Here is a 56171-nt window from a genome sequence, read left to right on the forward strand (position 1 = left end):
CGCTGGTAAGTATCAACAATTACCCAGCCTCTTTTGAGATACGAAATTCTATTGTTCAGGCATGGGATCCTTCAGAATACAGTATTGCTCCTGTTGCTACTAATGTATCCGACTTAGATCCGCTGTTTACCGATGCCGCAAATGACGACTTCACTTTAGGTAACAGTTCTCCGGCAATTGATATGGGTGACAACTCCTATGCTTCCTATTTGGATGTTGAGGATGAAGATGGAGATATGGACTTTTCAGAACCCGTACCCTATGACCTATCGGGAAATTCTCGCTATTTCAACTCGACAATTGATATTGGGGCATATGAAAATCAACCTGCATCTGTTCCAGAGCCAGAAATAGCGGTTTTTCAAAGTAGCATCGAAATATTTAACGGACAATCTAGCCCTGTCAATTTTGGTGCACAAGTGCAGGGCACAGGCATTAATCAAACGCTATCCATAGAAAACCAAGGCAATGCCGACCTTACAATTACTGACATTAACATTTCAGGTACTGATTTCATAATCAATTCAGCAATATCCTTTCCTATAGTCATAGGTGTCAGCGGAAATCAGTTATTAGATATTTTATTATCTGGAAGTACTGTAGGAACATTTACAGAAACAGTCACCATCCAAAGTGACGATCTGGATGAAGGAGTATTTGACTTTGAGATTACAGGAGAAATAACAACTCCACCCACACCTGAAATAGCAGTATTTCTGGGGAGTGAAATTTTAGATGGTCAGGCTGCTGCTATTGATATTGGCACTATAGTGCTCGGTTCTTCCACATCTCAAACTTTTACTGTAAACAATACTGGTTCAGCAGATTTAACAGTTTCTGGTATTACTATCAGTGGCTCTTCTTTTTCTTCTCCCACAACTACCCCTTTTACTATAATCTCTGGTGGCTCATCAACTTTTGATATTACACTTCATGCCGCCACTGCTGGTAGTTTCACTGAAACTGTGACTATTACTAATAATGATGCAGATGAAGGAAGCTTTGAGTTTACTATCACAGGAGAAGTAACCTCTACAAACAATTCGCCTACTATTAGCCCCATAGCAGATACCACAATTGATGAAGACGGTAGTACTGGTAATCTACCATTTACCATTAATGATGCTGAAACTAATCTGGATGGCCTGATTGTAACGGCTTCTTCAAATAATGCAGCATTGGTACCTTCAACAGGTATTGTTTTGTCTGGGGCAGGTGGTGACAGAACTATAAATGTCACCCCTGAAAGTAATGTCAACGGCAGTGCCACCATTACTGTGCAGGTAGATGATGGCCAGGCTGTGGTGAGTGAAACATTTACTTTGACAGTGGTTCCGGTTAACGATGCTCCACTAATTACTGGGCAGTCAGCCTTATCCACTTTACAAAACACATCTATCACAGTCAGTCTTGATAATTTTACAGTAACAGATATAGATAATACCTATCCTGATGGTTTTAGTCTGATTATCAATAATGGAGCAAACTACACAGTGGATGGTGTTAATATTACACCAGATGCTGATTTTGTTGGTGATTTAATCGTACCAGTTCTCATTAATGATGGACAAGATGATAGTCCAATTTTTAATGCTACTGTAACAGTTGAAGCCGGGCATCTCTCTGTGGACATTGAAGGAGCCCCGTTAGCTAATGGCAGCATTATAAATTTTGATGACATTCCTGTAGGAGCAGAAGATAGCCGCGAACTTATCATTACCAATACGGGTTCGGTTGCCTTGATAATAACTGACATAGTAATTTCTGGTGATGATTTTATTTTAAACAGCGCTATCCCTGATCCAATACCCCCATCTGAAAACAGCCCACTTTCCATTTCCTTTCGTCCTAGCTCTATAGGCCCTAAAACGGCAACAGTCACTATTAGCAGCCAGTCAGCAGCCGATTTTATTGCTACTCTTAACGCAAGTGGGCTTTCTGAAGCACCACCCTTGGAAATTTTCAATGTGGTTACTACACAGCAAAACGGGAAGCATGACTTTCTGGAGATAAGAAATATTGAGTTCTACGAATCGAATAAGGTATTTATCTACAACCGTTGGGGCAATGAAGTATTCAAAACAGCTAATTATAACAACACAGACAACAGCTTTATTGGTAATACAACTGGAGGGGATGAACTGCCAGATGGTACCTACTATTATGTGATTGAGCTAAATGGCGGTGAAACAGTTGAAAATGGATTCTTTTTACTTAGAAGATAAGGGTATGAGATTGATATTTATAACAGCACAAAATATGAGAAAGAACATTGGCTTATCAGTTCTTGTATTGATTATAACAGCCAGTGGTCTAAGAGCACAGCAAGATCCATTGTATAATTTATATTCATTCAATCAATATATGATTAACCCTGCCTATGCAGGCGTATATAATAATTTCTCTGCCAACTTGATTACACGTAAGCAGTGGGCTGGTATTGATGGTTCTCCACTCACAAATTTATTTACAGCACATACATCAGTTGGTGATCAGTTTGGTACAGGAATACTCATTGTAAATGACCGCTTGGGCATAAATAACAACACGGAGGCACAACTCTCTTTTTCATATAAAATAACATCTGGAAGTAAAACTCTGGCTTTAGGGGTGCAAGGCGGTGTGGTTGGATACAAATACGACTATAATAAACTAAATCTGGCATTTGTAGATGATGAAGGGTTGGACATGAATAATGATGGTTTCAGTAAAGCCAATTTTGGTGCTGGAGCATTTTACATGACAGACACTTACTATTTTGGATTTTCGGTGCCCAGAATACTAAATGCCAAAGTTAATGATGGCGTAAGTACTAGCACCCGCTATCTGCCACATTATTATTTAAGTGGAGGGTTCATTATTAAACCCAAGTCTGTAAGCTCCTTCTTATTAAAGCCTTCCTTTCTAGTTCGATATACTGAAAAACAGGTTTCTGCGGATATTAGTATTAATGCATTATTTGCAAATACCCTTTGGGCAGGACTTACTTTAAGAAACTTTGATGGAGTTGCCATTAATACCCAAATTCAGGTCAATCGTGCTTTTAGATTAGGGTATTCATTTGAACTGCCTACCAATCAACTGGTGCAAAGTAATTTTGGAACACATGAAGTATCCCTATTGGTAGAGTTAAACCTGTTTAAAGATCATTTTGATATCGAAAGGTATTTTTAACTAAAAGCGCTTCTTGACTGGCTTCATTCATCTTACAGCATTGACTATACCAATTGAACCGATGGTAGCTGGCAAATCATTAGAATAATCAATTCGCCAGTCATCCTTGATTCCTAATCAGGATTAATGTCTTAAAAACTAACTTTATTTACATTAGGTTAGTATTGCTTTTTTTAAATTAAATAGTAGAATATTGTTAGTGTGGATTAATGAGCTTCCATATGTTTGTATTGATAAGGCTCGTTTATTTCTAATAATGACTGCTATACTTTTAAAATTTCAAATTGTAAGATGAATTCACCTTCTGCTAAAGCTTTTATAACATTCATTTTTGCTCTGATAGCAACAAATGTTTTTTCACAAACTAATAAGAACAAACCAAAACTAAATATCAGTGTTGGTTACTTATACTCCGAACTTAGTGAACCAAAGAGCTATGATCCATATGTATATTATGATTACAAGACGGAAGCAGGAAATGGTTACTCTATTTCTGCTTTGGTTGATTTTCCTCATAATAATTTTGAAGTATCATTAGGAACGTCCTTTTTTTCAACAAGGAATATTTTAACATTTAATAGACGACCATCGGTAGATCAAGGTCTGTGGGGGTATAGAAAGGAAGTTGAATTGAACTATCTGAATTTCAGAATACTTCTGAAATATCATCCGTTACGTTGGATGAATTTTCAAAGTGGTCTTGGATTTTCTTTTCCTCTAAATCATCAAATCAGAACCCTCGAAGTTGAAGCGGTCAGGCCTGATATTCCGGTTCCTACAAGTCTCACTTTAAATGTTTGGGAGGATTTTGAAAGTTCTGATGCAATGGCTATCAATCTCCCTGTCGGGGTGGCTTTTGGGCTTGAAAGAGGTCCTTTTATTGCTTTTAATTACTATTTGCCATTAATAAATATGACTGGGGAGGAAGAAAATACTTTTGTAACCTGGGGCGGTCACAAGATAAATATGTTTGAACTTAGCGTAGGTTGGAAATTTGATTTTGAGAAGAAAGAATGATTAAGCTTTTAAAGCCTTGTAAACCCCCCAAACAGAAACTAAACACCAGGCAGCTTCAAGTATAATGAATGGCCAATAGTCTAACATTACCGAGGCTGCACATGCCAGTGCTGCACCAATGAGGTTGAGCAGAAGATAGGGAAGCTTTTTAGAGTCAATCTGCTCAATCAGATTAAGAAAGAAGGCCAATAAAATAAGAAAGACGCCAGAGGCGCCTATCCAATCAGTGATATTCATATATCTTTTTTAAACCGTCATTATCTCTGCTTCTTTATGAGATAAGATGTCATCTATTTTTTTAGTGTACTCATCAGTTAATGCCTGCACTTTGTCTTCAGCTCTCTTTATATCATCTTCTGGAGCTCCATCTTTCTGAAGTTGCTTCAAAGCATCATTGATCTCTTTACGAGTGTTTCTGATACTGATTTTACCATTCTCACACTCGTTTTTAGCTTGTTTCACCAAACCAATCCTTCTGTCTTCGGTAAGCTGAGGTATGTTTATAATAACCTGTTCGCCATCATTTTGAGGGTTAAAGCCTAAGCCACTATTAATAATCGCTTTTTCAATGTTTTGAATAACTGACTTTTCCCAAGGCTTGATAAACAATGTACGCGCATCTGGGGCACTTACGGAAGCAACTTGGTTTAAAGGAGTATCAGCGCCATAATATTCAACCATTACGCTCTCAACCATCGCTGGACTTGCTTTCCCTGCTCTGATCTTTCCTAATTCACCAGTTAAATGTTTGATGGCTTTACTCATCATCTCACGACATTCATCGAGGTACATTTTAATTTCTTCCATGACTAATTATATATCGGGTTAGGTTAATTTATTAAGGTTCCGGCCTTTTCACCTTTTAAAACTTCCATAAGGTTGCCGGTTTTGTTCATGTCAAATACTATAATCGGCAAATTATTTTCCTGACACAAGGTAAAGGCCGTCATATCCATTATGTTCAGGTTCTTTTCATAAGCTTCCTGGAATGATAATTCAGAATATCTCGTAGCTGTAGGATCTTTTTCAGGGTCAGCAGTGTATACTCCATCAACTCTGGTGCCCTTCAATACTACATCTGCCTGTATTTCAATCGCTCTTAAACTTGCTGTGGAATCAGTGGTGAAATATGGATTACCAATACCAGCACCAAAAATCACTATTCTTCCTTTTTCCAGGTGTCTGATGGCCCGTCTTCTGATAAATGGCTCACAAACCTGCTCCATTTTTATTCCAGACATAAGCCTGGTATACATACCAGCTGTCTCAAGTGCACTTTGCAAGGCCATACCATTTATAACAGTAGCCAACATACCCATATAATCTCCCTGAACCCTTTCTATACCTGCCGCTTCTGCCTGTACACCTCTATAGATATTACCACCGCCAATAACAATGGCAACCTCTACTCCCAAATCCTTAACAGCTTTTATTTCTTCAGCATATTGCTTTAGGCGTTCAGGGTCAATGCCATAGGAAACATTTCCCATTAAAGATTCACCACTAAGTTTGAGTAATATTCGGTTGTACTTCATCAAGTTCTCTTAAGATTAAAATTGTGCAAATATAGTATGCTTAATGGAAAATCGGTGGTCAAAATAGAACAAGTACCTGATTTTTTTCGACACTGTCCCCTTTTTTGACTTTAATCGACTTTACCACCCCATCACCAGGAGATTTTAAGACATTTTCCATCTTCATGGCCTCAAGTATCATAATGGCATCGCCCTTTTTCACTTCATCACCTTCTTTGATATCGATTTCAAGGATAAGACCAGGCATAGGGGCTTTTACATCATTAACTTTTGCCGATGCAGAAACGTCCATACCCAACTTTTCTAGAAGCAGGTCAAACTTGTCTTTAAGCTCAACATCAACCTTTTTACCGTTGATTTTCATGGCAACCGTCCTGGTTTGAGCATCTACATTAATAACCTCCGCTCGGTAAGATTTATGATTACTTAAAATATGATACGTCCTTTCACCAATCTGAGTCATGTCCCAATCAAAGGGAGAGTCGTTTAAAAAGGCTTCTGATTTTTCGAACTTAACTTCGTAGTTGTTTTTGTTGACTTTTGCTTTGTACATAATTCCGGAATATGATGCCCAAATATAATGGGTTTCATTTTATCATTTTTTGCTGAGGTGTATTATTTGAGATTTAATAAATATCATAAGTCATTATTTATACCTTTGCACCAAAGGGGTGCCTAATATAAAGGCTGAGATTATACCCAAGGCTCTATAGCTAGAGCTGAAACCTGATCCAGATAATGCTGGCGTAGGGAGGTATGTTAAATTGTTGAAGGGAATCCCCTCTCTCTTCGTTTTTTAACACTTAAAATTTTTAATCATGAGAATTATTCTCGGAGTAGTTTTACTCACACTGTTGCACGCCAATGCATTGGCACAATTCAACTATCGTATTACTGTTAAAGATGCTGAAACCGGCCAGGCGTTGCCAGGCGCTAATATTGTCTTTAACAACCAGATTTCCGTCACAGATAATGAAGGGAAAGCACAATTTGAGTCCCTTTCAAAGGGAACTTACCCGATCAAAGTAACTTTTGTTGGTTATGATGATCTGGCAATGAATGTTAAAATTAATGAAAGCAGGACTGATGTACTGGAGCTAAACCCAGGCACATTAATGACCGATGAAGTGATTGTTTCCTCAACCAGGGCCAGTGCTGAAACTCCGGTTACTTTTTCTTCTTTGGATAAAGAGAAAATAGAGAAACAAAATTCAGGGCAGGATTTACCTTTTGTTCTAAACTTTACTCCTTCTGTTGTTTCTACATCAGATGCTGGTGCTGGTATTGGCTATACGGGTCTTAGAATCCGTGGTAGCGATGCCACAAGAATTAATGTCACTATCAACGGTGTGCCGCTCAATGATAGTGAATCGCAGGGTGTTTTTTGGGTTAACATTCCTGATATAGCTTCATCAACGAATAACATCCAGATTCAGCGTGGTGTAGGTACATCTACTAATGGAGCCGGTGCCTTTGGGGGTTCTATCAACCTTCAAACAAATGACCGTGAAACGGCCGCTCACGCAGAAGTGACTAATACATTCGGGTCTTACAATACAAGAAGGCACTCTATTGGATTTGGTACTGGGTTACTGAATGACCTTTGGACTATTGATGGTAGAATTTCAAAAATCAATTCTGATGGATATATTGATAGGGCGTCATCCGACTTGACATCTTATTATTTTGCTGGAGGTTATTATGGTGAAAAAACTATGTTAAAAGCCTTGGTCTTTGGAGGAGCTGAAGTTACCTATCAGTCATGGTATGGCACACCTGAAGCGGTATTAGAAAATGATGCCGAAGGTATTGAAGCTGTAATAGCCAACAATGGCCTAAATGCCGAACAAGCTGAAAATATGCGTAATTCTGGCCGTACTTTTAATTGGTATTTGTATGATAATGAGGTTGATGATTACAAGCAAGATCACTATCAACTACATCTCTCACATCAGGTAAATGATAATTTTTCATTCAATGTTTCTGGACACTATACTTACGGCCGCGGATTTTTTGAGCAGTATAGGTATGATGATGACTTTGAAGATTATGGCTTAGACAACGTAATTGTAGGAGCAGATACTGTTTTTTCAACTGACTTGATTAGAAAGCGGTGGTTGGATAATGATTTTTATGGACTTACATATTCGTTTAACTATGAAGATGGCCCTTTGAAATTAATATTTGGTGGTGCTGCCAACAGATATGATGGTGATCACTTTGGTGAATTGATCTGGGCTGACTTTGCCTCGGGTTTTGATGCCGGTGACCGTTATTATGAAAGCAATGGCGTGAAAGATGACTTTAATAGTTATTTAAAGGCTTACTATCAAATATCAGATCCTTTGAATGTTTTCCTTGACCTTCAATACAGAAAGATAGGTTACAAATCTCAGGGAGTCGATAATGACCTTCAGCAGATCGATATTGATGCTGACTTTGATTTCTTCAACCCTAAATTAGGGGCATTCTATCAGCTGTCAGGCAGCGAGGCTCTTTATGCTTCTTTCGCTGTAGCGAATAGAGAACCAGTAAGGAGTGACTTTATTGATTCGAATATTAAGCCTAAAGCAGAAAGGTTGAATAATTTGGAATTAGGTTATAGAATGACCAATACTAATAAGAGCATTGGTGTCAACTTCTACTATATGGACTATAAGGATCAGTTAATATTGACGGGCGAGGTGAATGATGTTGGAGCTTCTGTCAGAACCAACGTTCCTGAAAGTTATAGGGCAGGGCTTGAATTTGAAGGTAGCGTGAAACTATCGAATAACCTGAACTGGGCAGCTAATCTTACATTGAGTAGAAATAAGATTGAGAAGTTCACAGAGATAATTTATGACTATGGCCCTGCTTTTGATGAATATAATATTATCGCCAATGAATATTCGGATACTGATATTGCATTTTCTCCAAACGTAATAGCCGGATCTCAATTGGCCTATTCTCCTTTTAGAAATTTCGAAGTTGCGCTCTTATCAAAATATGTAGGCAAGCAATACCTGGACAATACTTCAAATGAAAACAGAAAGATTGATGCTTATTTCGTCAATGACATTAGGTTGGATTATAGCATCTACTCCGAAAAGCTTAGAGAGCTAAGGTTTTCATTGCTGATTAATAATATCCTGGATGAAGAGTATGTGTCAAATGGCTATACTTTTGGTTACCAGGGTGGGCCTGATTATGTAGTTAGGGAGAACTACTATTACCCTCAAGCCCCAACCAACTTTTTAGCCACTGTGACACTTAAATTTTAATAGTTGGATTAGTTATCATCAGGGTTTAATTTTGGAAAAAATTAGATCCTGATGGTTTCAGAAACGCATTCCAAACCTACCAACTTTTCTATATCAGGATTTATCCAACTTACCCGCTTTTGGAACCTCCTGATCATTGCTTTGGCTCAGTATTTTACTGCTTATTTTCTGCTTAGCAATAGTTCTTTGGTTTTCTCTAAAGAGATGGCGCTGCTTTCATTTTCTACCATCATCATAGCTGCAGCTGGCTATATCATCAATGACTATTACGATGTGAAAATTGATTTAATCAACAAGCCCAAAAGGGTGGTTGTAGGCAGGATATTAAAACGAAGAGTAGCCATGATTGCTCATACAGTGCTTAATTTTATAGGTATTGGTATTGGGTTACACCTATCCTGGAAACTCGGTGCGCTAAATTTCCTTTGTGCTTTTGTGCTTTGGCTCTATTCTAATCAGCTCAAAAGAATTGCTTTCCTCGGTAATCTATCAGTCGCGTTACTTACAGGTTTATCTATTCTAATTATAGGTTTGTTTTTTGAACCTGATAATATTCTTATTATGGCTTACTCGCTGTTTGCCTTTGCATTTACACTCATTAGAGAAATAATAAAAGACATTGAAGATCTTAAAGGCGACTCCACTTTTGGCTGCAAGACATTGCCTGTTGTTTATGGTGTGAGAAAGACCAAGAGTATTATTTACATACTCTCTTATCTTTTCTTGATTGGCCTATGCACGTTGGCTTATTTGATTGTAGGCCTGGCCATGACTTATCTGTGTTTAGGTCTGATAATACCTATTGGCTATTTAACCTTTAAATTATACCGGGCTGATAAAATATCAGAATACAATTTCTTAAGCAATTACTGTAAGTTTGTGATGCTTTTTGGCATTTGTACAATGGTTTTCTTTTAACAAAAACGGTTTGATCAACATAGCAATCTTTGCTTCTGGTAGCGGTTCTAATGCACAAAAAATAGCAGAGCATTTTCAAGAATCGTTAAACATAAGAGTATCTCTTATTTTAACTAACAACCCTAAAGCTTTTGTTTTAGAAAGAGCAGAGAAACTCGATATACCTTCTCATATCTTTAACCGAGAGACTTTTTATAAATCTACAGATGTTGTCGATGTGCTGAAGAATAACAATATTGACTTTGTTGTTTTAGCAGGGTTTATGTGGCTGGTTCCAGGATATTTGGTAGAGGCTTATCCTAATAAGATTGTGAATATTCATCCGGCCTTATTACCAAAATTTGGTGGCAAAGGTATGTATGGTGATCATGTGCATAATGCCGTGAAGCAAGCTGGTGAAAAAGAGACCGGGATTACTATTCATTTTGTAAATGAACATTATGACGAAGGCAATATTATTTTCCAGAGCAAGTGCGAAGTAGTCGAAAATGATACTCCTCAAACGATTGCTGAAAAAGTTCATGCTCTTGAGTACCAACACTACCCAAATGTAATTGAAGAGGTGATATTAAAGTCATTCAAAAATTCCTAGCTTTGCGGCTTTAAAAATCCCGACCAGCAGGTCAAACATAATACCACTACAATGTCTGAAGTTAAAATTAAGTCAGCCCTTATATCTGTTTATTATAAGGACAATCTTGAGCCAATTGTTAAATTATTGGCAAAAAACAATGTTCAAATCTATTCTACTGGAGGCACACAAAAGTTCATTGAAGATCTTGGTGTAGCAGTTACACCTGTTGAGGAAATGACTACTTACCCTTCAATTTTTGGAGGTAGAGTTAAAACCCTTCATCCGGCCATATTTGGTGGAATATTGCATAGAAGGGAACTTGAAGAAGATGTAAAGACTGCTGAGCAATATAATATCCCAAGCATAGACCTTGTCATTGTTGACCTTTATCCTTTCGAGGAGACCGTAGCTTCAGGTGCAAGTGAAGCTGATATTATTGAGAAAATTGACATTGGCGGTATTTCTTTGATCAGGGCAGCAGCTAAAAATTTCAAAGATGTACTAATTGTATCATCCAGAGAGCAGTACAAGGATGTGGAGCAGTTACTTTCAGAAAAGAATGGTGCAACAGACTTGGCTGACAGAAGAAACTTTGCAGCAAAGGCGTTTGACATCAGCTCAAATTATGATACAGCAATTTTTAATTATTTCAACCAAACTGAAAATATAACTTCATTCAAACAGAGCGTAAGACAAGGTAATACCTTACGCTATGGTGAGAATCCCCACCAGCAAGGTACGTTTTATGGCAATCTGTCAGAAATGCTTGAGCAGCTAAACGGAAAAGAGATGTCTTACAACAACCTTGTGGACATTGATGCGGCAGTTTTGATTATTGAGGAGTTTGAAGAAACAGTCTTTGCTATTTTAAAACATACTAATGCTTGCGGTGTGGCTACAGGAGCAACCGTGAAAGAGGCTTACCAAAAAGCATTTGCTGCTGATAATGTTTCAGCTTTTGGTGGTGTATTGATCACAAATAAAAAAGTTGATCTTGCTGCTGCTGAAGAAATGCACAGTTTATTCTTCGAAGTATTGATTGCCCCTGATTTTGATCAGGATGCTTTGGAATTGTTGAAAGGTAAGAAGAACAGAATTTTATTGAAGCAGAACCACAAACTCACTTCAACTAAAATGTTTAAGAATCTTCTGAATGGAGTTATTGAACAGGACAGAGATTTGAAAACTGATAGTCTTGAAGACTTAAAACCGGTTACAAAGCGCCAGCCTACAGATAGTGAGAAGCGCGCGTTGGTTTTTGCCAGCAAGATTGCCAAGCACACAAAATCAAATACCATTGTATTGGCTAAAGAGGGCCAGTTGCTTTCTAGCGGTGTAGGACAGACTTCAAGAGTTGATGCTTTAAAGCAAGCCATTCATAAAGCAAAAGCCTTTGGTTTTGACTTAAAAGGAGCTGTAATGGCATCCGATGCTTTCTTCCCTTTTCCTGATTGTGTAGAAATAGCATGTGAGGAAGGAATTGAAGCAGTCGTTCAGCCAGGAGGGTCAATTAAGGATCAGGATTCGGTTGATTTTTGCGATAAAAATAACATGGCTATGGTATTTACAGGAGTACGCCATTTTAAACACTAAAATTGTTTTTATTTGTGGTTCTAAACGGAAAGTTCTTTGTAAATTTCCGTTCATTGATTTCATCAAATTAGATTAAGGGATAACATGGGATTGTTCGATTTTTTTTCCAGTGATATTGCAATTGACCTGGGTACTGCCAATACACTTATTATTAACAAAGATAAAATAGTGGTGGATGAGCCATCAATTATTGCTATTGATAAAAACACCAATAAGGTGTTGGCCATTGGTAGGGAAGCAATGCAGATGCATGAAAAAACCCATGACAATATAAAAACCATCAGACCACTTAAGGATGGTGTTATCGCTGATTTCCATGCTGCGGAACACATGATCAGAGGTATGATCAAAATGATTGATACAGGAAAGAAATTTTTCCCATCTTCTCACAGAATGGTAATCTGTATCCCTTCTGGTATCACAGAGGTTGAAAAAAGGGCGGTACGTGACTCTGCAGAACATGCAGGCGCCAAAGAAGTATATATGATTCATGAGCCAATTGCAGCAGCTATTGGTATAGGTATTGACATTGAGCAGCCTATAGGATCCATGATTGTTGACATTGGTGGAGGAACAACTGAAATAGCTGTTATAGCACTTTCAGGTATAGTTTGTGATCAGTCTATAAGAGTAGCGGGTGATACCTTTAACAGGGATATTCTTGATTATATGAGAAGACAGCATAACCTGTTGATAGGTGAGCGTTCTGCTGAAAAAGTTAAAATTGAAGTAGGCTCGGCATTGACAGAGTTAGATGATGGACCTGAAGATTATGAGATCAGAGGTCGCGATTTGATGACAGGTATTCCTAAAGTAATCAAGATTTCATACTCAGAAATTGCTTTTGCGCTTGATAAGTCAGTTTCAAAAATTGAAGAAGCGGTGCTAAAAGCATTAGAGATTTCACCACCTGAGTTGTCTGCAGATATTTATGACAATGGTATTCATCTGACTGGCGGAGGCGCCTTGCTAAGAGGGTTGGACAAAAGACTCGCACTTAAAACCAAACTCCCAATACACATTGCTGAAGATCCATTAAGAGCAGTGGTTAGAGGTACAGGCTTTGCATTGAAAAATCTCAATGCTTACAAGGCCGTCTTGATGATATAGTTGCTTTTGCCATTTTCTAACCTTTAAATCAACTTCGGTGGATGCAAAGATTATTTCTGTTTTTATATAGATACCGTGCGTTTTTAACTTTCCTTTTTTTGGAAATTCTATGCATTTGGTTAATAGTTCAGAATAATACTTATCAGTCAGCTAAATATTTTAATTCTTCCAATCGAATCTCGGCAAGCTTACTTTCTACGTCAGGAGGCATTAGCGATTATTTTAATCTCGCAGAGGTTAATCAAAAGCTGTCAATAGAAAACGCCTTGCTCAAAGAGCAGATTGAGCAGTTCAATCAAAGTCTCTATAACCTGAATGTCAGGCAAAACAGGGATTCTGATCTAATGAACCGCTATGAGTTTATTAGCGCCAAAGTTATAAATAATTCCACCCGAAGATTCGATAATTATATCACAGTCAACAAGGGTACTAAGTATGGTATTGAACCAGGGATGGCCGTTGTTGACGGGAATGGGGTAGTTGGCAAAGTGAAAAATGTATCGGCTAATTTTAGTGTTATTACTTCCGTATTGCATGGCAACGCGCTGATTTCATCAAAGCTAAAACGAACTGGAGATCTTTGTACTGCTTCGTGGGATGGGGTGGATCCTCAATTTGCTACATTACTTTATCTTCCTCGTCATGTTGAAATGCAGATTGGTGATACTGTAGTAACATCAGGTTACAATGCAGTATTTCCAGAAGATATTCCTGTAGGTATTATTGAGTCGTTTGAGATTAGTGATGAGGCACTTTTTTATGATGTTAAGATCAAACTGGCAACTGATCTTAATAGCCTATCATATGTGTACCTAATAAAAAATAATAGCAAAATAGAACAGGACTCTTTAGAGAGCATCACAATAGATTAATGGGCAGTTCGAAAGTCATAGTATACGTTATTTCATTTTTTGCATACATCTTGTTGCAGAGCATGATATTACAGAACGTGGTTCTTTTTGATAGCGCCTTTTGTTTTTTATATGTTGCTTTTATTCTTCTGCTACCGGTAGATATGAGCGTTCTGGCTTTAATGGCGCTGGGTTTCATAACTGGCTTCACCGTTGATATTTTTTATAACAGTATGGGAATTCATGCATCGGCTTGTGTGTTTATAATGTTCATAAGAAACTACTGGTTGAATCTTATTACCCCTCAGGGTGGATATGATTCAGGAGCAATGCCCAGTATAGAATTAAATGGATGGCAATGGTTTTTTGGATATGCATTGCCACTTGTGCTTGTTCATCATTTAATTCTGTTTTTTGTTGAGGCATTTGGGTTTGGGTTGTTTGGCTTTACCTTGTGGAAAGCCATACTAAGCACCATTTTCACAATGGTCATAATTTTAATAGTTCAATTTATATTCTATAAAAGAAAGCGTTCATAGTGGACGATACCAGGAAAAATATAATTCAGCTAATTGTAATTGTGGTGGCAGCCACATTCCTGATAAAGCTATTTTCGATTCAGGTGCTTGATTCAAAATATGCTCAAGCAGCAAATAGCAACATCATTCATGAGGTAATAGAATATCCGTATCGTGGACTCATATATGATCGCAATGGCGAATTAATAGTTTTCAATACTCCTCAATACAACCTTACGGTCATTCCTAAAGATGTTAAGAAAATAGATACCACTAAATTTTGTGAGCTTTTCCAAATAACACGACAGGAATTTATCGATAAATTAGAAACGGCCAAGAAGTTTTCTTACGTTCAGCCATCTATTTTTATCAAGCAACTGTCAAATAAGGATTTGGCAAAGGTGCAGGATTACCTGGTGGATTTTCAGGGGTTTGACATTCAAGCCAGAACCACTCGGTCATATGCCAGTCCAGTTTTAGCCAATGCTTTGGGCTATGTTAGTGAGGTCAGCAAGCGGCAGTTAGAGCGTGACACCATTGATTATTATAGACAGGGTGACTATATCGGACAAAGTGGAATTGAGTCATTTTACGAAAAGCAACTCCGTGGAAAAAGAGGGGTGCATTATGTGATTAAAAATGTTAGAGGTGTAGAAAAGGGTGTTTTTGATGGTGGAAAATACGACACACTTTCAGTACCAGGTCAAAATTTAGTCTCAACAATTGATCTTACCCTTCAGGAATATGGTGAATCATTGCTGGCAGGTAAGTCAGGTAGTATTGTGGCAATTGAGCCTTCTTCTGGAGAAATACTTTCATTGGTATCAGGCCCATCATATGACCCAAACCTGCTGACAGGCAAGGATTACAGCCAGAATTTCTCTCTCATTAGTGCTGACACCGCCAAGCCTTTGTTTAACAGGCCATTAATGGCTCAATATCGTCCAGGCTCAATTTTTAAAATTATTCAAGCCTTGGTTGCTCTTCAGGAAGGTGTAATTAATAGGCAAACTTATATTCCCTGCATTATGGTGCCCATGAAATGCCATTATCATGGACCAGGGGAAACGCTCATTGGTGCAATAACCAACTCTTGTAATCCATACTTTTACAATGTGATGAAAAGGGTGGTTAACCGTGGTGTTTCGGAGAGTCCATTTGAAGATACAAGACTTGGCCTTGAGGGATGGAATCAGCATGTTAGAAGTTTTGGACTCGGAAGCCCATTAGGTATAGACTTACCCAATGAGAAAACTGGCTTAGTGCCTAGTGTTGCCTATTATGATAAGGCTTATGACAATCGCCCATGGAAATATTCTAACATTTATTCAATTGCCATCGGTGAGGGCGAAAATCTTGTTGTGCCTATTCAGATGGCAAACTTTGCTGCCATTGTGGCAAACAGAGGATATTATTACATTCCGCATTTGGTGAAATCAATTGGTGATTCGGGGCAGCCGCTGCCCCAATATACTGAAAAGCACTTCACAACAGTAGATTCCAAATATTTCGATATTGCCGTTGAAGCTATGGCCAATGTGGTTGAATCTGGCACAGGGCAATACAGGGCCAAGCTTAAAGACATTGAAGTTTGTGGCAAGACAGGAACCGTGCAAAATGATCCCATGCCCGACCATTCAGTTTTTATAGCTTTTGCGCCAAAAGACAATCCCAAAATTGCCGTGTCAGTGTATGTAGAAGATGCAGGCCAGGGAGCCCGGGCAGCAGCTTCTATAGCTAGTTTGATGATAGAGAAATACCTATTGGGAGGGACAGAAAGGCCACATATTGAAGAGTATGTTAAAAAAGGGGAGTTTCTACATTGAGTGGAAGAGATAACATAACAAACAATATAGATTGGCTGACAGTAATCCTGTTTATGTCAATAGCAGTGTTGGGCTGGTTAAACATTTTCGCAGCGGTTTATGATGAATCTGCTAATCAAAGCATTTTTGACATGACGCTGAATAGTGGTCGCCAGCTATTTTTTATGGCTTCTTCAATAATTTTGATTATTGCCATAATGGTGGTGGATTTTAAGTTTTATGACACTTTTGCTTACATCATCTATGGAGTGGTTGTATTTTTACTGATTCTAGTGGTATTTGTTGCACGAGAGATTTCAGGAGCAAACTCTTGGTTGGAAATAGGGCCATTAAGATTACAGCCTTCTGAGTTTGCTAAATTTGCTACTGCATTGGCAGTGGCCAAGTACATGGACAGTGCGGGTTTTAGAATGGATCGCTTAGGCAAGCAGATAGTTTTATTCATTATCATTGGAGTACCAGCCATCTTAATTGTTGCCCAAGGTGATACAGGAACGGCATTAGTTTATAGTGTATTTGTTCTGGTTTTCTTTAGGGAAGGAATGTCGCCAATGCTATTGATTCTTGGTGTAGCGGCTGCCATAATTTTTGTGCTAACCTTACTTGTTCCTAACCACCTTTACTTGTATATCGGTATTGCTGCCACTGCCGCTATAATTATTCTTTTCATTAAGAAGCGAACAATTAAAAAAATAGCCGTTGTTTTAGCTGGGGCGCTGATTATAGCAGGAGTTATTCGAAGTGTTGATTATGTAATTTCAGATGTTCTTAAACCTCACCAACAGAATAGGATAAAAGCTCTTATAAATCCTGATGCCGATCCATTAGGTTATGGGTGGAATGTAACCCAGTCAAAAATAGCCATAGGTAGTGGAGGGTTTGCAGGTAAAGGCTTTTTGAGAGGAACACAAACAAAATTTGACTTTGTGCCAGAGCAGAGTACAGATTTTATTTTTTGCACTATCGGAGAGGAGCATGGCTGGTTTGGCAGCTTACTTACCATATCCCTTTTTGTCACTTTAATTTTAAGGATTATATATATATCTGAGCGGCAAAAGTGGCGATTTGCCAGAGTCTATGGCTATAGCGTTGCGTGTATTCTCTTTTTTCACTTTGCAGTTAATATAGGCATGACCATTGGTCTTTTTCCGGTTATAGGCATACCACTTCCACTATTTTCCTATGGGGGATCATCCCTTTGGGGTTTCGCTATCCTCGTGTTTATTCTATTGAAATTAGACTCGCACAGGATGCAGGTATTGGTACGCTAGATTAATTTAGCCTTTTTTCAATCAGCTCAACAAATTCTTCAAACTCCTCGCTTTCAATGTTCCATTGCGGAAATTCCTTGTAGATGTATTTCATAGCCTCTTCTTTACTGCCGCAGCTTTCAAGATGAGCTATGGTATCTTCAAAGGCCTTATCATCTCCGCTAAAGAGGGCATTCTTAAACATAAACCTCTGGTTTATGCTCATGGCAGCATTTAAATTGTCAATGCCTTTGGTTTGATGAACTTCTGCTATTGTAGGTTCTTCAGCTTCAGCTGCATGAATTTCATTGATAGTTTTTAGGTTTTCATCTGTAGGGTCAACTTTAGATATTGACGGGTCATCTTCTACCTCTTCAATAGGTTCGGACTCTTCTGTTGTTCTTTCATTTATTAAAACTCCATAAATATCACTTTCTTGTAAAGGCTCAATTTTTGAAAAATTATCAAAGTAAATGCCTATATCATCAGGGCTTGCCTGAATGTTTTGAAATACCTCGTTAATCAAGTCAGCATAAGTCGAGTCATTAACTTTATCCAGTTTTCGTTCTTCCATGATTTGAGTCAAGCTTTCAAGCAGATTCTTATTCACGCGCACATATTTTAACGTACGCTTCAAGTTCTGCAATGTCATTTCCCCATTTGAATGCTCTGCCAAGTGTGTATAAAAGTCATAAGGTGAAAATATCAGTAATACACTTTCTTCTACAGCTCTGATCAACAATGGCTCAAAATGATCTTTATTTATGGATATATTCCTCGAGAGGACATTCATAAATTCGGTCAACGCACTTTTAACCTGCTCAGACTTATAATCAAAGTAATCGCTCTTAAGGTTATCAGTTTCTTTTTGCCATTCCTCAAACAGGTTTTTGATAACAAAAAGATTAATCTGCGATATATCTGCTAAAGATTTAATATCACCACCGGTAATACTAGTGTTGCTTTTGAAATATGTATCTATCAACTTTTTAGAGTATCGCGTACTGTAATCCTTTATTCCTGCTCTGTTAAGATTATTATCCATATTTTCAGAAGACATATTTTTTAAATCTTTTAATTTGTCGATTAATGAAAGATCAAATGGTGCATATAAAAATCGCAAATCTAAATGACCTCACTATCCAAAATAACGATAATAGTAAAACACTATTGACAATTCTTCAGGAAAATTATATTGACTGGATGCATGCCTGCGGTGCCAAGGGGCGCTGCACAACTTGTAAATGCATTGTAAAGAGTGGGATTGAGCATTTTGGTGGTCTAACCCAGCCTGAAATTAATTTTAAAAACATGGGGCGTCTTAATGATAACGAACGATTGACATGCCAGACGAGGATTGTGAAAGGTGAAGTAGAAATTGAAGTTCCTGAATCTTCGAAGCTTCCACACATGGACTATTCTTATTAGTACATGGCTGCTAACAACTAAATAACTTATTTTTACACGATGTTTATTGAACCAAATTTTGGCAGATCAAAGAAAACAGGCTGGATTGAGGTAGTTTGTGGCTGCATGTTTTCTGGTAAAACTGAAGAGCTGATCAGAAGATTGAATAGGGCCATCATTGCTAAACAGAAGGTTGAGATATTTAAGCCAAAGGTTGATACACGATATCATAAAGAGGATGTAGTTTCTCATAATGAAACTTCCATAAGATCTACACCGGTTAATTTTGCCAATGACATTTTGCTTCTTGCAGGTAATTGTGATGTTGTTGGTATTGATGAAGCACAATTCTTTGATCATGATATCGTTGAAGTTTGTAATAAACTGGCCAATAGTGGTAAACGAGTGATAGTAGCGGGATTGGATATGGATTTTGAAGGAAAGCCTTTTGGGCCAATGCCTAATTTGTTGGCGGTCGCTGAGTTTGTGACAAAGGTGCATGCCATTTGTGCTGAGTCTGGGGAGCTTGCTTCGTTTTCATACCGACTGTCAGAAGACGACCAAAAAGTGCTTTTAGGAGAAAAACAGGAGTATGAGGCAAGAGGGAGAAGAAGTTTTATGGAAGGAATGGCTCAACGAAAGAAAAAATGAAGATTAAGTTTGTTTTAGGATTTCTATTAGTCTCATCATTACTATCAGCTCAAAATGACATTCCTTTAGGGACATGGCGAACTCATTTTTCTTACAATGCTGCTCAACTTATAGCATTAGGCAATAACAAAACCTATGTGGCGAGCGATAATGGACTATTCATTTTCGACAATGAAGATAATAGTTTAACCACCATTTCTAAGATTGATGGACTACAAGAGGACAATATTTCAGCCCTTCATTATAATTTAAATAAGGATATTTTATTAATAGGGTATGAGTCTGGCAATCTGGATTTGATTCATGAAAATGAATTGATTAATTATGATCTGATCACAAACTCACAGGTTTTAGGAGATAAGTCAATCAATAATATTGGCTCCGATGAAAATAATGCCTTTATCAGCACTGCCTATGGCCTGCTTAATTTTGATTTAAATAAGCTTGAAGTAAGGGAGACCTACAGGCAGCTAGGTGAAAGGGCTCAGGAGATTGAAATTTTTCAGTCAACAATTTTAGGAGATAGTCTTTTCCTTGCCTCTGAAGAAGGTGTGATTGCCTCAAATTTTAAGAATGGAATTAATTTGTTAGATCCAGCCAACTGGAAAAGACATTCTGCTGTCAACGGGTTGCCTTCAGGGTCGGCAGCTTTGGTATTTACTTTAAATAATAAGGTGCTTTCAGCTTTTAATAATGAAGGTATTTATGAGTATGAAAATGGGAAATGGACGCTGACCATATCCGAAATTGGTTCAAATTTTCAGAAAGCAGCTTCAAACGGTGAGCAGGCTACAGTTTTGACAGAAATTGGGTTCTTTAAGATAGAAAGTTCATCAGCTACCAGTATTATTTCCAATGACCTGGTATCAAAAATCAATGATGGTATTGTTTCAGGAAACACAATTTATATAGCTGATAATAAAAACGGGTTGATTACTAACATTTCAGGCCAGTTTGAAAGTATTAAACCATCAGGTCCATCAAGCAACAATATTTTTAAATTTCATTATCGCTCAAATATGATCACTGGTGTGTCAGGAGGGTATTCTTCCAGCTGTTTGGCCCTGAATCGGGATAATGGCTTCTATCAATTTACCAATGGGGCATGGAGTAACACTTCATCTGATTCCAATACTACTCCTGAATTTAAAGACATTGTAGATGTAACCTACGATCAAAAAACTTCTGCCTATTACTACGCACTATTTGGTGGCGGTATTTTGAAAGTGGCTGATGATGGTGTCATTACGTTGATTGATAATACAAATAGCACCTTATCTAATATTGGAGGAAAGGGCATACCCGTTAGTGCAGTTAAAGCAACAGCAGAAGGACTCTGGGCCATCAACTATGCCGAGCCATTTGGGCTTCACCTTTTCAACGATGGTCAATGGAGTTCTTTTTTAACACTCACTTCTTCCCTTTTATCAATAGAAAATACAAATGATTATTTATGGATGATTGTTGACCCGTTGGTAGGAGGAGGCATATTGGTTTTTGAGAAGGAGACTCAGGAAATGCGATATTTAACCGGCCAGGCGGGTAATGGAGGGTTGCCTAATGAAGTAGTGAACACTCTTGCAGTGGATAAGGATGGTTATATATGGATAGGCACTAACGAAGGGATTGCAGTTTTCACGAACCCTATTAATGTGATAAGTGGAACAGTGGATGCAATTCTGCCAATTTTTGAAAACCGTCAACTATTAAGAGACGAAATTGTAACCTCAATAGAAATTGATCCTGGTAATAGAAAATGGATAGGAACCAATAGTGGTGTTTGGCTATTTGATGAAGAGGCTGACAGGCAGCTATTGAATTTTAATATTCAGAATAGCCCTTTGCCATCCAACCAGATTTTGGATATAGAAGTGAATGAAAAGTCAGGCGAAGTATTTTTCGCAACTCCCGAAGGAATAATATCCTATCGTTCCGATGCCACAGAGGCATTGCCAGAGCACACTGCAGTAAGGATATTTCCCAATCCTGTGACATCAGATTTTCTGGGAACTATAGGAATCAGCGGCTTGGTGGACGATGCAAAAGTGAAAATCACTGATTCTAGCGGCAAGCTAGTTTGGGATACTAGGTCTGAGGGCGGTACTGCTACCTGGAATGTTCAGGATTATAACGGTAGGCGTGCGGCAACAGGTGTTTACTTTGTTTTTAGTGCCACCGATGATGGTGAAGAGAGCTTTGTTGGTAAAATAGCTGTTATAGACTAATGCTTCATAAGACCAGAGGAGTTGTTTTTAAATATTTTAAGTACAGAGACACATCCATAATAGTAAAGATCTTCACCGAAGCTTTTGGTCTGCAGACATACATTGTCAATGGAGTAAGGTCCTCAAAGTCAAAAGGGCGCATTGCTTTATACCAACCACTTACCTTGCTCGACCTTGTTGTTTATCACAAGCCTTCCTCTGATATTAATCGGATTTCAGAAATAAAATGTACTACCCCTTTAAAGACCATACCTTATAATATAGTGAAGTCTTCATTGGGAGTGTTTATGGCAGAGTTGCTTTATAAGTCTATAAAAGAAGAAGGTGAGGTAGCGGATTTATATGAGTTTGTTCATCATAGCATTGAGATACTGGACAACATGGAAAGAAACTATCTCAATTTCCATCTCCAATTTTTATTGAAGCTCACTAAATATTTGGGTTTTGGAATTACTTCCAGCGATCAATTCTTTTTACTGTTATCTGATGATCATCTAAGCGAAAAGACTCATCTATTGTTAAATGAATCCTTCACCTCACCGGTCGTAATTAAGAACTCCGAAAGGAGGATGCTTTTAGAACATTTAATAGCTTTTTATAAAGTACATATAGACAATATGGGTGAAGTTAAGTCGATTAAAATACTGCGAGAAGTATTGGAAGATATTCAATAGGCCTTAAAAGGTTCTATTTTATTGAATTTCGACATATCTTCACACCATTCAATTCTACTCTAGTGCGACTCAGCACTTAAAGAAAAAATTTAACACGTAGTATTTGGTAACTTCTTTTTAGTTACTATCTTTGCAGTCCTTTTGCGGAAAAACCGTGAGGGATAAAGCATAATTGCGCTTATTAAAGATTAGAAAATGTCTGGTATTATAGGAAAGAAAATCGGAATGACTAGCATTTTTGGTGCCGATGGACGAAATGTCGCATGCACAGTAATAGAAGCTGGTCCTTGCGTGGTAACGCAAGTAAAAAATGAGGAAAAGGATGGCTATAAAGCCATTCAGTTGAGCTTTGGAGAGCGTAAGGAAAAAAACACTCCAAATGCTTTGAAAGGACATTTCGCGAAAGCTAACACTACTCCTAAAAAGGAAGTGATCGAGTTCAGGGATTTCCGAGAGGAGTTTACAGGCCCAATACAATTAGGTCAGGTTATTAATGTAGCTGACGTTTTTGTTGAAGGTGACTTTGTGGATGCCGTTGGTACTTCAAAAGGTAAAGGATTCCAAGGTGTTGTTAAAAGACACAATTTTGGTGGTGTAGGACAAAGTACACACGGTCAGCATAACAGACTTAGAGCTCCTGGTTCTGTTGGTGGTGCTTCTTACCCTGCAAGGGTTTTTAAAGGCATGAGAATGGCTGGAAGAACTGGAGGGAACAGGGTAAAGCTTATGAACCTTAGAGTAATGCAAATTTTACCAGAAAAGAATTTGATCCTTGTAAGCGGTTCAATTCCTGGTGCTAATAATTCAACTGTAATTCTTGAGAAATAATGAGTATCTCAGTAGTAAAATATACAGGTGAAGATACCGGTAGAAAAGTAACACTTTCTAGTGAAGTGTTTGGTGTCAAACCTAATGATCATGCAATTTATCTTGATGTTAAGCAATTCTTGGCTAATCAAAGGCAAGGTACACACAAGGCGAAGCAAAGAGCAGAAATAGCAGGATCAACAAGAAAGATTAAGAAGCAAAAAGGAACAGGTACAGCCAGAGCTGGTAGTATTAAGTCTCCGGTTTTCAGAGGTGGTGGTCGTGTATTCGGCCCTCAGCCAAGAAATTACTCTTTCAAATTGAACAAGAAATTGAAAGAGGTAGCTAGAAAATCCGCACTTACTTATAAGGCTTTGGATAAGAGCATAGCAATTGTGGAAGATTTTAACTTCGAAGCCCCTAAAACTAAAGACTATTTGAAAATGTTAAGTGCTCTTGCGCTTGCTGACAAAAAGACTCTGTTGGTGCTTCCTGAAGCAAATAAGAGTGTTGCACTTTCTGGAAGAAATATTCAGAATACCAAAGTAGTTATGGCTAACATGCTTACTACTTATGACGTGCTTAACGCTGACAACTTGATCCTTAGTGAAGGGTCAATTGAGAAGATTGATAACCTATTGAAGAAATAATATAATGAGCGTTTTAATAAAGCCATTGGTTACAGAAAAGGTGTCCGCTTTAAACGAAAAAGGCAAATATGGTTTCGTAGTAAATCGAAAAGCCAATAAAGTGGAAATAAAGAAGGCTGTAGAAAAAATGTACGGTGTTACTGTAGAGGGTGTGAACACAATGAACTACCTCGGCAAAGCAAAGTCTAGATTTTCTAAGTCAAGAATGATATCAGGAAGAGCGTCTTCTTTTAAGAAAGCTATTGTAACAGTAGCAGACGGTGATATAATCGATTTTTACAGCGAGATATAATTTAGCATAAGATGGCGATTAAAAAAATGAACCCGGTTACACCCGGACAGAGATACAGAGTAGCACCAGCTTTCACGGAGATTACTAAATCAACTCCTGAGAAGTCGTTGGTAGTTATTAAGAAAAGATCTGGAGGTAGAAATAATACTGGAAAGATGACAATGCGCTACTTAGGTGGTGGTCATAAGAAGAAATCCAGAATCATTGACTTCAAAAGAAATAAATTTGACATCCCTGCTACTGTGAAGTCGGTAGAGTATGATCCAACAAGGACTGCTCGCATTGCCCTTCTTTACTATGCAGATGGTGAGAAGACATACATTATCGCTCCAGAAGGAATCACAGTAGGTCAGATAGTAGTGTCTGGCGAAAACGTTGCTCCTGAAGTTGGTAATACACTTCCACTTTCAAAAATTCCTTTAGGTACTATCGTTCATAACATTGAATTGAAACCTGGTAAAGGTGGTGCTATGGCTAGAAGTGCTGGTTCTTATGTGCAGCTGTTGGCTAGGGAAGGTAAATACGCTACGGTTAAATTACCATCAGGTGAGACTAGAAAAGTATTAGTTACCTGTCTTGCTACTGTAGGTGCGGTTTCTAATTCAGATCACATGAATGTGAATCTTGGTAAAGCCGGTAGAAAAAGATGGTTAGGAAGAAGACCAAGAACAAGAGGTGTTGCTATGAACCCTGTAGATCACCCAATGGGAGGTGGTGAAGGTAAATCATCTGGAGGTCACCCAAGATCTAGAACTGGCCTTTATGCTAAAGGTAAAAAGACCAGAACTCCTAAGAAGTATTCAAATAATCTAATCATTAGTAGAGGTAAGAAATAATGGCAAGATCACTAAAAAAAGGGCCTTACATTGATTTTAGGCTGGAGAAAAAAGTAGACACAATGAATGACGCAGGTAAAAAGAGTGTGATCAAAACCTGGTCAAGAAGATCAATGATATCTCCGGATTTTGTGGGTCACACTTTTGCTGTGCACAACGGCAATAAATTCATACCTGTATATGTAACTGAAAATATGGTGGGTCACAAACTTGGTGAGTTTGCCCCTACTAGAAATTTCAGAGGTCACGTTGGTAAAAAAGACAAAGGCAAAAGATAATTATGGAGGCAGTAGCTAAACTTAATAATGTACCTACATCACCTCGAAAAATGAGACTGGTAGCAGATCTTATTAGAGGAGAGAAAGTAAACAAGGCTTTGAACATCTTAAAGTTTGAGCCTAAACAAGGTGCAGCCAGATTAGAGAAACTATTGTTGTCGGCAATTGCTAATTGGCAACAAAAGAACGAAGAGATTGATCTTGAAGATGCAGATCTTTATGTGAAATCTATCAAGGTGGATAGTGGTAGAATCTTGAAAAGATTGAGACCAGCACCTCAGGGAAGAGCGCACAGAATCAGAAAAAGATCTAACCATGTAACCATGGTATTGGATAGTGCAGCTGTTCTTGACCAAACTGTAGAGACTAAAGACAAAAAAGAAGATAAATAATGGGACAAAAAGTTAACCCTATTGCTTTCAGACTTGGTATCGTAAGAGGTTGGGATTCAGCCTGGTACGGAGGTGATACTTTTGCGGATAAGTTAGTTGAGGATCACAAGATCAGAAAATATGTGAACGCTCGTATCCCTAAAGGTGGTATCTCTAAAGTTATAATAGAAAGAACTCTTAAAAGAATTACCCTAACTGTACACACTGCTCGTCCGGGCGTTGTTATCGGTAAAGGAGGTTCTGAAGTAGATAAAATCAAAGAGGAGCTTAAGCAACTTACTAACAAAGATGTTCAGATCAACATCTTTGAAATAAAAAGGCCTGAGCTTGATGCTAAGTTAGTTGGTGATTCAATCGCTCAACAACTGCAAGCAAGAATCTCTTTTAGAAGAGCAATGAAACAAGCTATTGCTTCTTCAATGAGAGTTGGAGCTCAAGGAATTAAGGTAAAGGTCTCTGGCCGTTTAGGTGGTGCTGAAATGGCAAGATCTGAGCAGTACAAAGAAGGTAGAATTCCTTTGCATACTTTAAGAGCTGATATAGACTATGCTATTTGCGAAGCAAACACGGTATATGGAAAAATCGGCATCAAAGTATGGATTTTTAAAGGAGAGGTTTATGGTAAAAGAGACCTTTCTCCAAACATAGGTGCTTCTAACTCTGGCCCTGGTGGTTCTGGAGGTGGACGTAAAAGACCAGAGGGTCCTAAAAGAAGTAGAAAAAAGTAATTTTTAATTAGCGTTGAGTCACGGTTACACGTGATCTAAAGACATAAAAATATGTTACAGCCAAAAAGAACAAAGTTCAGGAAACAGCAAAAAGGCAGAATAAAGGGAATTGCTCAGCGAGGACATACTATTGCTTTTGGTGCTTTTGGTATCAAGTCAATGGAGCCAGGATGGATCACTTCAAGACAGATTGAAGCTTCAAGGATTGCTATGACTAGAGCTATGAAAAGAGAAGGTCAGGTGTGGATCAGAATATTTCCTGACAAACCTATTACTAAAAAGCCTGCAGAGGTAAGAATGGGTAAAGGTAAGGGAGCTCCAGAATATTGGGTAGCTGTTGTTAAGCCTGGTACTATTCTTTTCGAAGCTGGTGGAGTTAAAACTGAGTTAGCGAAAGAAGCTTTAAGATTGGCTCAACAAAAACTCCCTATCAAAACTAAGTTTGTAGTACGTAGAGATTACGTTGAATCATAAAAGTTATGAAGAATTCAGAAATAAAAGCCTTGACCTTCGATGAATTGAAGCAAAAGCTTGTAAGCGAACAAGAAGCTTACAGAAAATTGAGGTTTGCTCATGAAATCTCACCTATTGAGAACCCAATGAAAGTGAGAGAAACCCGCAAACTTATCGCTAGATTACAAACTGAGTTGAGGGCTAAAGAACTTGCTAAATAATATTAGAATGGAGTCGAGAAAATTAAGAAAAGAAAGAGTAGGGCAGGTTGTTAGCAACAAGATGGACAAGTCTATCACCGTTGCTGTAAACCGTAAAGAAAAGCACCCTATCTATGGTAAGTTTGTTAAGAAAACTACCAAGTTTATGGCCCATGACGAAAAAGGAGAATGTGGTATTGGTGATACTGTGCGTATCATGGAAACGCGTCCTTTGAGTAAAAGCAAAAGATGGAGATTAGTTGAAATCATAGAAAAGGCTAAATAAGATGATACAGCAAGAGTCAAGATTAAACGTAGCAGATAACAGTGGAGCAAAGGAAGTTCTTTGTATCCGTGTTTTAGGCGGAACTGGAAAAAAGTATGCTTCAGTGGGTGACAAGATCGTTGTATCAGTAAAGTCAGCCCTTTCTTCAAGTAACCTTAAAAAAGGTACAGTTTCAAGAGCTGTAGTAGTTAGAACTACTAAGGAAGTAAGAAGAAAAGATGGATCTTACATAAGGTTTGAAGATAATGCAGCAGTGTTATTAACTGCTAATGATGAGCCAAGAGGTACTCGTATTTTCGGACCAGTAGCAAGAGAATTACGCGAGAAGCAGTTCATGAAGATTGTTTCATTGGCCCCAGAAGTACTATAATCATGGAGAAGAAAATGAAAAAATTACACGTTAGAAAAGGTGATACTGTAAAAGTTATCGCTGGTAACTCTAAAGGTAAAACAGGAGTAGTACTTGAGGTTATTCCTGCAAAAGATAGAGCAGTGGTTGAAGGTGTTAATGTTGTTACAAAACACGTTAAACCATCAGCAACTAATCCAGAAGGCGGCATCAACAAGAGTGAAGCTGCAATACACATTAGCAATTTGATGTTAGTCGATCCTGCTAAAGGTGAGCCAACTCGTACTGGTAGAAAACTGGATGAGAATGGTAAGCTTCAAAGATATTCTAAGAAAACCGGAGAAATTGTTAAAAATGGCTAGTCCTAGATTAAAAGAAAAATATCAGAGTGAAATCGTTCCTGCGTTAAAGGAAAAATTTCAGTACAGCTCGGTAATGCAAGTACCTAAGGTGACTAAAATTTGCCTTAACAAGGGTATTGGTGCAGCAGTAGCGGATAAAAAATTGGTAGATGTAGGTGTTGAAGAATTAACTTCAATCACTGGACAAAAAGCGGTAGCTACAATGTCTAAAAAATCTATCTCTAACTTTAAGTTGAGAGAAGAAATGCCAATTGGTGCTAAAGTTACTTTGAGAGGTGATAAAATGTATGAGTTTATGGATAGACTTATGGCAATTGCACTTCCAAGGGTAAGGGATTTTAGAGGTATCAGTGACAAAGGTTTTGACGGAAGAGGAAACTACACTTTAGGTGTTAAGGAGCAGATCATTTTCCCTGAAATCAGCATAGATAAAGTGAATAAAATCAATGGTATGGACATCACATTTGTGACCACTGCCAATACTGACGAAGAGAGTTACGAATTGTTGAAGGCATTTGGTATGCCATTCACAAGCAAAAACTAAATATTATGGCAAGAACAGCTGTTAAAGCAAGAGAATTAAAAAGGGAGAAAATGGTAGCCAAGTATGCTGCTAAAAGACAAGCCCTAAAAGAAGCTGGTGATTACCAAGGACTTGATAAGCTTCCAAGAAACGCTTCGCCTGTTAGATTACACAACAGATGCAAGCTTACCGGAAGACCTAAAGGTTACATGAGAAAATTTGGTATTTCAAGGGTAACTTTCAGAGAAATGGCCTCTGATGGTAAGATACCTGGTGTTACTAAAGCAAGCTGGTAAATATTACTTCTTTTATTTTTATTCAAAAAAATAGTTTGTATCTTTGCAGGCCGTTTCAACGGGTAGCAGAAATACTGTAGAAAAATAAAGAAAATGACAGATCCAATAGCAGATTATTTGACCCGATTGAGGAATGCTATCAAAGCCAAGCATAAGGTTGTTGATATCCCTGCCTCAAATATCAAAAAGGAGCTTACGAAAGTTCTTCATGATAAGGGTTATATCCTGAACTACAAGTTTGAAGAGACTTCAAACAATCAGGGAAATATCAAAATAGCCTTGAAATATAGTGCTGATGATAACAAACCGGCCATTTTTAATTTGGAAAGAATTAGTAAGCCAGGTTTAAGGAAATACGCTAAGTCTGATGCTCTTCCAAGGGTATTAAATGGTTTAGGTGTTGCCATTTTGTCTACCTCAAAAGGAGTGGTTACTGATAAAGAAGCCCGGGATATGCAGGTAGGTGGTGAAGTTTTGTGTTACGTATATTAAATAATAGACATCAATGTCAAGAATAGGGAGAAAACCAATAGAGATTGCCGCAGGTGTTACCTATACATTTGATCAGAAAGCTGGTCAAATTGTAGTGAAAGGACCTAAAGGAGAACTCGTACAGAATATGGACCCAGCTTTCAAATTGGTTGAAAATGAAGGCACGCTTACCGTAGAGAGACCAACTGAACAAAAAAGACATAAGGCCCTTCATGGTCTTTATAGGTCTTTGATTTCAAACATGGTTGAAGGTGTAAGTACCGGTTACAAGAAACAGCTAGAGTTAGTGGGTGTTGGTTACAAGGCCTCTGCACAGAATAATGTGTTGGAGTTAAGTTTAGGATACTCACACAACATTTGGTTATCAGTTCCAAAGGAAATCAAAGTTACTGCTGAGACTGAAAAAGGTAAAAATCCAATTATAACGCTTGAAGGTTATGATAAGCAGTTAATTGGACAAATTGCCGCCAAAATTAAGTCGTTGAGAGAAGTTGAGCCTTACAAAGGTAAAGGTATTAGATTCGTTGGTCAGTTTGTTAGACGTAAAGCTGGTAAAACTGCTTCTAAATAATTAAGAACATGGCATTTGATAAAATAAATAGAAGGCTCCGAATTAAGAGAGGTATCCGTAATAAAATTGCAGGTACTCAGGAGAAACCAAGACTCTCTATATTTAAGAGTAATAAAGGAATATACGCTCAAATTATTGATGATAGCAATGGTCATACACTGACTGCAGCGTCATCTATGGAAGAAGGCGCTAAATTGAATATCGGTACTTGTAAGGAAGTAGGTAAGAAGATTGCTGAAAAGGCCTCTGCTGCTGGTATTTCTCAAGTTGTATTTGATAGAAATGGTTACTTATATCACGGCAAAGTGAAGGCTTTGGCTGAAGGAGCCAGAGAGGGAGGTCTAAAATTTTAAAGCATTATGTCTCAAAGTAATATAAGATCAGTAAAAGCTAGCGAAATAGACCTTAAAGAAAAGGTTGTAGCCATTAAAAGGGTAGCTAAGGTTGTTAAAGGTGGTAGAAGATTTAGCTTTTCTGCTATCGTGGTTGTAGGAGATGGAAATGGTGTAGTAGGTTACGGACTTGGTAAAGCCAATGAGGTGACAGATGCTATCACTAAAGGTATAGATGATGCCAAAAAGAACCTTGTTAAAGTTCCAGTTATTAAAGGAACTGTGCCTCATGAAGCATTAGGTAAATATAGCGGAGGTTTCGTACTTCTTAAGCCAGCTTCTCCAGGTACTGGAGTAATTGCAGGCGGTGCTATGCGTGCTGTTTTAGAGAGTGCTGGTGTTCACAATGTACTAGCTAAGTCTAAAGGGTCATCAAATCCTCACAACGTGGTAAAGGCAACTTTTGATGCTTTAACTAATATGAGAGATCCTTACACTGTTGCTAAGGACAGAGGAGTGACTATGTCTAAAGTTTTTAACGGATAAGATTATGTCAAAAGTTAGAATTTCACAAGTAAGAAGCGTTATTGGTAGACCAGAGAGACAAAAGCTTACAATCAAAGCTTTGGGTTTAGGTAAAATCAATAGATCAGTTGAGGTAGAGCTAACTCCTCAAATCGATGGTATGGTAAAAAAGGTGAGCCATTTGGTATCCGTAACTGAGATATAATTATGAAACTGAATACATTAAAGCCTGCAGAAGGCTCGGTAAAATCAAAGAAAAGAATAGGTCGCGGACAGGGTTCTGGTAAAGGTGGTACTTCTACCAGAGGACACAAAGGGGCTAAATCTAGATCTGGATATAAAACTAAGAAGGGTTTTGAAGGAGGCCAAATGCCACTTCAAAGACGTGTGCCTAAGTTTGGTTTCACAAGCCCCAATAGAATAGAATATAAAGCTATCAACCTTGATGCTTTGGAGGTATTAATTGCTAAAACTAAAGCTAAGGCTGTTGATATGCAGCTTTTAGTTGATAATGGTTTGGCTGGTAAAAATGATATCGTCAAAATATTAGGTAACGGAGAGTTTAAATCAAAAGTAGAGGTAACAGCTCATGCTTTTTCTGCTAGCGCATCCAAGGCTATAGAAGCAGCAGGGGGTAAAGCGATTCAGCTGTAATTATGAAGAAGTTTTTTACTACTATAAAGAATATTTTTTCGATTGAGGATTTAAGAATCAGAATCCTGAACACTATTGGTTTTCTGATGGTTTTCAGATTAGGTTCATTCATCGTGCTTCCAGGTGTTGATCCAGAAGCATTGGGTGGAGGAGCATCTGGTGGAATCTTTGATCTGCTTAATACATTTTTAGGAGGATCTTTTAGTAGAGCTTCAATATTTGCCTTAGGTATTATGCCTTATATATCAGCATCAATTGTGATACAATTGCTGACTGTGGCAGTGCCTTACTTTCAGAAATTGCAAAAGGAAGGTGAGTCTGGTAGAAAAAGACTTACTCAAATTACTAGAGTATTGACAATTGCTATAACTGCAGCACAAGGTGGTAGTTATTTGGCGGTTACAATACCACCAGAGGCAATCTTGTATTCACCGGCATTCTTTCAGGTGGCTTCAATGATTATACTTGTTTCAGGTACCATGTTCTGTATGTGGCTTGGTGAAAGAATTACTGACAAAGGTATAGGTAACGGTATTTCGATGCTTATTATGATTGGTATAATTTCTAGATTTCCTGGCTCCATTGTGGGTGAGGCAGTTTCTAGGGGAATGAGTGGAGCTTTGATGTTTGTTTTAGAAATTGTTGCCTTATTCTTCGTGGTAATGGCGACTGTAATGTTAACACAAGCTGCTAGAAGAATTCCTATTCAATACGCCAAGCAGGTAATTGGCAATAAATTGTACGGTGGTAAAAGAGATTATATTCCTTTGAAAGTAAATGCTTCGGGTGTAATGCCTATCATTTTCGCTCAGGCATTAATGTTCATTCCTTCAATGGTTGCAGGTCTTTGGAGAGACAGTGACATAGGAGCTTACATAGGGAGTACCTTCTCAGACCCTTATAGCTGGCAGTATAATTTAACTTTTGGATTGTTGATTTTAATATTTACTTTTTTCTATACTGCCATCACAGTTAATCCAAATGATATTGCTGATAACTTAAAAAGAAATGGTGGTTTCATTCCGGGTATTAAGCCAGGAAAGCAAACCTCCGAATTTATAGATCAGATTTTAACAAAGATTACATTACCTGGATCAATTTTCCTTGCGATTGTTGCAATACTTCCTGCCTTTGCTGTTCAAGCGGGTGTCAGCCAAAGTTTTGCGCAGTTTTTTGGAGGTACATCTTTGATCATTATGGTAGGTGTTATTTTAGATACTTTGCAACAGATAGAAAGTTATTTGTTGATGAGACATTATGAAGGAATGATGAAGTCCGGAAAAGTAAAAGGACGTTCTCAAACTGCTGCTGCCTAGATTAGTAATGATTCATTATAAGTCTAGAGAACAAGTAGAGTTAATAAAAGAGAGCGCTCAGATACTGGGAAAGGCTCATGGCGAAGTTGCTAAGCGTGTAAAACCTGGAGTAAAGACTCAGGAGTTAGACAGAATAGCAGAAGAGTTTATAAGAGACAATGGGGGAATCCCATCTTTTAAAAACTTTAATGGATTTCCAGCTTCGTTGTGTATATCACTTAATGAAAATGTAGTTCATGGATTTCCTAGTGATTATGAACTAAAAGAAGGTGATATAATTTCTGTCGATTGTGGTGTATTATATAAAAACTATCACAGCGATTCAGCTTACACCTACCCTGTAGGTAAAGTTGATGAAGAGGTTATGAGTTTATTAAAAGTGACAAAAGAGTCGCTATACAAAGGTATTGAAAAGGCTGTTTACGGTAATCGGATTGGTGACTTAGCAAATGCTATTCAAAGTCATGTGGAACAATACGGTTATAGTGTAGTTAGGGAGCTAGTGGGGCATGGAATCGGAACAGATTTGCATGAAGCACCTGAAGTACCCAATTATGGGAAATCAGGAAAAGGTCCTAAACTAAATGATGGGTTGGTAATAGCAATAGAGCCAATGGTTAATCTAGGCACTAGAAATGTGGTGCAGGAAGCAGACGGATGGACGATACGCACAGCAGATAGAAGGCCATCAGCTCATTTTGAGCATACGGTGGCAATATTTAAAGAAGGAACAGAAGTCTTAACGACTCATAAGTATATAGAAGAGAATTTTAAATTTTAATATGGCTAAACAGCAGTCAATTGAACAGGATGGCACAATAACCGAAGCGCTTTCAAACGCCATGTTTAGAGTGGAGCTTGAAAACGGACACGAGGTAATTGCTCACATTTCTGGGAAAATGAGAATGAATTATATTAAGATTTTACCAGGTGACAAGGTTAAATTAGAAATGTCACCTTATGATTTATCAAAGGGACGGATTGTTTATCGATATAAATAAAGGACATGAAAGTTAAAGCGTCAGTAAAGAAGCGTAGCGCTGATTGTAAAATAATCAGAAGAAATGGAAAGGTCTACGTTATCAACAAAAAGAATCCAAGGTTTAAACAAAGACAAGGCTAAACTATGGCACGTATTGCAGGAGTAGATATTCCAGATAACAAAAGAGGCGAAATCGCCCTAACCTATATTTTTGGTATAGGAAAAAGTACAGCACAAAGCATTTTGGCTAAGGCTGGTATTGATCCTAATAAAAAGGCTCAAGACTGGACTGATGAAGAGTCTAATGCTATCAGAACTATCATTACTGAGAATCATAAGGTAGAGGGTGTACTTAAGTCAGAAGTTCAGCTTAGTATTAAGAGACTTATGGACATTGGTTGTTACAGAGGTTTGAGACATCGTAAAGGGTTACCTGTACGTGGTCAGAAAACTAAGAACAATGCAAGAACCAGAAAAGGAAAGAGAAAGACGGTAGCTAACAAGAAGAAAGCTACTAAATAATAAATAGTGTAAGCAGAAATGGCACAGAAAAGAAAAGATAAAGCAAAAAAGCGTGTAGTAGCTGTTGAAGCTATTGGACAGGCGCATATTAAGGCTTCGTTCAATAATATTATCATTTCAATGACTAATACCACGGGTCAGGTAATATCTTGGGCATCAGCAGGTAAAATGGGCTTTAAAGGCTCTAAGAAAAATACTCCTTATGCTGCTCAAATGGCAGCGCAGGACTGTTCTCAGAAGGCATTTGACCTTGGATTGAGAAAGGTTGAGGTTTTTGTTAAAGGGCCTGGTGCTGGTCGTGAGTCTGCGATCCGAACCATTCAAAATACCGGTATTGAAGTTACTACTATCAAAGATGTGACTCCGTTGCCACACAATGGTTGCAGACCTCCAAAAAGACGTAGAGTATAATTTATTTAAAGAAATATTTAAGAAATGGCAAGATACAGAGGTCCGAAAGCGAAAATTGCTAGAAGATTTAATGAGCCAATATTTGGTCCAAGTAAGGCGGTTCAAAAAAAGAGCTATCCTCCTGGCCAACATGGTAGAAGCAGAAGAAGAAAGCAGTCTGAATATGCTATCCAGTTAATGGAGAAGCAAAAGGCTAAGTACACTTATGGTGTATTGGAAAAGCAGTTTGCTAATCTTTTCGATAAAGCATCTAGAAGGTCTGGTATTACTGGTGAGATTTTACTCCAGTTGTTAGAGGGCAGATTAGATAATACAGTATTCAGATTGGGAATTGCTCCTACAAGAAGAGCGGCTCGTCAGCTTGTTTTGCATAAACATATCACTGTAAATGGAGAAGTGGCTAACATTCCTTCATATGCGTTGAAAATCGGAGATGTTATAGCTGTTAGAGAGAGATCTAAATCCCTTGAGGCTATTACTGATAGTTTGGCAACAAATGGAGCTAAAAGATTCCCTTGGTTAGAGTGGGATGGTTCTGAATTTTCAGGTAAGTTGGTGGCAGTTCCTCAGAGAGATGAGATTCCTGAGAACATCAACGAGCAGCTGATTGTTGAACTTTACTCTAAGTAATCTATAAAATATTTATTAGTCCCGGCTTTGGCCGGGACTATAACATTAAAGCTAATAACAACTATGTCAATTTTAGCATTTCAAATGCCGGATAAAGTCGCGATGGAGAAAGCCGATGACTTTCACGGTTTATTTACTTTCAAACCTTTAGAAAAAGGATACGGTGTTACTATCGGTAATGCACTCAGAAGAATTTTGCTATCTTCTTTAGAGGGATATGCAATAACAGGCATAAAAGTGCCTGGTGTTCTTCATGAGTTTTCTACAATTGAAGGTGTTGTTGAAGATGTTTCTGAAATCATTCTAAATCTTAAAATGGTAAGATTTAAGAAAATCGGAGAATCATTTGACAACAAGGTAACAGTTTCTTTCAAGAATCAGAAAGAATTTAAGGCTGGCGATATAGCTAAGTTTACTTCTGCGTTCGAAGTTTTGAACCCTGACTTGGTTATCTGTAACCTTGATGAGTCGGTTGACTTTGAAATCGAATTGAACATAGACAAAGGTAGAGGATATCTTCCTGCAGAAGAAAGCAAGCCTACTGAGCAAGTGTTTGGTTATATTCCAATTGATGCTATTTTCACTCCGATAAAGAATGTTAAATACAGCGTTGAAAATACTAGGGTTGAACAAAAAACGGATTACGAGCAATTAGTAATTGATATCGAAACTGACGGTTCTATTCACCCAGAAAAAGCTTTGGAAGGTGCAGCTCATATTTTGATTCAGCATTTCATGTTGTTCTCTGACAAGTCTATTGAGTTAGAAACTGAAAGAGCTGGTGAAATTGAGCAGGTAGACGAGGAAATGCTACACATGCGTAAGTTGTTGAAAACACAGCTTAACGATCTTGATCTTTCTGTTAGAGCTTACAATTGCTTAAAGGCGGCTGACGTTAAAACTTTAGGTGACTTAGTAAGACTAGAGATCTCTGATATGATGAAGTTCAGAAACTTTGGTAAGAAGTCTTTAGCTGAGTTAGAACAGCTTGTACAAGACAAGAATCTTACTTTCGGTATGGACTTATCTAAGTACAAACTTGATGAAGAATAATTGAAATGAGACACGGTAAAAAAAATAATCACTTAGGTAGAACAGCATCACACAGAAGTGCAATGCTTTCTAACATGGCGTCTTCATTGATCACTGAAAAAAGAATTACTACAACTGTTGCTAAGGCTAAAGAACTTAGAAAATTTGTGGAGCCCATTCTTACAAAGGCAAAAGAAGATACAACTCACTCTAGAAGGGTAGCATTCTCTTATCTTAATGATAAGGATTCAGTTAAAATTCTGTTTGACGAGGTTGCAACTAAAATTGCTGACAGACCAGGAGGATATACAAGAATATTAAAAACTGGCAATAGATTGGGAGATAACGCAGACATGTGTATCATCGAGTTGGTTGATTACAATGAACTAATGCTTGGTGAATCAGATGCTAAGAAGTCTAAGACTAGAAGAAGTAGAAGAGGTGGTAAGTCAGCTGGTGCTGAAGCTGCTCCTGCTGCTGAAAAGAAAGAGACAAAAAAAGCTGAACCTAAAGCTGAGGCCACTGTAGAAGAGGCTGAAGTTGTAGAGGAAGTGGAAGCTAAAGCTGAAGAGTCAACTGAAGTAGAGAAAGTGGAAGAGCCAAAGGCTAAAAACGAAGATAAGGGAGAAGATACAGAAAAGTAATTTTGAGATATCTTAAAAAATAAAAGGGATTGGATTTATATCTAATCCCTTTTTTTATTTTTGCATCAAACTAAAATTAATGAAGTTAAGCTTAAAGCAAAAGGCACATCTATTATTAGAGGATGGCTTAGTACTAGAAGGTACAGCTATCGGAAAGTTAGGCACATCTGGTGGTGAAATTTGTTTCAACACTGGCATGACAGGATATCAGGAAATCTATACCGATCCCTCTTATTTCGGACAGATAATTGTAAACACTACTCCTCATATAGGTAACTATGGTGTAGTGGATGCCGAGCAAGAATCAGATACACCTAAAATCAGCGGGTTAGTGGTTAATGATTACTCGAAGGTTCATAGCAGGTATACAGCAGACGAGTCGTTACAACAATACTTCGAAAAGCATAATGTGGTAGGGATAGCTGATGTTGATACCAGAATGTTGGTGAGGCATCTCAGAAGTAAAGGAGCCATGAATGCCATTATTTCATCTGAACTATCTGTAGATGAATTGAAAGAAAAACTCAAAGACGTGCCATCAATGGATGGTTTGGAACTTTCTTCAGTTGTCTGTACCAAGGAAAGAAAATACTTTGGGGAACCAAATGCTGAATTTAAAGTTGCGGTACTTGACTTGGGTATTAAGAATAGCATTTTGAAAAACCTGGCTTTGCGGGGTGTTTATTGTGAAATATTTCCAGCTAAATCATCATTTGAAGATTTGAAGTCATTTAATCCAGATGGCTATTTTATATCCAATGGCCCTGGAGACCCAGCAGTAATGGATTATGCTGTGGATACAGTTTCTAAGATGCTAGCTGAGGATAAACCAATATTTGGAATTTGCCTTGGGCATCAGATTATAGCTAGGGCATGTGGTGTAGGTACATATAAAATGCACCATGGGCATAGAGGTTTAAATCATCCGATATTGAATCTACAAACAGGATTGAGTGAGATAACCTCTCAAAACCATGGTTTTGTGGTTTCTGCGGAGGATGTTGAGAAGTCAGACAAAGTAGAAGCTACCCATACACACTTAAATGATAAAACTATAGCCGGTATTAAAGTGAAAGGCAAAAAGGCTTTTTCAGTTCAATATCACCCTGAATCATCTCCTGGACCTCACGACAGCAGGTATCTGTTTGATGATTTTATTCAGTTAATTAAAGAGTCTAAAAAATAAATTATGAGCTTAATAGAGAGTATATACGCAAGACAAATCCTTGATTCAAGAGGTAATCCTACAGTTGAAGTTGATGTAATTACTGAAAACGGTGTGCTTGGAAGAGCTGCAGTGCCTTCAGGTGCATCTACTGGTGAGCACGAAGCTGTAGAACTTAGAGATGAGGATAAGTCTAAGTACATGGGTAAGGGTGTATTAAAGGCGGTTGAAAATGTTAATAATGAGCTGGCAGATGAGTTAATCGGTTTTTCTGTTTTTGATCAGAGATTGATCGACAAAATCATGATTGAGGCTGATGGTACTCCTAACAAAGCTAAGTTTGGTGCAAACGCTATTTTGGGTGTTTCACTGGCAGTGGCTAAAGCTGCAGCCGCTGAGCTGGAAATGCCTTTATACAGATACATTGGTGGTACTAATGCGTCAACACTGCCTGTACCAATGATGAATATCATTAATGGTGGATCGCACTCTGATGCTCCTATTGCCTTTCAGGAATTTATGATTCGCCCTGTAGGTGCTCCTACATTCAGTGAAGCACTAAGAATGGGGACTGAAGTATTCCATAACCTTAAGGCTATTATTAAAGAAAAAGGATTGAGTACTGCTGTTGGCGATGAAGGTGGATTTGCACCTAACTTTGGCGGAGGTACTGAAGAAGCCCTTGAAAGTGTACTTCATGCTATAAAAAAGGCTGGATATGAGCCTGGCAAAGATATTACCATTGCTCTAGATTGTGCTTCTTCTGAATTTTACAAAGACGGTAAGTACAATTATGCAAAATTTGAAGGTTCTAACGGAGCTGTAAGATCTAAAGAGGAGCAGGTTGACTATTTAGCGTCACTAGTCGATAAATATCCAATTGATTCAATTGAGGATGGTTGTGATGAGAACGACTGGGAAGGTTGGCAAATGCTTACTGCTAAAATTGGACATAAGTGCCAGTTGGTAGGAGATGATTTGTTTGTGACTAACGTTAAGTTCTTAAAAAGGGGAATTGAAGAGAAAAGTGCAAATTCAATTTTGATTAAAGTAAATCAGATCGGTACGTTGACCGAAACTTTAGATGCTATTGAAATGGCACATAAGGCCGGATTTACAGCTGTCATTTCGCACAGATCTGGAGAGACTGAAGATGCAACTATTGCTGACATTGCAGTGGCAACTAATGCTGGTCAAATAAAGACTGGTTCTGCCTCTCGTTCTGATAGAATGGCTAAGTATAACCAATTGTTAAGGATTGAAGAAGAGCTTGGAGAAACTGCTTTTTTTCCTTCTAATAAGGCCTAAGAGAACATAAATTGAAAAGCCAGATTTTAACAATCTGGTTTTTCTTCTTATATTCACTACATATTTTTTAAACTGAAATTATGAAACTGCCCAAATTCACGCGGAACTTTTATTTTTTGTTCAGTTTCTTTTTTGTCATTTGGATGCTGTTTATTGACACCAATGACTTTTATACACAATACAAACTCAATCAGAAACGTAAGAACTTAGAAGATCTAAAAGAATACTATCTAGAGAAAATCTCTGAAGTAAAGGAAGATCGGGATGAGTTATTTAGTAGTGATGAACTGCTAGAGAAATATGCGAGAGAGAAGTACCTGATGAAAAAGGAGACTGAAGATTTGTTTATTGTGGTTGAAGAAGAATGAAAAAAATAATATTAATTCTATTATTGGCTATTCCTGTCGCAGCGTTTTCCCAAGGCTCTGAGGATGTTAGGGATGCCAATTTTATAAATAGAGTTTATACAGGAGGAAATATTGGCTTCCAAATGGATGCGTTTAGAACCACTGCCGAAGTGTCCCCAATTATAGGTTATCGGATAACAAATGAATTTTCTTTAGGCATTGGATTAACTTACATTTATTATAAATATGAAGATAGCTATACTGATTTTGAAACCAATATTTACGGTTATCGCATGTTTGGTAGGTATAATATAACTCATCAATTCTTTTTATTGACAGAATATGAAAGCTTAAGCCTTGAATTCTTGAATGATGGCACTGAAAATCGACAATGGGTTCCCGGAGCATTTGTGGGAGGCGGTTTTTATCAGTCTATTTCTGATAACGCTGGGTTTAATATAGCAGTTTTATATAATGTTATGTTTGATGAATTGAGGTCGCCATATAAAAGCCCATTAGTCTATAGAGTTGGTTTTACTGTAGGTTTTTAGATCTAAATAATGGCAAAGTGACTGAAATGGAAGTGCCTTTTCCTTCAACACTTTCAATTGCCAACTGACCTTTATTGATTTCAGTAAATTCTTTCACAAGCTGCAAGCCAAGACCAAGACCTTTTTCGCCTTTGGTACCCCAACTCCTATTAAAATTATTCTCAGCCAAAAGCGTTTCCAACTTTTCTTGAGGAATTCCTATTCCTGTATCCTGAACTTTTACACTTACCATTGAGCCGTCAGTTTGCGCAGAGATGGTAATTGAACCTCCATCAACCGTAAACTTGATTGCATTGCTTACTAAATTCCGTAGAATAGTCTTAACACTGTTTACATCAACCCACATATCTACATCGGTATCAATTGTTGATTTAATTTCAATATTTTTGGTGTCCGCCATATTCTTGAAAAGATTAACAAGTTCATCAACCAAAGTTTTCAACTCTACTTTCTCAGGCTTATAAGGTATGGTGCCTTGTTGTGTAACAGACCAATCTAACAGGTTAGTAAGAAGAGAAGATAGTCCATCTACCGATTTTTCAAATTGAGAATGAATTTGTTTCAAATCTTCAGTGTCATTTTGATCGATGGAGAATTTCATAATAGTAGAAAATCCTTTGAAAGAGTTGACCGGGCCCAATAGATCATGGGCAATAATTGAGAGGAATTTCTCTCTTGTCTCATTCATGGCCTCTAGCTGATCTCGCTGAGCCTCCACCTCTTCTTTGCGCTCAGTAATAATCATGTTAAGCATTTGTTTGCGCTTGTTGTTACGGTAATACATAAATGCAAGGAACGCCAGCAAAATAATTATAGTGGACATAGAGGCAAACAAGATATTTTGCATGCGTTGCCTGCTTTCTAGCAGATCTATCTCTATTTGTTTTTGCGAAACCTCATATTCTGTTCTTAGATCCGCCATTTTACGAACGGTTTCTTCATTGTTAATGCTATCGCGATATGCCAAATATTGTTTTTGATATTCAAATGCAGTTTGATACTCTTCTTTATACTCATAAAGTTCCGCTAACTTCAAACTGGCATCACGAATTTGTTCTTTTAGCCCATGATCTGTGGCAATATCTAAACTATGTTGCGCATATTGCAAAGCTCTATCAAAATCACCTTTTTCTAAATAAATGTCCGAGATGTAGGTATCATAAACTGCAATTGGATAATAATCTCCTAATTCGCTAAGTATTTCTATAGCAAGCTGCATATTACTCTCAGCTTTTTCAGGTTGGTCTTGTTTGGCATAAACCATACCTACGTTGCCTAAGTTGTAGGCAGTTCCAATTAAATAGTTTTGTTCTTTAAATATCTTGCCTGATTCTTCAAATAGAAGTATGGCAGAATCAAGTTTGTCTGCGTTAAAATATTCATCACCGGCATTCAATAAAGCAGTAGCTAGTGGTATTGAGTCTGTTTCAGATCTTAAAATTGAAATAGCTTTATTGTAGTAGTTGGTTGAATTAATGTGGTCGCCTTCTACTGAATAAACATCACCTAAAGCGAGGTATGAACCTCCTACACCGGATATATAAGACATAGAATTAGCTATTTCAGCACTTTTGAAAAATGATTCTGCTGCTTTGTCGAGATTTCCTTTTTCGCGTAGTGCATGACCTCTTTGGAGATAGCCTCTATGTAAGTATAACTTACTATTTAGTTTAGATGCCAATGAGATTAACTCATTGGAGTAATATATACTCGTATCTGCCTTTCTTTCGTTAAGGGAGATATTCCTTAAGACTTCTAACTTGTTAGAATCACTGAGTTCATTATGATTGTAGATTTTTTTTAAACTATCTGCTACCCGTTGATCTTGAGACAAACACAGCGTAGTTATACAACACAAAAGGCCTATAGTAAAATAGGCCTTAGTATGTGTAGCAGTTTTTAAGAGCATTCTGATTACGTGTTTACCTTTAGTTTTGGATCATCCGTATATACTGTTCCGCCAGCACTTAACCTGTAGCTTATTGAATAAGACTCACTTCCGCTCGCATCGCTTTTTATTGTTCCTGTCCATGAGCTTTGAGGATTAGAAGGGTCAGTTGGTGCAGGGTTACTAACAAATAGGTTGTTGCTTACCTCATCAGTAATAGCTGTAATTTGGTATACACCTCCATTTGCAACCAAACTCCAAGTCACTATATCTCCGGGAGATACTACAGTGGTTATGGTATTATCTCCCTGATGACCTTCGCTGTCCGAAAGGTACAAACCATCATTATCTGACTGTTTGCTTATGTATATGCTTACGTTTTCTGCCATGATTAAAACTTAGTTTTTAAAGTTCAAATAATTTTAAAGCTTGAAATATACTTATTCTGCCAAACAAAAATAAGATCACGGTTTATTAGTTGTGTAAGTTTTATACTTATCAAATTTTCCTAAGATTGAATTGAGATATTCTATTCATAGATTCATAACAAATCAATTAAGTTTATCAAAAGATAAAGACCTTAGTTTCTTAAAAATCCAAACTGAACTTTTGTGCTAGTTCCTGAAGGTCTTTGACAACATTCTCATTAAGAGGAATTCCGTTCTTACTTCTTTCTGCTTCAAATTCTCTTTCCGGATCACCAGGTATTAAAACCTTTTTGCCTTCAACAGCTTTCGTTTCCCTAAATCTGCTTATCCAGTTGTCCATGTGGCTCTTAAACTCATCTGCAGGCCTCCAGGCGTCTATTCTCATGGCACCAAGGAAATGACCCAAACCTTCACCAACAGGATTATCAGATAGTGGTAAAAAGCTCACGAAAGGAGGAGCCCACGGCCCATAATTTGCACCTGAAAATACTGCGGAAAATATATCTACTATAGAGCCCAAAGCATACCCTTTATGGCTGCCATGTTCTCTATCACCGCCTAAGGGTAGCAATGCCCCTCCCTCTTTTACTTCATTCGCATTGGTTGATGAAGCTCCGTCCTTTTTCTGAACCCAGCCTAAAGGGGCATCCATATTTTTTCGCTGTAGAATCTCTAGCTTACCGTTAGCAGCAGTTGTTGTAGCAAGATCAGCTACAAATGGAGGTTGATTTTTTGTTGGTATTGAAACGGCAATTGGATTTGTGCCTAGCATTCTTTCTGTAGCAAAAGTAGGTGCTACTAAAGGGCTTGCATTGGTCATTGCTATACCAATCATGTCTTTTTCCAGGCCCATCATGGCATGATAGCCAGCAATACCGAAGTGATTGGAATTTTTTACGCTCACCCAGCCTGTACCAACTTCATTAGCCTTTTTCATGGCTATTTCCATTGCTTTTGGTGCTACAACCAGGCCTAAACCAGCATCTCCATCAACAACAGCCGTACTTGGAGTTTCATGTACTACTTTAATGTTTGGTGTTGGGTTTACCCTGTCATTTTCCCAAAGTCTCACATAGCCAATTAACCTGGCCACCCCGTGGGAGTCTATCCCTCTTAAATCCGCCTGCAGGAGTACACGTGCAGCTAACTTGGCATCATCATCAGAGCAACCAATGCTTTTGAATATTGACTGAGTAAATGTTTTTAACTTTTCTGCTGAAAAAACCTGATCCATTATTTCAATTCACCTTTTAACAATTCTGCCAACACCCCTTCTTTTAAAGCATGCGTTGAAACTCTTATATTATCAAACGTATATTTATTTAGTATAAAGTTGAGCAAACTTGATGCAACCACAATCATATCAACCCTTAATTCTATCATACCGGGGATTTGCATTCTTGATGCTCTATCTTTTATGATTAGATCGTGATGGATTTTGCTAACAGCATCTAATGTTAGTGGAGTTTCTTTGTCTTCAACTCTTTTTTGTAATCCGGCTTGTAAGCAATAAATATCACTAAGAGTATCAAAAGTGCCTGATGACCCAATCAACTCTTTAGGCTGCCACTTATTCAAAGCGTCAAACAGTGGAGCTAATTTATCCTCCAGATATGTATTTAAATCTAATACTTCTGAATTCAAAATAGGATCAGATTTATGAAAGAGATCCACTAGCCTTTGTGCTCCAATCTCAAAACTTTTTCGCCACAGGATATGATCATGGCTTCCAATAATGAATTCCACGCTACCACCTCCAATATCCATAACTAGTGCAGGGCTAGCCCCAATATTAACAGCAGCATCTACTCCCTTAAATATTAAATCTGCCTCTGTTTCTCCAGAAATTATTTCGATACTGATATCAGTTCTTTCTTTAATTTGGTCACGAAGTTCAGTGCCATTGGCAGCATTACGAAAGGCGCTTGTGGCAAAAGCATGTACAAACTTGACGTTTTGATTTTTAATTTCAGCAGCAAAATAATCGAGCGCATTTAGGGCTCTTTCAAAAGCAGCAGGGATTATGATCTTGTTATTAATTCCGCCCTCACCAATTTTTACAGCTACTTTTTCTTTGAAAAGAATACGGGTTTGATCATTGATAAGTTCAACGATCAGTAGATGGAAGGTATTAGTTCCACAATCAATTATTGCTAATTTTTCGGTCATTGTGGTTAAAATTTTGCGCAATATACCAATTCGATTTTTAAAATTGGTATCAAGCTAAATGCATTCTATTTTATTTATCTTTGACACTTTAGCAACATTTTTAAACATGCCGGATAAGCCAACAAAAAGGGTGTACACCCTTCCAACAAAAGAGGAAAAATTTAAGTTACTAGAACAAAAAAATGAAGAAGCTCTGCTTGGAGGTGGGGCTGATAGAATAGCAGCTCAGCACAAGAAAGGTAAGCTCAGCGCAAGGGAAAGAGTTCATCTTTTATTAGATGAAGGTTCTTTTGAGGAGATAGGAAAATTTGTGATGCATCGCTGTAAAGATTTTGGTCTTGATAAGCAATATTATTTAGGGGATGGAGTAGTTACAGGTTATGGCACTGTAAATGGGAGACTGGTTTATGTATTCTCACAGGACTTTACTGTTTTTGGAGGATCCCTTTCAGAAACCCATGCCGAAAAGATTGTAAAAATCATGGATCTTGCCATGCAGAATGGTGCACCACTTATTGGGTTAAATGATTCTGGAGGAGCCAGAATTCAAGAGGGAGTAGTTTCTCTTGGAGGCTATGCTGATATTTTTTATAGAAATACTTTGGCTTCTGGCGTTATACCTCAAATTTCAGCTATTATGGGGCCATGCGCTGGTGGAGCAGTTTATTCTCCTGCCATTACAGATTTTATTCTGATGGTTGAAAATACTTCTTACATGTTCGTTACAGGGCCTAATGTGGTTAAAACTGTAACGCAAGAAAATGTAACTGCTGAAGAATTAGGTGGTGCTAGTACACACAGTACTAAGAGTGGGGTTACGCATTTCTCATGCGCAAACGAAGTGGAGTGTATCAATAACATAAAGGCATTGTTGAGCTACATGCCACAAAATTGCGAGGAAGATGCGCCAGTTTTAGATTATGAATTAAATGGTGAAGAAAAGGTTAAGTCTTTAAATGACATAATTCCAGACAACCCTAATCAGCCCTATGACATGAGGGAGGTTATAGAAGGCATCGTTGATGCTGATACTTTCATGGAGGTCCATAAAAATTTTGCTGATAATATTGTTGTGGGATTTGCTCGTATTGGAGGCAGAAGTATTGGCATTGTAGGTAATCAACCTGCCTCTTTGGCTGGTGTTCTTGATATAGATGCAAGTACAAAAGGTGCAAGGTTTGTTAGATTCTGTGACTGCTTTAATATTCCGCTTCTGGTTTTAGAAGATGTTCCAGGATTTTTACCAGGAACAGATCAGGAATGGAATGCGATCATAACAAATGGTGCTAAGTTACTTTATGCTTTTAGCGAAGCCACTGTACCAAGGATAACTGTAATTACAAGAAAGGCTTACGGAGGAGCATATGATGTGATGAACTCTAAACATATAGGGGCAGATATGAATTATGCTTGGCCTACCGCTGAAATTGCAGTAATGGGCGCCAAAGGTGCTTCTGAAATAATTTTTAAGAAGGAGATTTCGGAGGCAGAAGATTCAGAAGCAAAGCTTCAGGAAAAGGTAGATGAATACACTGATAAGTTTGCAAACCCCTACCGTGCTGCACACAGAGGATATATTGATGAGGTAATAATGCCTGAGGATACAAGAGCTAAATTGATAAGAGCATTTAAGATGCTTGAGAATAAGGTAGCTACTTTGCCTAAAAAGAAACATGGAAATATTCCATTGTAAGACAAAAATCAGAAGAAGCCGCTTGAATAGTGGCTTTTTACTTTCTGAGAGTACTGGATATATTACAGGGCAAAATATTAAGAGTTGATGTGGGAATAACAAGATCAGTATAAAGACATGGATAAACAGAGTAGAGCATTTTTAGATAAGTATTTAAATAATTCATCACCAACGGGTTTTGAAAAGTCAGGCCAGCAGATTTGGCTTGACTATGTTAAGCCTTATGTTGATACGAATTTTACAGATACCTATGGCACAGCTGTCGGGGTTATTAACCCTGAAGCAGAATACAAGGTTGTCATCGAGGCTCATGCTGATGAGATATCCTGGTTTGTAAATTACATAACAGAGGAAGGATATATCTACGTGAGAAGAAATGGTGGCTCTGATCATCAAATTGCCCCTTCCAAAAGAGTAAATATATATACTAAGAAAGGAATTGTTAAGGGCGTGTTTGGCTGGCCAGCAATCCATGTCAGACGAGATAAAACCGAAGAGCAACCTTCCCTTAAAAATATATTTGTTGATATAGGCTGCAGCTCAAAAGACGAAGTTGAAAAATTAGGAGTGCATGTTGGCTGTGTCATGACGTTTGATGATGAGCTAATTGACCTTAATAAAAATTTCCTTGTTGGCAGGGCTTTAGACAATAGAATTGGTGGCTACATGATAGCAGAGGTAGCTCGTCTTATCAAGGAGAAAAAGAATAAACTTGACTTTGGGCTGTATGTAGTGAATGCTGTTCAGGAAGAAGTTGGATTAAGAGGGGCGCAGATGATTGCTGAGACGATTTGTCCCAATTTGGCACTAGTTACTGATGTTTGCCATGAAACTACATCGCCAATGTACAATAAAATTGAAAGTGGATATCAAAAAGCAGGCAATGGACCAGTTTTAACTTATGGCCCTGCAGTGCATAATAATGTGCTGGATATGATCATTGATGTTGCGGAAAAAAATAAGATTCCATTCCAACGTGCAGCGGCTTCTAGGGCTACTGGCACAGATACAGACGCTTTTGCTTATTCAAACAAGGGTGTGGCATCGGCATTAATTAGCCTTCCGTTAAAATATATGCATACCACTGTAGAAACAGTACACAAATCAGATGTTGATAATGTTATAAAACTAATTTATTCGTTTCTATTAGCACTTCAAAATGGGCACGATTTTAGTTACTTGAAGTAATAGTACGGAGTTATTTCTGTAATTAACTTACATTCAACAGTTTGAGAACACTAGAATGTTTCTAATCATAGTTGTGTTTTGTACTTTTGTTATTACTTCTTTAAAAGTCTTATAGTTATGAAAACCATCAGAACAATTTTTTTATTCAGCATTTGTGCAATTTTTTCATTTAGCAATGCCACTGCTCAGGATCGTCCAGAGCATGAACTGCACGCGATGATGATCTACAATTTCTTGAAATACATCCAATGGCCAGGAGATAAAAACTCTGGAGAATTTGTAATTGGTGTTTTAAAGGATGACAATGTTTATAATACATTGAATACATGGTACGGGAACAAAGAAAGAGGAGGAAAGAAATTTATCATAAAAAATTATAGTTCAGCAGCTGAGATATCAAATTGCCAATTGCTATATGTAGGCTCAGGAGGCAGCAATCAATTTGATGATGTTTTGGCAAAGCTTGGATCGGAAGCTACATTGACTGTTTCTAACAGGAGAGGTTTAGGTGAGAAAGGAAGTTGTATAAACTTCAAGGTTTTGGACGGACGATTAAAATTCGAATTAAATCAAGCGGCCATGGATAAGGCAAGCCTTAAAACATCAAGTCAGCTTTCAGCAATGGCAATATTGATATAGAAAAAAGATTAGTATAAAGTGGAAGGTCGGCATTAGCCGACCTTTTTTTGTTTAAATTCTTCAGTTGCTATTTATTATAGTAGCTAGTTCTTATTTTATCCATTAATTTTATTTAAATACCATTCATTGTAACCGTGATGGAAATAGCAAAGGCAAATATTGAAAGTCTCACACATTTTAGTATGGAAAATGCCCCAATGGCCATCTATTGGGTGACGGAGAATGGAATTATAGCCAACGTTAATGAAGCAGCTTGCCATATGCTTGGCTATGATAAGTCAGAGTTGATAGGGTCAAAGGTACCTGATATCAATCCTGAATTTTCGATTAGGAGTTTTCGTGAACATTTTTTACAACTAGTTGAAGCAAAGAAAATGCATTTTGAGTCCACTCAACTGACCAAAAATGGGAAGGAAATAGAAGTTGAAATTGTTACAAACCTGGTGCAATTTGAAGACCAAAAATATGCTTGCTCGTTCATAACTGATATTGCTGCCAGAAAAAGGATGGAGCATGAAATGTTGGAAAACGAGGAAAGATGGAAAGTTGGGCTCGAAATATTAAATGAAGGCGTATGGGATTGGGATTTAAGTGCAGAAAAAGTCTTTTTTTCAAGGCAGTTTGCTGAGAATTTGGGATATAAAAAAAATCAAATTATAAACTTTATCAAAATATGGAATGATATCATCCATCCTGATGATAAGCAGAAGTATAAAATTCGCCTGATTGATCACCTTAAAGGGTTAACTGACCGCTATGAGTCTGAACATCGACTGAAAACCCAAACGGGAGAATACCGATGGTTTAAGGATCGCGGAATGGTCATTAAAAGAGATGCCAATGGCCGTGCGATAAGAATGATTGGTAGTAGTTTAGATGTAACTGAAAGAATAGAGGCCGAAAAAACAGAGAAACTGAGCCACCAGGAATTTAAAGAACTTTCCGAACAAGCACTAGCTGAAAGTCAAAGTAGATTTCAAAACATCCTTAATTTTTCAAATGATGCAATTCTAATACTTGAGGCTGAAAATCAGACAATAGCAGAAGCCAATCCGAAGGCCTCTCAGCTTTTTGGAATTGAGAAAGGTGATTTTTATGGGAGAAAAATATCAGAATTTCTACCAAAGCAGCAATCAGCCATTAATTCATTTTTAGACAACATTATTGAGACACGGGTTGGGCATTCAGAACAATTTGTACTACGCGATCATACCGGGGAGAATATAGCAGCTGAAGTATCCGCCTCTTATTTATCCTTAGATAATGAAAAAGGAATATTGACTGTAATTCAGCCTATTTCTGATGAGAAGCATATTGAAAGTATATTGAATCAGATAGTTGAAGAAGCCCTTTCCAAAACCAGAATGGACTTTGTTCCAAACTTTATTGAAAAAACAGCTGCTGTTGTAGGGGTTAGATGTGTTGGAATTTCTCAGGTTGTAGACCAAAATGCAAGCGAACTACAGGTAGTGAGCCTGTGGAATAAAGATAAATTCGAAAAGCCATACAGATATGGTATCAGTGGAGCACCTGTTCAAAAAGTATTTAAAGACGGTTTGACTTACTTTAGAGAGGGCGTCTCGAAGTCCTTTCCCCAGGATGTATTCTTGAGTAAAATGAATGCAGAAGGCTATCTGGCTGTTCCTGTTTTTGATTCTTCTAAAAGAATTATAGGCCACTTTTTCATGATCGATGATAAGCCTTTAGAGCGTAGGCCTTGGGTTGAGTCATTATTGAAGATTGGTGCCAATCGGATGGGATTGGAGATAGAAAGAAAGAAGGTTGAAGATGAATTAAAAGAGAGGGTTGGATTAGAGGGCTTGGTTTCTGAGATTTCCACACGATTTATTAATACAACTTCAGATAAGCTATCAGAAAGCATAAAATGGGCATTGCAGGAAATTGGCGAATATGTAAAAGTTGATCGAAGCTATATTTTTAAGTTGAGCGAGGACAGACAATCAGCCTCTACTACTAATGAATGGGTAAGAAGTAGCATAAAGCCACTCAAAAAGGAATTTAAGTTAGTGTTGAAAGAAGATTATCCATGGCCATTTGAGCTTCTTGAAAGTAAGAGGCTATTGCTTATTCAGGATATTGATGATACAGGAGAGGATTTGGGGACATTCAAGAATGTTTTTCATCAATATGGTATAAAGTCAATGCTCAATGTGCCAATGGTAGTTCAAAACAAAATTTATGGTTTCCTTGGCTTTGACTCTGAAGAAATTAAAAGCTGGTCCATTAATGATATTGTTCTCCTTAAGCTCGTGGCTGAAGTTATTGTAAATACTATTGAGAGAGTAACGTTTGAGGAGAGCCTAAAGAAGATGAATGATAACCTGGAGCAGGAAGTTAAAGATAGAACTCAAGAGCTTTCTAATACCAATGAGGAGCTTGAAAGTGCTCTAAATGAGGTCAAGGAGCTTAGGGATAAGCTAGAGGCGGAAAATATTTACCTTAAGGAGGAAATTGAATCTGGTAATAATTTTGAGAATATTATCAGTCAGGATAAAGACTTTAAAAAGGTTTTGTTAGAAATGGAGTACGTTGCCAAGACGACTTCTACCGTCCTAATCTTAGGGGAAACAGGTACAGGAAAGGAAGTGATTTCAAAGGCATTACACAACTTAAGCGACAGAAGAGATAAACCTCTAATAAAGATTAATTGTGCAGCATTACCAGCAACATTAATAGAAAGTGAGCTTTTTGGTCATGAAAAGGGAGCTTTTACTGGTGCTGCAAATGTGAAACAGGGCAGATTTGAGTTGGCAAGTGGAGGAACATTGTTCTTGGATGAAGTAGGGGAAATGCCGATTGAGTTACAGCCAAAATTATTAAGAGCCCTACAAGAAGGAGAAATAGAAAGGCTAGGAGGCACAAAGACAATAAAGGTAGATGTACGATTGATTGCTGCTACAAATAGGAATCTAGAAAAGGGAGTAGAGGACGGAACCTTTAGATCTGACTTATTTTACCGGTTGAATGTTTTTCCTATAAATATTCCACCGCTAAGGGATAGAAAGGATGATATCAGGCTACTTGTGAATCATTTTGTTCAGAAGTACAATGCAAAACTCGGTAAGCATATTAACAAAATTCCTCAGAACATCATTACACAACTTGAAAAATACAATTGGCCGGGCAACGTCAGGGAGCTTGAAAATATAATAGAGAGGGCGGTTATTATCAGTCCTTCTTCACAACTCAAGCTTGGTGACTGGTTTTTATCCAATGCTAAATCAAGTAGTACCACCACTTCTGATAAATTTGAAAGCCTTGAAAAAATGGAAAGGGCATATATTGTAAAAGTGTTAACAAAAACCAATTGGAAAATCAGTGGGCCAGGTGGTGCGGCTGAGATTTTGGACCTAAAGCCTACCACTCTTGAAAGCCGTATAAAAAAGCTGGGAATTGCCAAGTCTTAATTCACGAAATATCGTGAATTCACGAAATATCGTGAATTAATCTCATTAATAAGTATTTACAATTAGTCGACAAAACGTCATTAAATAGCTTTAAGTGCGTTTTTTTCCCGTTAATAATTTCTGGCACTGCATTTGTAATGTGGAGAGCATTGTCCAACTAGTTTATTAAAAATAATTTAAAATGAAAAAATTAATTTCAACATTTGCTCTTTCAATGTTACTTTTCACGTCAATCAATGCTGGAAGTGACAGACCTATTCATGAAATCCACTCAATGATGATTTATAACTTCATCAAATACATTCAGTGGCCGGGCTATGATTCTTCTCAAGACTTCGTTATTGGTGTTATTGGAGAAGATGATGTTTTCAATACATTGAATACTTGGTATAATGGAAAAGTGAGAGGTGATAAAAAATTCTTAGTTAAGAAATTCAATTCAGCAAATGACATTACAGGTTGCCACATTATTTATGTTGGTAAGAATCAAGGAAAGTCTTTTGATGCAATCAACAGCAAAGTAACTGGTTACCCTACATTGACTATCACTGATACTCCTGGATTAGGTGTGAAAGGTAGTTCAATTAATTTCAAAACAGTAGATGATAAACTTGCTTTCGAATTGAACCAAAAGGCCATTGACAAAGCTAACTTGAAAGTAAGCGGTCAATTGGCAGCAATGGCCATAATGATCTAAGATATCTTTAAGAGATATCGTCAGTCGCAATGATTGAAAATATGACTGAATTTGATCTGTTCAATTTTTCAGCCAAAGGAGAAGAAGGAATTGCGTTGAGGGAGGAGGAAAAAATGTTTAGGTCTATAGTAGAGAGATCAAGCAACATAATAATAATAACAGGGGGTGATTATCACATAAAGTATATCACCCCTTCTGTTAAGAGGTTGCTAGGCATGAAGCCAGAAGAGGCTCTAGGAAAAAGTTTATTTGATTTCATTGATCCTTCAAAGGAAACGTCATTAAAGGATTTTGTGGCGTCTAATAATGAAAGCTTGAAGGACAAACTCACAGAGGTTTGCTTACGGGCAGAAGGAGACAGAACTGTTTTCTTTGATGTGACCATCTCAAATTTATTGGATCACGATAAGATTGGTGGTCTGGTCATCAGCCTTCATGATATAACGGCCAGAAAGCTAGCTGAAGAAAAACTTCAAAAGGCTAATCATGAGTTAGATCAATTTATCTACAAAACTTCACATGATTTAAGAGCGCCATTGCTATCAGCTTTGGGTCTGGTAGAGCTGGCAGAAAAGGATCCTGAAAAGGATGAGCATAATTATCTTAGGATGATTAAAATGAGCCTCAATAAGCTCGATAATTTCATTGAAGATATCAACAGTTTCTATCGTAATGAGAAGCTAGCTATCAGAAATGAAAGAATAAATTTTGATGAAATTGTGAAGGATGAATTAAATCAACTGACCAATTTCTATGATACAGATAATGTTAAGGTGAACTATAACCTTAACAGGATATCAGATTTATACTCTGATTCAGTAAGAATAAAAACAATACTTACCAATGTTATTTCAAACGCATTGAAGTATAGTGATAAAGGTAAAGAAGAATCTTTTATCAATATAAACATTCAAGTGACACCAGATGAATGTTTGATAAAAGTTGAAGACAATGGTATCGGAATCAGGCAGCAATACATGGGCAATATCTTCGATATCTTTTACAGGGCGGATGAGAACGCGAAAGGTTCTGGTTTGGGTTTGTATATAGTAAAAGATACGATTGATAAACTTGGTGGACAGGTCCAGGTATTTTCTGAATATGGTAAAGGGACAACCTTTACCATATCCGTACCTAATTTTTTGAATGTGACACACGGTAATTTAAACCTAGTCACTAAAAGCTAATTTTTTAAATCTTCCTGCGTGTTCTAGATTTGTGCAGATGGATGCAGGAAGTATTTTTATTGACCAGATGGGATATGAGGTAGGGGTGCCTCATATACCCACAAGGGTCATCTCACTGGTCCCTTCTCAGACAGAACTACTTTATTATTTAGGACTTCAAGATTCTATTGTTGGAATAACCAAGTTTTGCATACACCCTGATGATGGTGTTAGAAACAAAACTAAAATAGGAGGAACAAAGAAGTTTAACTTTGAAATCATTAAAAGCCTCAACCCAGACTTGATTATTGGTAACAAGGAAGAGAACTACCAAGAGGGTATTGAGCAACTCAAAAGTCATTATTCCGTATGGATGAGCGATATTGACTCGCTGGAGTCATCATTGGATATGATTCAGCAGCTTGGTGTTATTTTTGGTGTGTCTGATAGAGCTAATCATTTAGCTGATTCAATTCGAATTGGCTTTAATGGATTGCCAAAATTCAAAACCCTTAGTGCTTTGTATTTTATCTGGAACAGCCCTAAGATGGTGGCAGGTACAGGCACATTCATCAATGAAATAATGAAACTCGGAGGTTTTGAAAATATGATTTCAACATACCGTTATCCAGTTCTGGATGATGATGAATTAAGACGCTTGCACCCTGAAGTGATTTTACTTTCAAGCGAGCCATTTCCATTTACAGAAAGGCATATAGAGCAGTTTGAATCTCTATTTCCAGAGTCTCAGATTCTTATTGTGGACGGAGAAATGTTCAGTTGGTATGGGAGCAGGCTTTTACATATCCCTGATTATTTAATTCAACTTCGAGAAAGGTTGATTCCCACTTTTTCAAAGTCCGCCCAATAGCTTGGATATGATTTGTTGACCACAAGAGGGTCTTCAATCTCTACATCCATAAGCATGCATAAAGGAGCAAATGCCATGGCCATTCTGTGGTCTTCATAGCTGTTAAAAGTAACCTTTGTTGACGGCAGATCAGTTGCTGGTATTACAGTCCATTGGTTGTCTTTTTCAACCAGCGATGCACCAATCTTTTTTAACTCCGCTTGCAGTGCAAGTATTCTGTCTGTTTCCTTTATTCTTAAACTTTCGAGTCCTGTGAAATTCCCTTCAATACCCTTAGCCGCACAAATAACCGCCACAGTTTGAGCTAAATCAGGACTGTCAGTAAAGTCGAAACTAAATTCACTTTGATGATTAATCTTTTTTAAGGTCGCACCTGATTTATTAAAAACTGTTTCAACTCCAAGGCTTGTCATCATTTTAGTTAAGATGCTGTCACCTTGAAGCGCGGGTAGTTTTATGTCTTTTATTTGGATACTAGACTTGCCACTCAGAGCAACCATACTGTACCAATAACTTGCAGCAGACCAGTCAGGTTCTACACTGTATTTTGCTACTTTATAAGTTTGTGGCTTTATTTTTACAATGCTACCTTCAAAAGATGAGCGCACTCCATAAGACTTCATTACCGCCAAGGTCATGGTAATATAAGGCCGACTTCCTATTTTACCCGTAAGATTTAATTGGAGTCCGTTTTTAAGTAAAGGTGCTATCATTAACAGAGCAGATATATATTGACTGCTGATATCACCTGGAATATCTAATTGCTGCTGTCCACTATCTCTAAAACCATTAAGTTGGATGGGGGGGTAGCCATCCTTTTTTTCATATTCTATTTGCGCTCCAAGCTTTCTAAGGGCATCAACGAGTAGTCCTATTGGTCGATTTTGCATGCGGTCTGAACCGGTAAGCACATTCTTTCTATTAGTTACAGCCAGGTAGGCCGTTAGGAATCTCATAGTAGTACCGGCATCTAACACATCTAAGGTGCTTTCACTACTAGCCAATAACCTAATCATCGTTTGTGTATCACGGGCCTCTGAAAGGTTGTCTATTGCAGAATTACCACCAGCAAGAGCATCTATAATCAATGCACGGTTGGATATACTTTTCGAAGCGGGTAGGTCAATTTCAACATTGTTGAAGTCTGACTGTTTTTTTATAAATATTATACTATTCACTTATATTTTATTAGCATCTACGCAAACTATAATGACTCAAATATCGTATATATATCATGATAGTACAATTTGTGTTTATAGTTGGTAAAGAAAATTAAAAGATGAAGACTGGAAAAAAAATCGCATTATTCTTAGGCATAGCAACTGGTGCTGCAGTGGCAGTTATGACATTGGGAAAAACAAGTAAAAAAAATAGAAACATAGCAAGTAGAAGTGTTTCAAAATCGGGTGATAAGAAGGATTTAAACAGTCTTGATGACTCAGATATTAATTACGTTTGATTATAGAAATCAATGGAGTCAAGAA

At 37.7% G+C, this 56171-nt stretch carries 68 protein-coding genes (2 of these 68 cut by a window edge); 57 read left to right on the forward strand and 11 right to left on the reverse strand.

Annotated elements, in window-relative coordinates; all coding sequences use genetic code 11:
- From RIB54_RS14080 to RIB54_RS14090, 3 genes are all read left to right on the forward strand, one after another.
- A protein-coding gene (locus RIB54_RS14080; protein WP_350101511.1) for a BspA family leucine-rich repeat surface protein crosses the window boundary here: on the forward strand, positions 1-2225 show its 3' end. It extends 3472 nt beyond the left edge of the window; only the last 2225 of its 5697 coding nucleotides appear in the window; its start codon lies off the left edge, out of view; its stop codon occupies positions 2223-2225.
- A 34-nt stretch (positions 2226-2259) separates the two neighbouring features.
- Positions 2260-3174, forward strand: coding sequence for a PorP/SprF family type IX secretion system membrane protein (locus RIB54_RS14085; RefSeq protein ID WP_350101512.1), 915 nt, complete (start codon positions 2260-2262; stop codon positions 3172-3174).
- 291 nt (positions 3175-3465) lie between these two features.
- Complete coding sequence (locus tag RIB54_RS14090) at positions 3466-4191, forward strand: hypothetical protein (protein ID WP_350101513.1); 726 nt, start codon at positions 3466-3468, stop codon at positions 4189-4191.
- Here the strand turns inward: RIB54_RS14090 and RIB54_RS14095 are convergent, their stop codons facing one another.
- Genes RIB54_RS14095 through RIB54_RS14110 form a run of 4 tightly spaced genes read right to left on the reverse strand, consistent with a single transcriptional unit; the run spans position 4192 to position 6279 of the window.
- On the reverse strand, positions 4192-4428 hold the full coding sequence (locus tag RIB54_RS14095) for a CBU_0592 family membrane protein (protein ID WP_350101514.1): 237 nt from the start codon (positions 4426-4428) through the stop codon (positions 4192-4194).
- Positions 4429-4437: 9 nt separating this feature from the next.
- The gene (gene frr, locus RIB54_RS14100) at positions 4438-4998 is read right to left on the reverse strand and encodes a ribosome recycling factor (protein WP_350063348.1); all 561 of its coding nucleotides are present in this window, start codon (positions 4996-4998) and stop codon (positions 4438-4440) included.
- Positions 4999-5021: 23 nt separating this feature from the next.
- Complete coding sequence (gene pyrH, locus RIB54_RS14105; protein ID WP_350063347.1) at positions 5022-5726, reverse strand: UMP kinase; 705 nt, start codon at positions 5724-5726, stop codon at positions 5022-5024.
- Between the two features lie 58 nt (positions 5727-5784).
- A complete protein-coding gene (locus RIB54_RS14110; protein WP_350063346.1) occupies positions 5785-6279 on the reverse strand; it encodes an acyl-CoA carboxylase biotin carboxyl carrier protein subunit in 495 nt (164 codons plus the stop codon).
- Positions 6280-6544: 265 nt separating this feature from the next.
- Here RIB54_RS14110 and RIB54_RS14115 point away from each other — a divergent pair, with 265 nt between their 5' ends.
- The 9 genes from RIB54_RS14115 (at position 6545) to rodA (ending at position 17650) form a co-directional block, all read left to right on the forward strand.
- Complete coding sequence (locus tag RIB54_RS14115) at positions 6545-8989, forward strand: TonB-dependent receptor (protein ID WP_350101515.1); 2445 nt, start codon at positions 6545-6547, stop codon at positions 8987-8989.
- A 51-nt stretch (positions 8990-9040) separates the two neighbouring features.
- The gene (locus RIB54_RS14120) at positions 9041-9907 is read left to right on the forward strand and encodes a geranylgeranylglycerol-phosphate geranylgeranyltransferase (protein ID WP_350101516.1); all 867 of its coding nucleotides are present in this window, start codon (positions 9041-9043) and stop codon (positions 9905-9907) included.
- 10 nt (positions 9908-9917) lie between these two features.
- The gene (gene purN, locus RIB54_RS14125) at positions 9918-10499 is read left to right on the forward strand and encodes a phosphoribosylglycinamide formyltransferase (protein WP_350101517.1); all 582 of its coding nucleotides are present in this window, start codon (positions 9918-9920) and stop codon (positions 10497-10499) included.
- Between the two features lie 51 nt (positions 10500-10550).
- On the forward strand, positions 10551-12074 hold the full coding sequence (purH, locus tag RIB54_RS14130; RefSeq protein ID WP_350101518.1) for a bifunctional phosphoribosylaminoimidazolecarboxamide formyltransferase/IMP cyclohydrolase: 1524 nt from the start codon (positions 10551-10553) through the stop codon (positions 12072-12074).
- Positions 12075-12158: 84 nt separating this feature from the next.
- Positions 12159-13184, forward strand: coding sequence for a rod shape-determining protein (locus RIB54_RS14135; RefSeq protein WP_350063341.1), 1026 nt, complete (start codon positions 12159-12161; stop codon positions 13182-13184).
- A gap of 41 nt (positions 13185-13225) precedes the next feature.
- Positions 13226-14056, forward strand: a complete 831-nt coding sequence (gene mreC / locus RIB54_RS14140; protein WP_350063340.1) for a rod shape-determining protein MreC — start codon at positions 13226-13228, stop codon at positions 14054-14056.
- A gap of 62 nt (positions 14057-14118) precedes the next feature.
- Positions 14119-14574: a Rod shape-determining protein MreD gene (locus tag RIB54_RS14145; protein WP_350063339.1), complete on the forward strand. Its 456-nt coding sequence runs from the start codon at positions 14119-14121 to the stop codon at positions 14572-14574.
- Positions 14574-16379, forward strand: coding sequence for a penicillin-binding transpeptidase domain-containing protein (locus RIB54_RS14150; protein ID WP_350101519.1), 1806 nt, complete (start codon positions 14574-14576; stop codon positions 16377-16379). The genes RIB54_RS14145 and RIB54_RS14150 overlap by 1 nt, the downstream gene beginning before the upstream one ends.
- A complete protein-coding gene (gene rodA / locus RIB54_RS14155) occupies positions 16376-17650 on the forward strand; it encodes a rod shape-determining protein RodA (RefSeq protein ID WP_350101520.1) in 1275 nt (424 codons plus the stop codon). The genes RIB54_RS14150 and rodA overlap by 4 nt, the downstream gene beginning before the upstream one ends.
- A gap of 1 nt (position 17651) precedes the next feature.
- Here the strand turns inward: rodA and RIB54_RS14160 are convergent, their stop codons facing one another.
- Positions 17652-18689 carry a DUF8457 domain-containing protein gene (locus RIB54_RS14160; protein ID WP_350101521.1) on the reverse strand — a complete coding sequence of 346 codons (1038 nt, stop codon included), beginning with the start codon at positions 18687-18689 and terminating at the stop codon, positions 17652-17654.
- Positions 18690-18718: 29 nt separating this feature from the next.
- Between RIB54_RS14160 and RIB54_RS14165 the strand changes: the two genes are divergently transcribed.
- From RIB54_RS14165 to RIB54_RS14345, 37 genes are all read left to right on the forward strand, one after another.
- A complete protein-coding gene (locus RIB54_RS14165; RefSeq protein ID WP_350101522.1) occupies positions 18719-19057 on the forward strand; it encodes a 2Fe-2S iron-sulfur cluster-binding protein in 339 nt (112 codons plus the stop codon).
- 39 nt (positions 19058-19096) lie between these two features.
- Complete coding sequence (locus RIB54_RS14170) at positions 19097-19687, forward strand: thymidine kinase (protein WP_350101523.1); 591 nt, start codon at positions 19097-19099, stop codon at positions 19685-19687.
- Complete coding sequence (gene porZ, locus RIB54_RS14175; protein WP_350101524.1) at positions 19684-21912, forward strand: type IX secretion system anionic LPS delivery protein PorZ; 2229 nt, start codon at positions 19684-19686, stop codon at positions 21910-21912. The genes RIB54_RS14170 and porZ overlap by 4 nt, the downstream gene beginning before the upstream one ends.
- Positions 21912-22586, forward strand: a complete 675-nt coding sequence (gene recO / locus RIB54_RS14180; protein ID WP_350101525.1) for a DNA repair protein RecO — start codon at positions 21912-21914, stop codon at positions 22584-22586. Before porZ ends, recO begins: the two co-directional genes overlap by 1 nt.
- Positions 22587-22781: 195 nt before the next feature.
- Positions 22782-23414: a 50S ribosomal protein L3 gene (gene rplC, locus RIB54_RS14185; RefSeq protein ID WP_350068479.1), complete on the forward strand. Its 633-nt coding sequence runs from the start codon at positions 22782-22784 to the stop codon at positions 23412-23414.
- Positions 23414-24043 (forward strand): 50S ribosomal protein L4, encoded by a 630-nt coding sequence (gene rplD, locus RIB54_RS14190; RefSeq protein WP_350068477.1) that lies wholly within the window; start codon positions 23414-23416, stop codon positions 24041-24043. Before rplC ends, rplD begins: the two co-directional genes overlap by 1 nt.
- 4 nt (positions 24044-24047) lie before the next feature.
- Positions 24048-24335, forward strand: coding sequence for a 50S ribosomal protein L23 (gene rplW / locus RIB54_RS14195; protein WP_155187607.1), 288 nt, complete (start codon positions 24048-24050; stop codon positions 24333-24335).
- A gap of 11 nt (positions 24336-24346) precedes the next feature.
- Positions 24347-25171 (forward strand): 50S ribosomal protein L2, encoded by an 825-nt coding sequence (gene rplB / locus RIB54_RS14200; RefSeq protein WP_350101526.1) that lies wholly within the window; start codon positions 24347-24349, stop codon positions 25169-25171.
- Positions 25171-25449 (forward strand): 30S ribosomal protein S19, encoded by a 279-nt coding sequence (rpsS, locus tag RIB54_RS14205; protein ID WP_155187601.1) that lies wholly within the window; start codon positions 25171-25173, stop codon positions 25447-25449. Before rplB ends, rpsS begins: the two co-directional genes overlap by 1 nt.
- Before the next feature lie 2 nt (positions 25450-25451).
- On the forward strand, positions 25452-25841 hold the full coding sequence (gene rplV / locus RIB54_RS14210) for a 50S ribosomal protein L22 (protein WP_350068471.1): 390 nt from the start codon (positions 25452-25454) through the stop codon (positions 25839-25841).
- Entirely contained in the window at positions 25841-26569 is a 729-nt protein-coding gene (gene rpsC, locus RIB54_RS14215) for a 30S ribosomal protein S3 (RefSeq protein WP_350068469.1), read from the forward strand. The genes rplV and rpsC overlap by 1 nt, the downstream gene beginning before the upstream one ends.
- A gap of 51 nt (positions 26570-26620) precedes the next feature.
- Positions 26621-27043, forward strand: coding sequence for a 50S ribosomal protein L16 (rplP, locus tag RIB54_RS14220; RefSeq protein WP_350068467.1), 423 nt, complete (start codon positions 26621-26623; stop codon positions 27041-27043).
- 5 nt (positions 27044-27048) lie between these two features.
- Positions 27049-27243, forward strand: coding sequence for a 50S ribosomal protein L29 (gene rpmC / locus RIB54_RS14225; RefSeq protein ID WP_350068465.1), 195 nt, complete (start codon positions 27049-27051; stop codon positions 27241-27243).
- 7 nt (positions 27244-27250) lie between these two features.
- The gene (rpsQ, locus tag RIB54_RS14230) at positions 27251-27508 is read left to right on the forward strand and encodes a 30S ribosomal protein S17 (protein ID WP_350068463.1); all 258 of its coding nucleotides are present in this window, start codon (positions 27251-27253) and stop codon (positions 27506-27508) included.
- A 1-nt stretch (position 27509) separates the two neighbouring features.
- Entirely contained in the window at positions 27510-27878 is a 369-nt protein-coding gene (gene rplN / locus RIB54_RS14235; protein WP_350068461.1) for a 50S ribosomal protein L14, read from the forward strand.
- A 2-nt stretch (positions 27879-27880) separates the two neighbouring features.
- The gene (gene rplX, locus RIB54_RS14240; protein ID WP_155187580.1) at positions 27881-28219 is read left to right on the forward strand and encodes a 50S ribosomal protein L24; all 339 of its coding nucleotides are present in this window, start codon (positions 27881-27883) and stop codon (positions 28217-28219) included.
- The gene (gene rplE / locus RIB54_RS14245; RefSeq protein WP_350068459.1) at positions 28212-28763 is read left to right on the forward strand and encodes a 50S ribosomal protein L5; all 552 of its coding nucleotides are present in this window, start codon (positions 28212-28214) and stop codon (positions 28761-28763) included. Before rplX ends, rplE begins: the two co-directional genes overlap by 8 nt.
- Positions 28764-28768: 5 nt before the next feature.
- Complete coding sequence (gene rpsN / locus RIB54_RS14250; protein WP_350068456.1) at positions 28769-29038, forward strand: 30S ribosomal protein S14; 270 nt, start codon at positions 28769-28771, stop codon at positions 29036-29038.
- Positions 29039-29131: 93 nt separating this feature from the next.
- On the forward strand, positions 29132-29530 hold the full coding sequence (gene rpsH, locus RIB54_RS14255) for a 30S ribosomal protein S8 (protein ID WP_350068455.1): 399 nt from the start codon (positions 29132-29134) through the stop codon (positions 29528-29530).
- Between the two features lie 13 nt (positions 29531-29543).
- A complete protein-coding gene (gene rplF, locus RIB54_RS14260; RefSeq protein WP_350068453.1) occupies positions 29544-30101 on the forward strand; it encodes a 50S ribosomal protein L6 in 558 nt (185 codons plus the stop codon).
- Positions 30102-30109: 8 nt separating this feature from the next.
- Positions 30110-30454, forward strand: a complete 345-nt coding sequence (rplR, locus tag RIB54_RS14265; RefSeq protein ID WP_350068451.1) for a 50S ribosomal protein L18 — start codon at positions 30110-30112, stop codon at positions 30452-30454.
- 6 nt (positions 30455-30460) lie between these two features.
- Positions 30461-30979, forward strand: a complete 519-nt coding sequence (gene rpsE, locus RIB54_RS14270; protein WP_155187566.1) for a 30S ribosomal protein S5 — start codon at positions 30461-30463, stop codon at positions 30977-30979.
- A 4-nt stretch (positions 30980-30983) separates the two neighbouring features.
- Complete coding sequence (gene rpmD / locus RIB54_RS14275; protein ID WP_155187563.1) at positions 30984-31163, forward strand: 50S ribosomal protein L30; 180 nt, start codon at positions 30984-30986, stop codon at positions 31161-31163.
- Positions 31164-31165: 2 nt separating this feature from the next.
- A complete protein-coding gene (rplO, locus tag RIB54_RS14280) occupies positions 31166-31612 on the forward strand; it encodes a 50S ribosomal protein L15 (RefSeq protein WP_350068448.1) in 447 nt (148 codons plus the stop codon).
- Positions 31613-31614: 2 nt separating this feature from the next.
- The gene (gene secY, locus RIB54_RS14285; RefSeq protein ID WP_350068446.1) at positions 31615-32928 is read left to right on the forward strand and encodes a preprotein translocase subunit SecY; all 1314 of its coding nucleotides are present in this window, start codon (positions 31615-31617) and stop codon (positions 32926-32928) included.
- A gap of 7 nt (positions 32929-32935) precedes the next feature.
- Positions 32936-33709: a type I methionyl aminopeptidase gene (map, locus tag RIB54_RS14290; RefSeq protein ID WP_350068444.1), complete on the forward strand. Its 774-nt coding sequence runs from the start codon at positions 32936-32938 to the stop codon at positions 33707-33709.
- Position 33710: 1 nt separating this feature from the next.
- Positions 33711-33929: a translation initiation factor IF-1 gene (gene infA / locus RIB54_RS14295; RefSeq protein WP_155187550.1), complete on the forward strand. Its 219-nt coding sequence runs from the start codon at positions 33711-33713 to the stop codon at positions 33927-33929.
- 5 nt (positions 33930-33934) lie between these two features.
- Positions 33935-34051 carry a type B 50S ribosomal protein L36 gene (gene ykgO, locus RIB54_RS14300; protein ID WP_155187547.1) on the forward strand — a complete coding sequence of 39 codons (117 nt, stop codon included), beginning with the start codon at positions 33935-33937 and terminating at the stop codon, positions 34049-34051.
- Between the two features lie 3 nt (positions 34052-34054).
- Complete coding sequence (gene rpsM / locus RIB54_RS14305; RefSeq protein ID WP_350068442.1) at positions 34055-34432, forward strand: 30S ribosomal protein S13; 378 nt, start codon at positions 34055-34057, stop codon at positions 34430-34432.
- A gap of 18 nt (positions 34433-34450) precedes the next feature.
- Positions 34451-34843 carry a 30S ribosomal protein S11 gene (gene rpsK / locus RIB54_RS14310; protein ID WP_155187541.1) on the forward strand — a complete coding sequence of 131 codons (393 nt, stop codon included), beginning with the start codon at positions 34451-34453 and terminating at the stop codon, positions 34841-34843.
- A gap of 24 nt (positions 34844-34867) precedes the next feature.
- A complete protein-coding gene (rpsD, locus tag RIB54_RS14315) occupies positions 34868-35473 on the forward strand; it encodes a 30S ribosomal protein S4 (RefSeq protein WP_350068439.1) in 606 nt (201 codons plus the stop codon).
- 63 nt (positions 35474-35536) lie between these two features.
- Positions 35537-36526, forward strand: coding sequence for a DNA-directed RNA polymerase subunit alpha (locus RIB54_RS14320; RefSeq protein WP_350068437.1), 990 nt, complete (start codon positions 35537-35539; stop codon positions 36524-36526).
- Positions 36527-36531: 5 nt separating this feature from the next.
- Positions 36532-37149, forward strand: a complete 618-nt coding sequence (rplQ, locus tag RIB54_RS14325) for a 50S ribosomal protein L17 (protein WP_350101527.1) — start codon at positions 36532-36534, stop codon at positions 37147-37149.
- A gap of 79 nt (positions 37150-37228) precedes the next feature.
- Positions 37229-38335, forward strand: a complete 1107-nt coding sequence (gene carA / locus RIB54_RS14330) for a glutamine-hydrolyzing carbamoyl-phosphate synthase small subunit (RefSeq protein WP_350101528.1) — start codon at positions 37229-37231, stop codon at positions 38333-38335.
- A 3-nt stretch (positions 38336-38338) separates the two neighbouring features.
- The gene (gene eno / locus RIB54_RS14335) at positions 38339-39622 is read left to right on the forward strand and encodes a phosphopyruvate hydratase (protein WP_350101530.1); all 1284 of its coding nucleotides are present in this window, start codon (positions 38339-38341) and stop codon (positions 39620-39622) included.
- A gap of 80 nt (positions 39623-39702) precedes the next feature.
- On the forward strand, positions 39703-39990 hold the full coding sequence (locus RIB54_RS14340; protein ID WP_155187523.1) for a septum formation initiator family protein: 288 nt from the start codon (positions 39703-39705) through the stop codon (positions 39988-39990).
- Positions 39987-40520: a hypothetical protein gene (locus RIB54_RS14345; protein WP_350101531.1), complete on the forward strand. Its 534-nt coding sequence runs from the start codon at positions 39987-39989 to the stop codon at positions 40518-40520. Before RIB54_RS14340 ends, RIB54_RS14345 begins: the two co-directional genes overlap by 4 nt.
- On the opposite strand, the gene RIB54_RS14350 is transcribed toward RIB54_RS14345, so the two are convergent.
- From RIB54_RS14350 to RIB54_RS14365, 4 genes are all read right to left on the reverse strand, one after another.
- Positions 40504-42429, reverse strand: coding sequence for a tetratricopeptide repeat-containing sensor histidine kinase (locus tag RIB54_RS14350; protein ID WP_350101532.1), 1926 nt, complete (start codon positions 42427-42429; stop codon positions 40504-40506). The genes RIB54_RS14345 and RIB54_RS14350 overlap by 17 nt on opposite strands.
- Before the next feature lie 5 nt (positions 42430-42434).
- Positions 42435-42797: a DUF8788 domain-containing protein gene (locus tag RIB54_RS14355; protein WP_350101533.1), complete on the reverse strand. Its 363-nt coding sequence runs from the start codon at positions 42795-42797 to the stop codon at positions 42435-42437.
- 199 nt (positions 42798-42996) lie between these two features.
- Positions 42997-44070 (reverse strand): Ldh family oxidoreductase, encoded by a 1074-nt coding sequence (locus RIB54_RS14360; RefSeq protein WP_350101534.1) that lies wholly within the window; start codon positions 44068-44070, stop codon positions 42997-42999.
- Positions 44070-45005 carry a Ppx/GppA phosphatase family protein gene (locus RIB54_RS14365; protein ID WP_350101535.1) on the reverse strand — a complete coding sequence of 312 codons (936 nt, stop codon included), beginning with the start codon at positions 45003-45005 and terminating at the stop codon, positions 44070-44072. The genes RIB54_RS14360 and RIB54_RS14365 overlap by 1 nt, the downstream gene beginning before the upstream one ends.
- Before the next feature lie 106 nt (positions 45006-45111).
- Between RIB54_RS14365 and RIB54_RS14370 the strand changes: the two genes are divergently transcribed.
- The 7 genes from RIB54_RS14370 (at position 45112) to RIB54_RS14400 (ending at position 54687) form a co-directional block, all read left to right on the forward strand.
- Positions 45112-46698, forward strand: coding sequence for an acyl-CoA carboxylase subunit beta (locus tag RIB54_RS14370; RefSeq protein ID WP_350068493.1), 1587 nt, complete (start codon positions 45112-45114; stop codon positions 46696-46698).
- 117 nt (positions 46699-46815) lie between these two features.
- Positions 46816-47886 (forward strand): M42 family metallopeptidase, encoded by a 1071-nt coding sequence (locus RIB54_RS14375; protein WP_350101536.1) that lies wholly within the window; start codon positions 46816-46818, stop codon positions 47884-47886.
- Between the two features lie 117 nt (positions 47887-48003).
- Entirely contained in the window at positions 48004-48525 is a 522-nt protein-coding gene (locus tag RIB54_RS14380; RefSeq protein WP_350068417.1) for a YfiR family protein, read from the forward strand.
- Positions 48526-48662: 137 nt separating this feature from the next.
- Positions 48663-51953: a sigma 54-interacting transcriptional regulator gene (locus RIB54_RS14385; RefSeq protein WP_350101537.1), complete on the forward strand. Its 3291-nt coding sequence runs from the start codon at positions 48663-48665 to the stop codon at positions 51951-51953.
- Between the two features lie 181 nt (positions 51954-52134).
- A complete protein-coding gene (locus tag RIB54_RS14390) occupies positions 52135-52650 on the forward strand; it encodes a YfiR family protein (RefSeq protein WP_350067355.1) in 516 nt (171 codons plus the stop codon).
- A gap of 41 nt (positions 52651-52691) precedes the next feature.
- Entirely contained in the window at positions 52692-53837 is a 1146-nt protein-coding gene (locus RIB54_RS14395; RefSeq protein WP_350067357.1) for a PAS domain-containing sensor histidine kinase, read from the forward strand.
- 37 nt (positions 53838-53874) lie between these two features.
- Positions 53875-54687, forward strand: a complete 813-nt coding sequence (locus tag RIB54_RS14400; protein ID WP_350101538.1) for an ABC transporter substrate-binding protein — start codon at positions 53875-53877, stop codon at positions 54685-54687.
- Here RIB54_RS14400 and RIB54_RS14405 read toward each other — a convergent pair.
- Positions 54639-55865, reverse strand: a complete 1227-nt coding sequence (locus RIB54_RS14405; protein ID WP_350101539.1) for a 3-phosphoshikimate 1-carboxyvinyltransferase — start codon at positions 55863-55865, stop codon at positions 54639-54641. The two genes, RIB54_RS14400 and RIB54_RS14405, sit on opposite strands and share 49 nt — an antisense overlap.
- A gap of 101 nt (positions 55866-55966) precedes the next feature.
- On the opposite strand from RIB54_RS14405, the gene RIB54_RS14410 reads away from it, so the two are divergent.
- On the forward strand, positions 55967-56146 hold the full coding sequence (locus RIB54_RS14410) for a hypothetical protein (protein ID WP_350064046.1): 180 nt from the start codon (positions 55967-55969) through the stop codon (positions 56144-56146).
- On the opposite strand, the gene aroB is transcribed toward RIB54_RS14410, so the two are convergent.
- Positions 56137-56171, reverse strand: partial view of a 3-dehydroquinate synthase gene (aroB, locus tag RIB54_RS14415; RefSeq protein WP_350101540.1) — the final stretch only. Its footprint extends 991 nt past the window's final position; the window shows 35 of its 1026 coding nt (coding positions 992-1026); the start codon falls outside the window, past its right edge; its stop codon occupies positions 56137-56139. The two genes, RIB54_RS14410 and aroB, sit on opposite strands and share 10 nt — an antisense overlap.

It is taken from the genome of Fulvivirga sp., from assembly GCF_040218215.1.
GTDB lineage: Bacteria > Bacteroidota > Bacteroidia > Cytophagales > Cyclobacteriaceae > Fulvivirga.

Excerpts from the sequence above, each read along its gene's own strand:
- RIB54_RS14085 (WP_350101512.1), top strand. The coding sequence starts at position 2,260 with ATGAGAAAGAACATTGGCTTATCAGTTCTTGTATTGATTATAACAGCC.
- RIB54_RS14090 (WP_350101513.1), top strand. The coding sequence starts at position 3,466 with ATGAATTCACCTTCTGCTAAAGCTTTTATAACATTCATTTTTGCTCTG.
- RIB54_RS14095 (WP_350101514.1), bottom strand. The coding sequence starts at position 4,428 with ATGAATATCACTGATTGGATAGGCGCCTCTGGCGTCTTTCTTATTTTA.
- frr (WP_350063348.1), bottom strand. The coding sequence starts at position 4,998 with ATGGAAGAAATTAAAATGTACCTCGATGAATGTCGTGAGATGATGAGT.
- pyrH (WP_350063347.1), bottom strand. The coding sequence starts at position 5,726 with ATGAAGTACAACCGAATATTACTCAAACTTAGTGGTGAATCTTTAATG.
- RIB54_RS14110 (WP_350063346.1), bottom strand. The coding sequence starts at position 6,279 with ATGTACAAAGCAAAAGTCAACAAAAACAACTACGAAGTTAAGTTCGAA.
- RIB54_RS14115 (WP_350101515.1), top strand. The coding sequence starts at position 6,545 with ATGAGAATTATTCTCGGAGTAGTTTTACTCACACTGTTGCACGCCAAT.
- RIB54_RS14120 (WP_350101516.1), top strand. The coding sequence starts at position 9,041 with ATGGTTTCAGAAACGCATTCCAAACCTACCAACTTTTCTATATCAGGA.
- purH (WP_350101518.1), top strand. The coding sequence starts at position 10,551 with ATGTCTGAAGTTAAAATTAAGTCAGCCCTTATATCTGTTTATTATAAG.
- RIB54_RS14135 (WP_350063341.1), top strand. The coding sequence starts at position 12,159 with ATGGGATTGTTCGATTTTTTTTCCAGTGATATTGCAATTGACCTGGGT.
- mreC (WP_350063340.1), top strand. The coding sequence starts at position 13,226 with ATGCAAAGATTATTTCTGTTTTTATATAGATACCGTGCGTTTTTAACT.
- RIB54_RS14145 (WP_350063339.1), top strand. The coding sequence starts at position 14,119 with ATGATATTACAGAACGTGGTTCTTTTTGATAGCGCCTTTTGTTTTTTA.
- RIB54_RS14160 (WP_350101521.1), bottom strand. The coding sequence starts at position 18,689 with ATGTCTTCTGAAAATATGGATAATAATCTTAACAGAGCAGGAATAAAG.
- RIB54_RS14165 (WP_350101522.1), top strand. The coding sequence starts at position 18,719 with ATGAAAGATCAAATGGTGCATATAAAAATCGCAAATCTAAATGACCTC.
- RIB54_RS14170 (WP_350101523.1), top strand. The coding sequence starts at position 19,097 with ATGTTTATTGAACCAAATTTTGGCAGATCAAAGAAAACAGGCTGGATT.
- porZ (WP_350101524.1), top strand. The coding sequence starts at position 19,684 with ATGAAGATTAAGTTTGTTTTAGGATTTCTATTAGTCTCATCATTACTA.
- recO (WP_350101525.1), top strand. The coding sequence starts at position 21,912 with ATGCTTCATAAGACCAGAGGAGTTGTTTTTAAATATTTTAAGTACAGA.
- rplC (WP_350068479.1), top strand. The coding sequence starts at position 22,782 with ATGTCTGGTATTATAGGAAAGAAAATCGGAATGACTAGCATTTTTGGT.
- rplD (WP_350068477.1), top strand. The coding sequence starts at position 23,414 with ATGAGTATCTCAGTAGTAAAATATACAGGTGAAGATACCGGTAGAAAA.
- rplW (WP_155187607.1), top strand. The coding sequence starts at position 24,048 with ATGAGCGTTTTAATAAAGCCATTGGTTACAGAAAAGGTGTCCGCTTTA.
- rplB (WP_350101526.1), top strand. The coding sequence starts at position 24,347 with ATGGCGATTAAAAAAATGAACCCGGTTACACCCGGACAGAGATACAGA.
- rpsS (WP_155187601.1), top strand. The coding sequence starts at position 25,171 with ATGGCAAGATCACTAAAAAAAGGGCCTTACATTGATTTTAGGCTGGAG.
- rplV (WP_350068471.1), top strand. The coding sequence starts at position 25,452 with ATGGAGGCAGTAGCTAAACTTAATAATGTACCTACATCACCTCGAAAA.
- rpsC (WP_350068469.1), top strand. The coding sequence starts at position 25,841 with ATGGGACAAAAAGTTAACCCTATTGCTTTCAGACTTGGTATCGTAAGA.
- rplP (WP_350068467.1), top strand. The coding sequence starts at position 26,621 with ATGTTACAGCCAAAAAGAACAAAGTTCAGGAAACAGCAAAAAGGCAGA.
- rpmC (WP_350068465.1), top strand. The coding sequence starts at position 27,049 with ATGAAGAATTCAGAAATAAAAGCCTTGACCTTCGATGAATTGAAGCAA.
- rpsQ (WP_350068463.1), top strand. The coding sequence starts at position 27,251 with ATGGAGTCGAGAAAATTAAGAAAAGAAAGAGTAGGGCAGGTTGTTAGC.
- rplN (WP_350068461.1), top strand. The coding sequence starts at position 27,510 with ATGATACAGCAAGAGTCAAGATTAAACGTAGCAGATAACAGTGGAGCA.
- rplX (WP_155187580.1), top strand. The coding sequence starts at position 27,881 with ATGGAGAAGAAAATGAAAAAATTACACGTTAGAAAAGGTGATACTGTA.
- rplE (WP_350068459.1), top strand. The coding sequence starts at position 28,212 with ATGGCTAGTCCTAGATTAAAAGAAAAATATCAGAGTGAAATCGTTCCT.
- rpsN (WP_350068456.1), top strand. The coding sequence starts at position 28,769 with ATGGCAAGAACAGCTGTTAAAGCAAGAGAATTAAAAAGGGAGAAAATG.
- rpsH (WP_350068455.1), top strand. The coding sequence starts at position 29,132 with ATGACAGATCCAATAGCAGATTATTTGACCCGATTGAGGAATGCTATC.
- rplF (WP_350068453.1), top strand. The coding sequence starts at position 29,544 with ATGTCAAGAATAGGGAGAAAACCAATAGAGATTGCCGCAGGTGTTACC.
- rplR (WP_350068451.1), top strand. The coding sequence starts at position 30,110 with ATGGCATTTGATAAAATAAATAGAAGGCTCCGAATTAAGAGAGGTATC.
- rpsE (WP_155187566.1), top strand. The coding sequence starts at position 30,461 with ATGTCTCAAAGTAATATAAGATCAGTAAAAGCTAGCGAAATAGACCTT.
- rpmD (WP_155187563.1), top strand. The coding sequence starts at position 30,984 with ATGTCAAAAGTTAGAATTTCACAAGTAAGAAGCGTTATTGGTAGACCA.
- rplO (WP_350068448.1), top strand. The coding sequence starts at position 31,166 with ATGAAACTGAATACATTAAAGCCTGCAGAAGGCTCGGTAAAATCAAAG.
- secY (WP_350068446.1), top strand. The coding sequence starts at position 31,615 with ATGAAGAAGTTTTTTACTACTATAAAGAATATTTTTTCGATTGAGGAT.
- map (WP_350068444.1), top strand. The coding sequence starts at position 32,936 with ATGATTCATTATAAGTCTAGAGAACAAGTAGAGTTAATAAAAGAGAGC.
- infA (WP_155187550.1), top strand. The coding sequence starts at position 33,711 with ATGGCTAAACAGCAGTCAATTGAACAGGATGGCACAATAACCGAAGCG.
- ykgO (WP_155187547.1), top strand. The coding sequence starts at position 33,935 with ATGAAAGTTAAAGCGTCAGTAAAGAAGCGTAGCGCTGATTGTAAAATA.
- rpsM (WP_350068442.1), top strand. The coding sequence starts at position 34,055 with ATGGCACGTATTGCAGGAGTAGATATTCCAGATAACAAAAGAGGCGAA.
- rpsK (WP_155187541.1), top strand. The coding sequence starts at position 34,451 with ATGGCACAGAAAAGAAAAGATAAAGCAAAAAAGCGTGTAGTAGCTGTT.
- rpsD (WP_350068439.1), top strand. The coding sequence starts at position 34,868 with ATGGCAAGATACAGAGGTCCGAAAGCGAAAATTGCTAGAAGATTTAAT.
- RIB54_RS14320 (WP_350068437.1), top strand. The coding sequence starts at position 35,537 with ATGTCAATTTTAGCATTTCAAATGCCGGATAAAGTCGCGATGGAGAAA.
- rplQ (WP_350101527.1), top strand. The coding sequence starts at position 36,532 with ATGAGACACGGTAAAAAAAATAATCACTTAGGTAGAACAGCATCACAC.
- carA (WP_350101528.1), top strand. The coding sequence starts at position 37,229 with ATGAAGTTAAGCTTAAAGCAAAAGGCACATCTATTATTAGAGGATGGC.
- eno (WP_350101530.1), top strand. The coding sequence starts at position 38,339 with ATGAGCTTAATAGAGAGTATATACGCAAGACAAATCCTTGATTCAAGA.
- RIB54_RS14340 (WP_155187523.1), top strand. The coding sequence starts at position 39,703 with ATGAAACTGCCCAAATTCACGCGGAACTTTTATTTTTTGTTCAGTTTC.
- RIB54_RS14345 (WP_350101531.1), top strand. The coding sequence starts at position 39,987 with ATGAAAAAAATAATATTAATTCTATTATTGGCTATTCCTGTCGCAGCG.
- RIB54_RS14350 (WP_350101532.1), bottom strand. The coding sequence starts at position 42,429 with ATGCTCTTAAAAACTGCTACACATACTAAGGCCTATTTTACTATAGGC.
- RIB54_RS14355 (WP_350101533.1), bottom strand. The coding sequence starts at position 42,797 with ATGGCAGAAAACGTAAGCATATACATAAGCAAACAGTCAGATAATGAT.
- RIB54_RS14360 (WP_350101534.1), bottom strand. The coding sequence starts at position 44,070 with ATGGATCAGGTTTTTTCAGCAGAAAAGTTAAAAACATTTACTCAGTCA.
- RIB54_RS14365 (WP_350101535.1), bottom strand. The coding sequence starts at position 45,005 with ATGACCGAAAAATTAGCAATAATTGATTGTGGAACTAATACCTTCCAT.
- RIB54_RS14370 (WP_350068493.1), top strand. The coding sequence starts at position 45,112 with ATGCCGGATAAGCCAACAAAAAGGGTGTACACCCTTCCAACAAAAGAG.
- RIB54_RS14375 (WP_350101536.1), top strand. The coding sequence starts at position 46,816 with ATGGATAAACAGAGTAGAGCATTTTTAGATAAGTATTTAAATAATTCA.
- RIB54_RS14380 (WP_350068417.1), top strand. The coding sequence starts at position 48,004 with ATGAAAACCATCAGAACAATTTTTTTATTCAGCATTTGTGCAATTTTT.
- RIB54_RS14385 (WP_350101537.1), top strand. The coding sequence starts at position 48,663 with ATGGAAATAGCAAAGGCAAATATTGAAAGTCTCACACATTTTAGTATG.
- RIB54_RS14390 (WP_350067355.1), top strand. The coding sequence starts at position 52,135 with ATGAAAAAATTAATTTCAACATTTGCTCTTTCAATGTTACTTTTCACG.
- RIB54_RS14395 (WP_350067357.1), top strand. The coding sequence starts at position 52,692 with ATGACTGAATTTGATCTGTTCAATTTTTCAGCCAAAGGAGAAGAAGGA.
- RIB54_RS14400 (WP_350101538.1), top strand. The coding sequence starts at position 53,875 with ATGGATGCAGGAAGTATTTTTATTGACCAGATGGGATATGAGGTAGGG.
- RIB54_RS14410 (WP_350064046.1), top strand. The coding sequence starts at position 55,967 with ATGAAGACTGGAAAAAAAATCGCATTATTCTTAGGCATAGCAACTGGT.